Consider the following 56,014-nt stretch of genomic DNA (forward strand, 5'->3'; position numbering starts at 1 on the left):
GGCATGAGCCGCTCCACCGCCGGTGTCATCTTCGCCTTCAACAACCTGACCCAGGTCGCGGGCGCCTTCGCCGTCCCGCTCCTCGCCGGCCGGACCCGCGACCAGCGGGCCCTGGTCGTCCTCGTCACCACCCTGGTGGCGGCCGGATACGCCGGTCTCCTGGCCGCCCCCGTCCAGGGCGCCTGGCTCTGGTCAGGACTGCTCGGCGTCGGGCAGGGCGGCGCGGTGGGCCTCGCCCTCACCCTGATCGTGCTGCGCTCCGGGGACGCCGTCACGGCCGCCCGCCTCTCGGGCATGGCGCAGACCGTCGGCTATCTCCTCGCCGCCGCGGGCCCGCTGGTGGCCGGCGCCCTCCACCAGTCCACCGGCTCCTGGACGCTCCCGCTCTCGCTGGTCCTGGGCGTCTGCGCGACAGCGCTCGCCGTCGGCCTGCCGGCCGGACGCGACCGGCACGTGCGACCGCTCCCGCCACCGGTCCGCCTCCCGGGCGCGACCGGGCCGGGTGGAGAAGGCGGTGGCGGTACGGCTCCGGGGCGGGCCTCCCGGAATCCGGGCGACGCCCCTCGGAGCCGTACCGCCGTCGCCGCCCCGTCCGCGCGGGGGACGTCCTACTCCTCGCCCGCCACGGTCAGGGTGCGCAGCTTGTGGCCGGCGAACCAGGTGGCGGCGACCGTGACCGCGGCCAGCAGGACGACCGCCGTGGTCAGGCCCACCTCCGAGCTGATGAGGCCCTCCCCGGTGACCTTCTCCGCGAGGGCGAGCGCCCACTGCTGGACGCTCAGGGTCCGGGCACCGGCGATCAGGGAGCCGAACAGGGCCTCCCAGACCAGCGCGTAGACGAGGCCGATCACCACGGCGTGCCGGCTGACCGTGCCGAGCAGCAGGAACAGGGCGCTGTAGGCGATGGAGGCGACCAGCGCGGCCACCGTGTAGGCGACGGCGACCTGCTGGCCGTTGCCGTTGAGGATGAAGCCGGCGAGCAGCGTCGGCACCGCCGAGAAGACCATGGTGACCGCGACGGCCACGGTCAGCTTGGTCAGGATGATCGTGGGCCGCTTCACCGGCTTGGACAGCAGGTACACGATCGAGCCGTCGTCGATCTCCGGACCGATCGCGCCCGTTCCGGCGATCACGCCGATCAGCGGCACCATGGTGGCCAGGGCGAACCCGCCGAGGACGTCGGCGGCGACCTGGTCGTCCGCCCCGTTCAGGAGGCGGATCGCCGCGGCGATGACCAGCAGCATGCCGGGCAGGAGGAAGAGGAGCGCGGCCCGGCGGCGGCCCAGGAGGGCCCGGTAGGTGAGCCGAGCGACTGTGGGGTTGTACATCGGTCAGGCTCCTTTCAGGCCGCGACGAGGTACGAGAAGACCGATTCGAGGGACTCGTCCGAGGGCGAGACCGTGAGCAGCCGGATGCCGCGCTCGCGCGCGACCCTCGGCAGCAGTTCCGTGAACCGGCCGAAGTCGACGGCCTGGACGCGCAGTCCGCCCTCCCCGTGATCGACCTCGATGCCGGCCGTGGACGGGTCGGCGATCAGCGCGGCGGCCAGCGCCCGGTCGTCGCTGGACCGCACCAGGTAGCGGTGCGGCCGGTCCGTCATCAGGCGGCGGATCCGGCGGAAGTCGCCGGAGGCGGCGTGCCGGCCGGCCACGATCACCTCGATGTGGGAGGCGAGCTGCTCGACCTCCTCCAGGATGTGCGAGGAGAACAGGACCGTGCGGCCCTCCGCGCCCATCCGCCGCAGCAGGTCCATCAGCTGCATGCGCTGGCGCGGGTCCATGCCGTTGAACGGTTCGTCGAGGAGCAGCACGGACGGCTCGTGGACGAGCGCCGAGGCCATCTTCACGCGCTGCCGCATGCCCTTGCTGTAGGTGGAGATCCGCCGGTCCTGGGCGTACTCCATCTCCACCGTGGCCAGGGCCCGCTGGGCCTCCGCGCCGCCGAGGCCCTGCAGTTCGGCGTTGGCGAGGACGAATTCGCGTCCGGTGAGGAAGTCGTACATCGCCTCCCGCTCGGGGACGACGCCGATCTTCCGGTAGACCGACTCGTTGCGCCAGATCGTCTCCCCGTCGAGGGTCACGCCGCCCGTCGACGGGTCGAGGAAGCCGCCCATCATGTTGATGAGCGTGGACTTGCCGGCGCCGTTGGGGCCGAGGAGACCGGTGACGCCCGGGCCGACGGACATCGTGACGTCGTTGACGGCCACGACGTTGCCGAACCAGCGCGAGACGTGGTCGATGGAGAGAACGCTCATGGGCGCGGCCCGTTCTTCGTCAGGGTGGTGGTGGGCGACGGGAGGACGGTCACAGCCCGGCCTTTCGGTAGCGGCGCATCAGGATGCCGTACGAACCGGCGATCAGCGCGAGGACGACCAGGAGATAGACCACGCCGGCACCGGAGTCCGGGCCTCCGCCGTCCGGGAAGGCGCTGGGCGCGCCGAGGAACGCGGTCTGCACCCCGTCGATGAGGGTGATCGGCGAGAAGAGGCCGAGCCACGGGATGACATCGGTGTTGTCGGTGGCGTAGGCGATGCCCATGAGGGTGGAGACCGCCCCGTACGAGATGACGAGGACGGCGATCACGGCGGCGACGCCGAAGCCGCGGCGCGGCGTGAGGGCCGCCATCACCAGCCCGATGCCGCCGAACAACAGGGACAGCAGGGCGACCGACACGAGCCCCTGGCCGAACATCGCCGTCTGCTCCCAGAAGTCCATCTTCGCCAGGAGGGCGCCGATCCACAGGATCAGCAGCGGCGAGGCCGTCAGGAGGAACAGCGCCGAGGCCATCGCGCCGAACTTGGCGAGGACGTAGTCGGCGCGCTCGATCGGCCGCGAGAAGTACAGCGGCACCGTCCTGAACCGCAGGTCCCGGGAGACGGACTGGGGCGCCTGGGACGCCAGGTAGATGCCGATGACCATCTGGAGGTAGATCGCGTACTCGGTGTACTCGATCGACAGCTTGGCCTGCTTGCCGACCACCGCGACCGCGACGAGGATCAGCGCCGGGACGCACATCACCGCGAAGAGCAGCATCGGCAGCACCTTCGACTTGGCGCTGCGGCCGAGGCCGTAGGCACCGCGCAGCGACTGCGAGAAGAGGGAGCGGCGGGCGTACGCGCGGCCGAGGCGCGGACCGTCGTAGGACCGGTATCCGATGTTGTGGATGCGGGTCGTGTCGGTCGTGGGAGCGGCCTTGGGGGTGTGGGTGCTCATCGGGCCGGCACCTCCTCGTGCTGCGGGGGCCCTTCGGGGCGGAAGACCTCGGCGATGTGGTGGCGGCGCTGCTCCATGCGGACGAGTCCGAGACCGAGACCGGCCACGGTGTCCCGCACGATGTCGTACGTCTCCTCGCCGGCCGCCTCCAGGAGCAGGACGTGCCCGGCCCCGGGCAGGCCCTCCTCGGTCCCCGGGTGGAGGGTGACGCCGGCCCCGCTGAGGGCGGCGCGCAGGGCGGCCGTGCCGTCCGGGTGGGTGTCGGAGTCGGTGACCTCGACCGCCAGCGTGGTGGTGGTGCGGGTGAAGTCGCTGGTGGAGCTGGAGCGGAGCAGCTTGCCGCCGTCGATGACGACGACGTGGTCGCAGGTGCGTTCCAGTTCGCCGAGGAGGTGGGAGGTGACGAGGACGGAGATGCCGAAGTCGGTCCACACGCGGCGGATCAGTCCGAGCATCTCGTCGCGGCCGACCGGGTCGAGACCGTTGGTCGGCTCGTCGAGGAGGACCAGGCGCGGGTCGTGGACCAGGGCCTGCGCGAGCTTCACGCGCTGCTTCATGCCGGTCGAGTAGCCGCCGATGGGGCGGTAGCGCTCCTCGTAGAGGCCGACGTGGCGCAGGGTGTCGGCGGTCCGTTCGCGGGCGGCGGTCGGCGGCAGGCCCGACATGCGCGCCATGTGGACGACGAACTCGGTCGCCGAGACGTCGGGCGGCAGGCAGTCGTGCTCCGGCATGTAGCCGACGCGCTCGCGGATCTGCGCCCCGGAGGTGGCGACGTCGAGGCCGAGGACCTCGGCGCGGCCCTCCGTGGCGGGGGAGAGTCCGAGCAAAATTTTGATCATCGTGGACTTGCCGGCTCCGTTGGCACCCACCAGTCCGGTCACACCGGGCCCGATGTCCAGGGAGAGCCGGTCGAGAGCGGTCACCCGGGGAAACCGCTTGCTGAGGCTTTCGGTCGCGATCACAGTCACACCTCGACCGTAGTGGCGGGGGACACAGCGGTCGTCAGCCCAACGGCTCGGTCGGTGTCCGACCAGAGGAGGACGGGAGGGGTGTCCTTCCCGGAGGCGCGTCCGGTTTCTCCCCCGGTTTTCCCCAGGGTCGCGTCGGGACCCTTGACGCAGCCTCCGGTCATTGTCACATTCATCGGTGTCAAGTTACGGACGCGTAGTGCGATCGGGTGCTCACACGGGACGGCGGGTGGCATGGCCTCAGCAGTGACAGGCGAACTCACCGCGGAGCTGCGGGGGTTCAGGGACGTTCAGCGGCTGGCGTACGCGTGCGCGGAGGCGGTGGCGGCCCGGCTCCGGCCGGGGGTGACGGAGCGCGAGGCGGCGCGGATGCAGCGGGAATGGCTGTACGAGCGCGGGGTGCGGGACTGGTTCCACCGGCCGTTCGCCTGGTTCGGGGACCGGACCGCCTTCGTCGGCTTCCGGGTCCCGCTCCAGTTCTTCCCGACGAACCGGCGCCTGGAGGCGGGGATGCCGTTCATCCTCGACATGGCGCCGGTGTACCGCGGCTACACGGCGGATATCGGCTACAGCGGCTGCCTCGGCCTCCACCCGGTGCACGACCGGCTGCTGGCCGACCTCAGGGACCACCGCGAGCTGATCCTGCGGGAGGTGCGCGAGCGGCGCACGCTGCGCGAGATATACGAGGACGTGGACCGGCTCATGGTCCGCCAGGGGTACGCGAACCGGCACCGGGCCTATCCCTTCGGCGTGATCGCCCACAAGATCGACCGGGTGCGGGAGCGCCGCTGGTCACCGACGCTGTTCGGCTTCGGCACGCAGGCGCTGAAGGGGCTGGCGAGCGACGCCCTGCACGGCCACCGGGACGGCTGGTCGCCGCTCTGGTCGCCGTACCGGTTCTCCGACCACCCGCCGATGCCGGGGCTGTGGGCGGTGGAACCACACCTGGGGTTCCGGGGGACCGGCGCGAAGTTCGAGGAGATCCTGGTCGTCACCGACTCGAAGGACCCCGAGGAGAGCGCCTTCTGGCTGGACGACGACCTGCCGCACGTGCGGCGCTGGAACGAGGAAGAGGGGGCGGCGGCGTGAACGCGGACATCGGCGGGGTGGGCGGTACGGGCGCGGGCGACCGTACGGACACGGGCGCACGGGCGGGGACGGGCGGCGGCGCGGGGCTCGCGGAGGCGCGGGAGCGGTGGGTCCGCACGGGCGGGATCGAGCTGTGCGTGGCCGAACTCGGCGACCCGGCCCGGCCGACGGTGCTGCTCGTGCACGGCTACCCGGACTCCAAGGAGGTGTGGTCCGAGGTTGCGCTCCGCCTGGCCGGCGAGTTCCACGTGGTGCTGTACGACGTGCGGGGGCACGGCCGGTCGACGGCACCGGTCCCGCTGCGCGGCGGGTTCACCCTGGAGAAGCTGACGGACGACTTCCTGGCGGTGGCCGACGCCGTCAGCCCGGACCGGCCGGTGCACCTGGTGGGGCACGACTGGGGCTCGGTGCAGTCCTGGGAGTTCGTGACGGTCGGCCGCACCCAGGGCCGGATCGCCTCGTTCACCTCGATCTCGGGCCCGTCCCTGGACCACTTCGGACACTGGATCAAGCGGCGGGCGACCCGGCCGACACCGCGCCGGGTGGGCCAGCTCCTCGGACAGGGCGCGAAGTCCTGGTACGTGTACCTGCTGCACACCCCGGTCCTGCCGGAGCTCGCCTGGCGCGGCCCGCTCGGCAAGCGCTGGCCGAAGATCCTCGAACGGGTCGAGAAGGTCCCGGCCGGCGACTACCCGACGGCCTCGCTGCCGAGCGACGCGGCGCACGGCGCCTGGCTCTACCGGGACAACGTCCGCGCCCGGCTGTCCAGGCCCCGCCCCGACGCCTACGCGCACGCGCCGGTGCAGCTGATCACACCGGTCGGTGACGCCTTCCTGTCCGAACGGCTCCACGACGACCTCGGCGAGTGGGTCCCCGAGCTGACCCGGCGGACGCTGTCGGCCAAGCACTGGGTGCCGCGCACCCGGCCGGACCAGGTCTCGGCGTGGGTGGCCGAGTTCGTCCGGACGCACGAGGAGCCCGCGGCGCGGGCGCCGAAGCCCGCCGCGGCGGCGGCGCGTGGCGGGGTACGGCCGGAGTACGCGGAGCGGTTCGGCGGCCGGCTGGTGCTGGTGACCGGCGCGGCGAGCGGCATCGGGCGGGCCACCGCCTTCGCCTTCGCCGAGGCGGGCGCGCGGGTCGTGGCCGTGGACCGGGACGGCGAGGGCGCGGTCCGTACGGCGGAGATGGCCCGGCTGATCGGTGCGGCGGAGGCCTGGGGCGAGACGGTGGACGTCGCCGACGAGCAGGCGATGGAGAAGCTGGCCGCGAAGGTCGAGGGGGAGTACGGGACCGTCGACGTCCTGGTCAACAACGCGGGCATCGGGCTCACCGGCTCCTTCTTCGACACCACGACCGACGAGTGGAAGCGGGTCCTGGACGTCAACCTGTGGGGGGTTGTCCACGGCTGCCGGGTCTTCGGCGCGCGGATGGCCGACCGCGGCCAGGGCGGCCACATCGTCAACATCGCGTCGGCGGCGGCCTTCCAGCCCTCCCGCGCGCTGCCCGCCTACAGCACCTCGAAGGCGGCCGTGCTGATGCTCAGCGAGTGCCTGCGGGCCGAGCTGGCGGGGCAGGGCATCGGGGTGTCCGCGATCTGCCCCGGGATCGTCAACACCGGCATCACGTCGACCGCGCGGTTCGCGGGCGTCACGGACGAGGCGGAGGAGAAGCGGCGACGGAAGAAGGCGGCGCGTCTGTACGGTCTGCGGAACTACCCGCCGGAGAAGGTCGCGGACGCGATCCTGGGGGCGGTGCTGCACGACCGGGCCGTCGTACCGGTGACTCCCGAGGCGCGCGGGGCCCGTCTGCTGGGGCGGCTCAGCCCCGGGGTGCTGCGGGCCTTCGCCCGCTGGCAGCCACCGGCGTAGGGGGGCCGATAGGGGGCCGCCGTACGATCCCTCTCGGGGGGTCGCGCGGTGGCGGGGCGAGAAAAGCGGTCGGCGGGAGCGGGTTTGTCGGAGCGGTCAGCACAGCCGGAGTACCGGATCGAGGATCTCGCCCATCACAGCGGGGCCACGGTCCGGACCATCCGCGCCTACCAGGACCGGGGTCTGCTCCCCCGGCCGGAGCGGCGCGGCAGGTCCAACGTGTACGGCGACGCGCACCTGGCCCGGCTGCGGCAGATCGCCGACCTCCTCGAACGCGGCTACACCCTGGCCTCGATCAAGGAGCTCCTGGACGCCTGGGACACGGGCCGGGGACTCGGCGGGGTCCTCGGCCTGGTCGCGGAGGTCCAGGGGCCGTGGACGGACGAGCGGGCGGACCGCATCTCCCGGGAGGAGCTGGACGCCCGCTTCGGCGGCACTCCGGACGAGGACGCCGTACGGGAGGCCGTCGAGCTGGGGGTCCTGGAGCGGCTGCCGGGCGGCGGGACGGAGGAGTATCTCGTGCCGAGTCCGCAGGAACTGGCCGTGGCGGCCGAATTGCACGCGGCGGGTGTTCCCCTGGCGGCGATCACCGGTCATCTGCGGGAGCTGCGCGATCAGGTGGAGCACATCGCGACGCGCTTCCTGGAGTTCACCACGGAGCACGTCTTCGCCCGCTATCTGGAGCACCGGCCGCCGACGGACGCCGACGCGGCGGAGGCGGCGACGATGGTGCGGCGCCTGCGGCCGCTCGCCCAGCAGACGGTCGACGCGGAGCTCGCCCGCGCCATGCAACTGCTGGCGACCCGGCACCTCCACCTGCACCTGTCACCCGAACCGCCCCCGGCGAAGGCCGGTGAGACGCGGCCGGTCCCGCTCCCGTCGGACACGGTCCGCGCCGTGCGGGACCTCGTGGGCGCGGAGGGCGTGGCGGCGTTCGTGGCCGCGGCGACCGACCGCGAGCTGGCGAAAAGGACATTGGACGCGCTGGCGGCACGTCACCGCGAAGGCGACGACAAGGAACGAACCACCTGATAACGCCGGGGAGTTGTCCACATAACCCCCGGCGATCCTGTGGATAACTCGCCTTCGCTGTGGATCAAACATCTGCGCCGTTTTTCGATGGCCCGAAAGTCAGGTCTCCGGCATCCTGACCGCATGAACCGGGAGCCCAGGGACGACCGACGCACGGTGAAGGTCTCGAAGTACCTGTCCAAGCACCTGCGCCACCAGCCCGACCGCATCGGACTGGTCCTCGACCCCCAGGGCTGGACCGAGATCGACACCCTGCTGCGGGCCGCCGCCGCGCACGGCTTCCCGATCGGCCGGGACGAACTCGACCACGTCGTCGCCACCAACGACAAGAAGAGATTCACGATCGACGGCACCCGCATCCGGGCCGCCCAGGGCCACACCGTCTCCGTCGACCTCGGCCTGCCCGCCACCGAACCGCCCGCGTACCTCTACCACGGGACGGTCGCGGACCGGCTCCCCGCGATCCGGACGGAGGGACTGCGGCCCATGGCCCGCCACGACGTGCACCTCTCCCCCGACCGGGAGACCGCCACCCGGGTCGGGGCCCGCCGCGGCCGGCCGGTCGTCCTCGCCGTCGCGGCGGGCGCCATGCACCGCGACGGCCACGTCTTCCGCCTCAGCGCCAACGGCGTCTGGCTGACGGCGGCCGTCCCACCCGCGTACATCCGGTTCCCGGGCTGACGGCACCCCTCCGGCTCACCGCCCGGGGCATGATCGGTCCCATGCCCCACCTCCACCTCCCCAGCACCGAAGCGGCGGTCACCGCCGTCCGCGCCATCGCCCGGGAACACGGGCGGGAGGCGACCGTCACCGACGACATCGGCGCCGACCGGACCTCACGCCGCACCTCGGCAGGCGCCTTCACCGTCCTCGACCCGGACGGCTCCCTCCCGCACGAGGCCTTCGTCGAACTGGGCGGCTCCCCCGCGGTCACCGTCCGGCTCTTCCCCGAGGACGACGCCCTGATCACGGTGGACGGCATCGAGTTCTGGGACATCCCCCGTGACGCCGTCCCCGCCTTCCTCCGCTCGGTGTACGACGGCCTCGCCCATGTGAAGGGACGGTTCTTCCCACCCGGCTGGTGGCTGATCGTCCCGCTCCCCGGAGACGAGACGTACAAGGAACCGGTCCCCGGCACCTCGCTCACCCCCTGGCTGAACGGCCGGGTCCGCTGACCCGGCCGCCGCGGCCCGAGCCGCCGGTGCCGGTTCAGCCGAGCTGGGCGAGGGCCTCGGTGGCGAGGGACTCGAAGACGGCCGGGTCGGTGGCGAAGTCGGAGTCCGCGACCGGCCAGTGGATCACGATCTCGGTGAAGCCGAGCTCGCGGTGGCGGCCGGCGTAGTCGACGAAGGCGTCCACCGACTCCAGCGGAGCGTTCCGTTCCGGGCTGAACCCGTGGAGCAGGATCTTGTCGACCTCGGCCACATCGCGGCCGATCTCCGCACACGCCTTGCCCAGCTTCTCGACCTGTCCGCGCAGCGCCTCCCGCGACTGCTCCGGCGTGCCGGTCTCGTACAGCTTCGGATCGCCGGTCGTCACCCACGCCTGCCCGTACCGCGCGGCCAGCTTCAAACCGCGCGGCCCGGTGGCGGCGACCGCGAACGGCAGCCGGGGCCGCTGGACGCAGCCCGGCAGGTTCCGGGCCTCCTCGGCCGAGTAGAACGTACCGCGCTGCGACACCGCGCCCTCGGTCAGCAGCCGGTCGAGCAGCGGCACGAACTCGCCGAACCGGTCCGCCCGCTCCTTCGGCGTCCACGCCTCCTGGCCGAGCGCGGTGGCGTCGAAGCCGTTGCCGCCCGCCCCGATGCCGAGCGTGACCCGCCCTCCGGAGATGTCGTCGAGGGACATCAGCTCCTTCGCCAGCGTCACCGGGTGCCGGAAGTTCGGCGAGGTGACGAGGGTGCCGATCCGCAGCCGCTCGGTGGCCGTGGCGGCGGCGGTGAGCGTCGGCAGGGCGCCGAACCAGGGGCCGTCGCGGAACGTGCGCCACGACAGATGGTCGTAGGTGTACGCGGCGTGGAAGCCGAGCTCCTCGGCGCGCCGCCACTTCTCACGGCCGCCCTCGTGCCAGCGGTCGACGGGCAGGATCACAGTGCTCAGACGCAGGCTCATGGCCCGAGCCTACGTCCCCGGGGAGGAGGCGGGCCGGACGTTTCCGGAGCGCGGGAGGAGAGGACGGGGCGGGGCCCGGAGAACTGGAGGGGACCGGGCTCGGAGGGCAGGAGGGGACCGGGCTCGGAGGGCAGGAGGGGCGGGCCCCGTCCGCCGGGTCCTGGGCGGACCCGCACGGAAGGCCGAAATCCGCCCACTCAGATGTGCGGGCTCCCGCACGCCCGTGCGCGCGGTACGGAAGAATGGTGCGGTGACCTCTCCCCGCTCCCCGCACGCGACCGCCCCGGCCCCGGCCCCCGCACCCCGGCTGATCGCCACCGACCTCGACGGCACGCTCCTGCGTGACGACAAGTCCGTGTCCGAGCGCACGGTCGCCGCCCTCGCCGCCGCCGAGCGGGCCGGCATCGAGGTCTTCTTCGTCACCGGCCGCCCGGCCCGCTGGATGGACGTGGTCGCCGACCACGTGCACGGTCACGGCATGGCGATCTGCGCCAACGGCGCCGCCGTCGTGGACCTGCACGCGGGCGGCACCTTCCTGGAGGTCCGCCCGCTGGAGCGGTCCGTCGCCCTGGAGGTCGTACGGGCCCTGCGCGCCGCCGCCCCCGGCGCCGCCTTCGCCGTCGAGCTCACCACCGGCATCCACTACGAGCCGGACTACCCGCCCTTCTTCCTCGACCCGGGCGCCACCGTGGCCACGGCCGAGAAGCTCCTCTTCGAGGAGACGCCCGGCGCGTCGGCCCCCGTCCTGAAGCTCCTCGCCCAGCACCGTGAGCTCGACCCGGACGCCTTCCTCGCGCTGTCCCGGCAGGCCGCCGGCCACCTGGCCTCCTTCACCCGGTCCAGCCCCACCGCCCTGGTCGAGATCAGCGCCCTCGGCGTCTCGAAGGCCTCCACCCTCGCCCTGTGCTGCGCCCAGCGCGGCATCGCCGCCGAGGAGGTCGTCGCCTTCGGTGACATGCCGAACGACATCGAGATGCTCAGCTGGGCCGGCCGTTCGTACGCGATGGGCAACGCCCACCCCGACGTCTTCGCCGCCGCCTCGGGGCACACCGCCGGCAACAACGAGGACGGGGTGGCCGTCGTCATCGAACGGCTCGTCGCGGAGGCGACGCGCGCCGCCGGCTCATGACGGGTCCGGGCGGCGGGTCTGGAGCGGCGCCTCCCACACGACCGTCGTACCGCCGCCGTCCTCCCGGAGGCCCGGGCCGCACCAGCTCGCGCCGCCCAGGGACTCGGCACGGCGCGCCAGGTTGCGCAGGCCGCTGCGCCGGCCGCCGTGCGGGATGCCGATGCCGTCGTCCGCGACCGAGAGCCGTACACCGGCCGAACCGTCGGGCAGGGTGACGGTCGCGTCGACGAGCACCTCGATCCGCCCGGCCCCGGCGTGCCGGAAGGCGTTGGAGAGCGCCTCGCGGAGCGCTGCGATCAGGTTCTTGCCCGTGAGCTCGCCGACCGCCGAGTCGACCGGGCCGACGAACCGGTGGGCCGGCGTGAAGCCCAGCGGCACCGCCGCCATGTTGATCTCCCGCAGCACGCGGGTCCGCAGCCCCGAGGGCGCCTCGGCCGGCCCCTGCTGGAGCGCGAAGATCGCCGTGCGGATCTCCTGGATCGTCACGTCCAGTTCGTCCACGGCCTTGCCCACGCCCTCGCGCACGGCCGGGACGACCGACTTCCGCTGGGCGCTCTCCAGCATCATCCCGGTGGCGAACAGCCGCTGGATGACGAGGTCGTGCAGGTCGCGGGCGATGCGGTCGCGGTCCTCGTAGACGGCCAGCCGCTCCCGGTCGCGCTGGGCGTCGGCCATCATCAGGGCGAGCGCCGCCTGCGAGGCGAACTGGGTGGCGAGGGTCCGTTCCGTCTCCGTGAAGGGGCGGGCGCCGCGCGCCCGGGGCGTGGCCAGTGCGCCGAGCACCCGGCCCCCGCTCTGCAGCGGAAGGATCATGCTGGGCCCGTACACGGAGGTCAGTTCGCTCACCATGCGCGGGTCCGTGGAGGCGTCGGCCACGAAGACGGCCTCGCCCTCCAGGAGTTGTTCCACGACGGCGCTCTCGGGCGGGAGGACCACGCCGAGCGCCTTGGTCGGCCGGGGCGCGGAGACCGCCACGATCTCCAGGCCGCCCTCCTCGGCCGGGAGCAGGACGATCCCGGCGTCGGCGTCGGCGAGGCGGCGGGCCTGTTCGGCGACGACGGTGAGGGCGTCGTCCGCGTCACCGCCGGAGAGCAGGGCGGTGGTGACGGCGACCGAGCCGTCGATCCACCGTTCGCGCTGCCGGGCCGCCTCGTAGAGGCGGGCGTTGCCGATGGCGATCCCCGCCTCGGTGGCGAGCACCCGGACCATGTGGGCGTCGTCGTCGTCGAAGGGTCCGCCGCCGCGTTTCTCGGCCAGGTAGAGGTTGCCGAAGATCTCGCCCTGGACCCGGATCGGAACCCCGAGGAAGGTCCGCATCGGGGGGTGCCCGGCCGGAAAGCCGGCGGCGCGCGGGTCGGCGGTCAGGTCGGTGAGCCGGATGGTCCTCGGTTCCCGGATGAGGGCGCCGAGCAGCCCCGCGTGCCCGTCGGGGCGGCGGCCGACGCGGCGGGCCGTCGCCTCGTCGACGCCGTGGGTGACGAAGTCGGACAGGCCGTCGCCCTCCTCGTCGACGACGCCGATCGCCGCGTAACGCGCGTCGGCGAGTTCGGCGGCGGTCTCGCAGATGCGGTCCAGGGTGGAGTGGAGTTCCAGCCCCGTACCGACCGAGCGCATCGCCTCCAGGAGCTGCGGGACACGGGCGGTGAGTTCCGTGGACAGGCCCTGGAGGCTGCGGGTGGCCCGGGTGGCGCTCTCCAGCGGGTCCGGGACGTCCGGCACGTCGGCGGTCATGGACGTGAGCCTAGTAAGTCCTATTTGGCGAGAAAAGTCGGCCGCCGCTCACCCCTCGCCCCGCGTCACCCTCCCGCGCCGGCCGCCGCCGTGAGCAGATCGGTCGCCCGCTCCTGGGCCAGCATGCGCCGCAGGGGCCCGTCCACCGAGGCGAGTGCGGTGTACGGGCCGCGCTGCACGGTCCTGCCGGCGTCGAGGACCAGTACCTCGTCCACCGCGTCGAGACCGTGGAGACGGTGGGTGATGAGCACCGTGGTGCGGCCCTCGGTGGCCCGCAGCAGGTCCTCGGTGAGGGCGTCGGCGGTGGCCAGGTCCAGGTGTTCGGCCGGTTCGTCGAGGACGAGGACCGGGAAGTCGGCGAGGAGGGCGCGGGCGAGCGCGAGGCGCTGGCGCTGGCCGCCGGACAGTTGCGAGCCGTGCTCGCCGACGAGGGTGTCGAGGCCGTTCGGCAGCCCGTCCACCCAGTCGAGCAGTCGGGCCCGGCGCAGTGCCTCGCGGAGTTCGGCGTCCTCGGCGCCGGGGCGGGCGAGCCGCAGGTTCTCGCGGACGGAGCTGTCGAAGAGGTGGGCGTCCTGGGCGCAGAGACCCACGAACCGCCGTACGTCGTCCCCGTCGAGCTCCCGCGCGGGCACCCCGCCCAGCCGGTACGCGCCGTGCTCGGCGTCCAGGAACCGCAGCAGCACCTGGGCGAGCGTGGTCTTGCCGGAGCCGGAGGCGCCGACGACGGCGATCCGCCGGCCGGGCTCCAGGGTGAGCCCGAAGCCGTCGAGCGCCGGTCGGTCCTGCCCGGCGTACCGGGCGGTGATCCCGTCGAGGACCAGCGGGAACGCGCTCGCCGGGGGAGTGGCGGGCGTCCGTGGTTCGTGGACGGGGGCGGGCGCGTCGAGCACCTCGAAGACCCGCTCGGCGCTGTGCCGGACGCGCTGCCGGTACTGGACGGCGAGGGGCAGTCCGGTGACGGCCTCGAAGGCGGCCAGCGGGGTGAGGACGACCACGGCGAGGGCCACCCCGTCGAGCCGCCCGTCGCGTACGGCCTGGACGCCGGCGCACGCGGCGGCCACCACCGTCAGGCCGCACACCAGGGCGGACAGTCCGGCGCCGAGCGCGGTGGCGGCGGCCTGCCGGGACGCGATGCCGGTGAGGGCGCGGTCGGCGGTGGCGGCGCGCTCGGTGCGCTCGCGCAGCGCGCCGGCGACCGTCAGTTCGCCGCAGCCGCGCAGCAGGTCGCCCACCGTGGTGGCGAGGACACCACGGGCCGGGGCGAGGCGGCGCTCGGCCCGCCGGGCGAGGGCGCCGCTCAGGAGCGGCACGGCGACGCCGGCGAGCAGCAGACCCACCGCGAGGACGGCTCCGGCCTCGGGCAGCAGCCAGGTGGTGAACCCGACGGAGGCGATGCCCACGACCAGGGCGGCGCCGGCCGGCAGCAGCCAGCGCAGCCAGTAGTCCTGGAGCGCGTCGACGTCCTGGACGAGCCGGGAGAGGAGGTCGCCGCGCCGGGTGCGCCGCAGTCCGGCCGGGGCGATCCGCTCCAGGCGCCGGTAGACGGAGACGCGCAGCTCGGCCAGCATGCGGAGCACGGCGTCGTGCGAGACGAGGCGTTCGGCGTAACGGAACACGGCCCGGCCGATGCCGAAGGCACGGGTGGCGGTGACCGCGACCATCAGGTGGAGGACGGGAGGCTGCTCGGAGGCGCGGGAGATCAGCCAGCCGGAGACGGCCATGAGGCCGACGGCGGAACCGAGGGCGAGGCTGCCGAGGAGCAGGGCGAGTCCCATCCGGCCCCTGAGCTCACCGGCCATCGCGCGGACCCGCCCCAGGACCGGCAGCCCGGGGCCCCCGGTGGCAGGGGCCGCCGCTTCCCCGGAGCGCCCGGCCGCGGCGCCGGTGCCGGCACCCTCGGCCGCCTCGGGCACGCCCCCGGACCCGCCGTCCCGCCCGGCACCGTCGGGACGCGCGGTCACCCCTCGGTCCTGACCGCCCCCTCCCGCGGCCGAACGGGCACCGTCGGCGCCCCGTGCCGTCCCGTCCGGAGTCTCCAGGGCCGCACCCGCGAGCCGCTCCGCACCGTCCTGGCGCGGGTCCGACCCGTGGTCCACGTCCTGCTCAGGGTCCACGTCCGGCCCGCCGTCCGGGGCCGGCCCGTCGGTGTCCCGCGCCACCTCATCCAGCGCGCCCACGGCCGTGGCCCCCGGTACGACGGGACGGGCCGGACCGGCCGGCGGCGACAGCCGCACGACCCGGTCCGCGACCGCGAGGAGCGCGGGGCGGTGCACGACGAGCAGGACGGTGCGTCCGGCCGCGAGCCGGCGGACGGCCTCGACCACCCCGGCCTCCGTCTCGCCGTCCAGCGACGCCGTCGGCTCGTCGAGCAGCAGCAGCGGCCGGTCCGCCAGGAAGGCCCGCGCGAGCGACAGGCGCTGGCGCTGGCCCGCCGACAGTCCGGCCCCGTCCTCGCCGAGTTCCGTGGCGAGTCCCTGAGGCAGTCCGGCGACGAAGCCGTCGGCCCCGGCGTCCCGCAGCGCCTGCCGTACCGCCTCGTCGGAGGCGTCGGGCCGGGCGAGGCGTACGTTCTCGGCGATCGTTCCGGCGAAGAGGTACGGCCGCTGGGGCACCCAGGCGATCCGCTCCCGCCAGGCCGCCAGGTCGAGCGAGCCCAGCTCCGCGCCGCCGGCGCCTGCCGCTGCCTCGCCCGCCGGGCTTTCCGTTGCCGGCGTGGCGCCCCCGACCCGTACCGAACCCTCTTCCGGCACCGTGAAGCCGAGCACCACGTCGAGGAGTGTCGACTTGCCGACGCCACTCGGTCCGACCAGGGCCACGGTCTCGCCGGGTTCGACGGTCAGTGTCGCCGCGTTCAGGGACGGTGTGGCGCGCCCCGCGTGGCGGACGGTCACCCGGTCGAGCTCCAGGCGCACGGTGTCCGGCACCGGGGCCGTGCCGCCGCCCCGTACCGGCTGTTCGAGGACTTCGAAGATCTCCTCCGCCGCGGCGAGGCCTTCCGCCGCGGCGTGGTACTGCGCTCCGACCTGGCGCAGCGGCAGATACGCCTCGGGCGCCAGGACGAGGATCACGAGTCCGGTGTAGAGGTCCAGTTCGCCGTGGACGAGCCGCATGCCGATGGTCACGGCGACCAGCGCGACCGAGAGGGTCGAGAGGAGTTCGAGCGCGAAGGAGGAGAGGAAGGCGATCCGCAGCGTGCGGAGGGTCGCGCGGCGGTACTCCGAGGTGATCGCCCGGACGGACTCGGCCTGCGCCTTCGCCCGTCCGAAGACCTTCAGGGTGGGCAGGCCCGCGACCACGTCCAGGAAGTGGCCGGAGAGCCGGGACAGCAGACGCCACTGCCGGTCCATGCGCGCCTGGGTGTACCAGCCGATGAGGATCATGAAGACCGGGATGAGCGGCAGGGTGACGACGATGATCGCCGCCGAGACCCAGTCCTCGGTGACGATCCGGGCCAGGACGGCGACCGGAACGACCACCGCGAGCCCGAGCTGGGGCAGGTAGCGGGCGAAGTAGTCGTCGAGCGCGTCGACGCCCCGCGTGGCGAGGGCGATGAGCGACCCGGTCCTCTGACCACTGAGCCAGCCGGGACCGAGGGCCGCCGCGCGGGCGAGGAGCCGGCCGCGGAGTTCGGACTTCACGGCGGCGCTCGCCCGGTGGGCGGCCAGCTCGGTGAGCCAGGACACCGCCCCGCGTCCGACCGCGACGGCCGCGAGCAGCACCAGGGGTGTGGTGAGGGCCGAGAGCGACAGGCCCCGCTGGAAGGAGCCCACGACGACCTCGGCGATGAGCATCGCCTGGGCGACGACCAGCGCCGCCCCGACCAGGCCGAGCAGCACCACCGCGATCAGGAAGACGCGGGTGGCCCGGGCGTGACGGAGCAGGCGCGGGTCGATCGGTTTCACGTGAAACATGCCCTTCTCGTGAGCGACAGCCCTGGTCGGTGCGGGGCCTCCGGGTCCCGGACGCGGGCCCCGGCGGCCCTAGTGCGCGTCGGCGATGTGGTGCGTGCCGATGCGCTTGCGGAACACCCAGTACGTCCAGCCCTGGTAGAGCATCACCAGCGGGGCCGCGATGGCCGCGCACCAGGTCATGATCTTCAGCGTGTACGGGCTCGACGACGCGTTCGTCACCGTGAGGCTCCACGCGGGGTCGAGCGAGGACGGCATGACGTTCGGGAAGAGAGCCAGGAACAGCATCGCCACCGTGGCGGCGATCGTCACCCCGGACAGCCCGAAGGACCAGCCCTCACGGCCCGCCCTGATGGCGCCGATCGCCCCGACGAGCGCCACGACGGCGACGGCGGCCGCGACCAGGCTTCCGGTGGAACCCTTGTCAGCTTGCGTCCGGACCAAGAAGCCGAGGGCGAGGACGGCGGTGACCAGGCCGAGCTTGAAGGCGAGGGCCCGCGCCCGGACCCGGATGTCCCCGACCGTCTTGAGCGCGGCGAAGACCGCGCCGTGGAAGGTGAAGAGGGTGAGCGTGACCAGGCCGCCGAGGAGCGCGTAGGGGTTGAGCAGGTCCCAGAAGCCGCCGACGTACTCCATGTCGCGGTCGATCTTCACACCGCGCACGATGTTGCCGAAGGCGACGCCCCAGAGGAAGGCGGGGATCAGGGAGGTCCAGAAGATGGCCTGCTCCCAGTTGCGCTGCCAGTTCTCCTCGGGCCGCTTGGCCCGATACTCAAAGGCGACCCCGCGGATGATCAGACAGACGAGGATGATCAGCAGCGGGAGGTAGAAGCCGGAGAACAGGGTGGCGTACCACTCGGGGAAGGCGGCGAAGGTGGCGCCGCCCGCGGTGAGCAGCCACACCTCGTTGCCGTCCCAGACGGGTCCGATGGTGTTGATGAGCACCCGCTTCTCGGGCCGGTCGCGGGCGAGCAGTTTGGTGAGGACCCCGATCCCGAAGTCGAATCCTTCGAGGAAGAAGTAGCCGGTCCAGAGGACGGCGATGAGTACGAACCAGACGTCGTGGAGTTCCATGCCTCGATCTCCTGAGCCTCAGTACGAGAAGGCCATGGGCCGGTCGGCGTCGCGGGTGTCCCCGCCGATCGTGGTGGGCGGGTTGAGGTCGTCCTCGGTCAGCTCGGGCGGGCCGGCCTTGACGTACTTGACGAGCAGGCGGACCTCGATGACGGCGAGGATCGCGTAGAGCAGGGTGAAGACGGTCATCGAGGTGAGAACCTCGGCGGTGGAGACGCCGGGGGACACGGCGTCGCGGGTGCGCAGGACGCCGTAGACGACCCACGGCTGGCGGCCCATCTCGGTGAAGATCCAGCCCCAGGAGTTGGCGATCAGCGGGAACGCCATGGTCCACAGGGCCACGAGCCAGTACCACTTGGTCAGGCGGGGGCTGAGGGCCTGCCGCCTGAACAGGACCAGATGCGGCACCTCGTCCTCACCGGTCCGCAGGTCCGGCGGCAGCAGGAACTTCTTGCGGGTCAGCCAGAGACCGGCCATGCCGATCGTCAGGGAGGCCATGCCGAAGCCGATCATCCAGCGGAAGCCCCAGTAGGCGACGGGGATGTTGGGCCGGTAGTCGCCGGGGCCGTACTTCTCCTGCTCGGCCTTGTTGACGTCGTTGATGCCGGGGACGAACGAGGCGAAGTCGTCGTTGGCCAGGAAGGACAGCAGGCCGGGGATCTCGACGGCGACCTTGTTGTGGCCCTTGTCGACGTCGCCGTAGGCGAAGATCGAGAAGGGGGCGGGAGCCTCGCCGTCCCAGAGCGCCTCGGCGGCGGCCATCTTCATGGGCTGCTGCTTGAACATGACCTTGCCGAGCAGGTCGCCGCTGATGGCGGTGCCCATGCCGGCGATGATCAGCGTGATCAGGCCGAGCCGGAGCGAGGTCCGCATTACGGGGATGTGCCGCTTGCGGGCCAGGTGGAAGGCGGAGATGCCGACCATGAACCCGCCGCCGACGAGGAAGGCGGCCGTCATGGTGTGGAAGAACTGGGTGAGGGCGGTGTTCTGCGTGAGCACCAGCCAGAAGTCGGTGAGTTCGGCGCGGCCGCGTTCCTCGTTGATGCGGTAACCGACCGGGTGCTGCATCCAGGAGTTCGCCGCCAGGATGAAGTAGGCGGAGAGGATGGTGCCGATCGACACCATCCAGATGCAGGCGAGGTGGATCTTCTTCGGCAGCTTGTCCCAGCCGAAGATCCACAGGCCGATGAAGGTGGACTCGAAGAAGAACGCGATGAGCGCCTCGAAGGCGAGCGGCGCACCGAAGATGTCACCGACGAACCGCGAGTAGTCGGACCAGTTCATGCCGAACTGGAACTCCTGCACGATGCCGGTGACGACGCCCATGGCGATGTTGATCAGGAAGAGCTTGCCCCAGAACTTCGTCGCACGGAGGTACTTCTCCTTCTCCGTGCGCACCCACGCGGTCTGGAGACCGGCGGTCAGCGCGGCGAGCGAGATCGTCAGGGGGACGAAGAGGAAGTGGTAGACGGTGGTGATGCCGAACTGCCAGCGCGCCAAGGTCTCTGGCGCAAGAGCGAGGTCCACGTCTTCTCCTTACATCGCCGTGGTGCATCGGCAGTTTGTCCCTTTGATCCCCCACAAAGGGGACAAGCGGGACGAGCTTGTGAACGCGTTCACATTCACAAGCATTATGACTCATGCGAAATCCGTACCGGCAATCGGGGGTCCCCCTGTCGAAGGTCAAGCCTTCCCAAGACCTTCAACATATTGTTGAATCCGGGGCATGACCCTTCGGATACGCATCTCCTGGCCGGCCGGGCACACCACGGCCACCCTGGAGGACACCCCCACGAGCGCCGCGCTCGCGAGGGCCCTCCCGATCTCGTCCACCGCCCGCACCTGGGGCGAGGAAGTGTATTTCGACACACCTGTCTCGGTACCCCGCGAAGAGGGGGCACGTCAGGTCGTCGACCCGGGCACGGTGGCCTTCTGGACGGAGGGCGACGCGCTGGCCCTCCCCTACGGCCCGACCCCGATCTCCCGGGGCGACGAGAGCCGCCTCGCCAGTCCGTGCAATCTGCTCGGCACGCTGGACGGGGACCCGCGGATCCTGGCCACCGTCAGGGACGGTGACCCGATCCGCGTCGAACGCGCGCAGGGCTGACCGGCCCGCGCGCTCCCCGGGGGCCGATCAGCCCTCCTTGCGGAAGCCCTCCGCCGCCTTCAGGAACAGGTCGTTCGCCTCGGACTCACCGATCGTGACGCGGACGCCCTCCCCCGCGAACGGCCGCACCACCACGCCGTGCCGCTCGCACTCCGCCGCGAAGTCCATGGTCCGCTCGCCCAGCCGCAGCCAGACGAAGTTCGCCTGGGTGTCCGCGACGGTCCAGCCCTGGGCCACGAGCCCCGCGTGGACGCGCTCACGCTCGGCGACCAGCGACCCGACCCGTCCGAGCAGCTCGTCCTCGGCCCGCAGCGAGGCCACCGCCGCGTCCTGCGCCAGCTGACTCACCCCGAACGGCACCGCCGTCTTGCGCAGCGCCGCCGCCACCGGCTCGTGGGCGACCGCGAAGCCGACCCGCAGGCCCGCCAGGCCGTACGCCTTGGAGAAGGTGCGCAGCACGGCGACGTTCGGCCGGTTCCGGTACAGCTCGATGCCGTCCGGAACCTCGGTGTCACGGACGAACTCGCGGTACGCCTCGTCGATCACCACCAGGACGTCGGAGGGCACCCGGTCCAGGAAGCGCTCCAGCTCGGCCCGGCGCACGGCGGTGCCCGTCGGGTTGTTGGGGTTGCAGACGAAGATCAGCCGCGTCCGGTCGGTGATCGCCTCGGCCATGGCGTCGAGGTCGTGCACCTCGCCCTCGGTCAGCGGCACCTGCACCGAGGTCGCCCCGCTGATCTGCGTGATGATCGGGTACGCCTCGAAGGAGCGCCAGGCGTAGATCACCTCGTCGCCCGGGCCCGCGGTCGACTGGATCAGCGACTGGGCGATGCCGACCGAGCCGGTGCCGGTGGCGATGTGCGAGGCCGGCACGCCGAAGCGGTCGGCGAGCTCCTGCGTCAGCGCCGTGCACGCCATGTCCGGGTAGCGGTTGAAGGTCTCGGCGGCGCCCACCACGCTCTCCATGACCCCCGGCAGCGGCGGGTAGGGGTTCTCGTTGGAGGAGAGCTTGAAGGCCACCGGACCACCGGCGGCGGCCGGCTTGCCCGGCTTGTAGGTGGGGATGCCGTCCAGCTCGGCGCGCAGCTTCGGGCTGCCGGTGCTCGTCCCGCTGGTCTCGCTCACAGTGTGGCCTCCTCGACCGTCCGTACCACCAATACTCCTCACCTTATGAGGATTCGCCGCCGCTGCGAATGGCCTGTGGACAACAGGAGGGACACGCTGGGGAAACGGGCACCCGGGCCGGGCCGCGCGGGACGGTCCGGAGGCCCGCGCCCGGGGGTGGGGCGGGACGGACGGACGGACGGGGTGGCGCGGCGGATGGCCGGCCCCGGCCGCGGCGAAAGGTCCCGCCCGGGAGAGGGAGCGGACGGGCGAAAGGCCCTGGGGGCGCGCGGACGGGTGGCGCGCGCCGGTGGCGAGCGCCGTGGCGCGCGTCCCTCGAAGAGGTGAGTTGCGACCACTCGGCCGCCCCCGCCGCTCGCCAGGTCCACGCCACCCCAACCCCATACAGCACAGGCGTTTATCCCCAACAGCCTTGCTTTTCACGGCATTTCAATGATCGGATCATGCAGAAACGTGACTGCAAGGGGCCGCATATGCAGCCGTCCCGACCACCCCCGGTCGCCCTACTATCGGCTCGCCATGACAGCAGCAGGGAAGCACCAGGTGAGCCGGGCACAGACCCGGGGAAGCCGGCAGGGCCGAGCAGGCATCCGGGACGTGGCCGCCGCCGCCGGGGTCTCCATCACGACTGTCTCCGACGCGCTCAACGGCAAGGGCCGACTCCCGGACGCCACCCGCCGCCACGTCCGCGAGGTCGCAGACCGGCTGGGCTACCGCCCATCCGCGGCGGCCCGCACCCTCCGTACCGGCAAGTCGGGACTCATCGGCCTGACCGTGACCACGTACGGGGATGAACCTTTCACCTTCACCGAATTCGCGTACTTCGCGGAGATGGCCAGAGCCGCGACCTCGGCCGCGCTCGCCAGGGGCTACGCCCTGGTCATCCTCCCCGCCACCTCCCGCCATGACGTCTGGTCGAACGTCGCCCTCGACGGCACCGTCGTCATCGACCCCTCCGACCACGACCCGGTCGTGACCGAACTGGTCCGCCAGGGCCTGCCCGTCGTCTCCGACGGACGCCCCGCCGGCACCCTTCCGGTCACCGCCTGGGTCGACAACGACCACGAAGCCGCCGTCCTCGACCTGCTCGACCATCTCGCCGCCGCCGGCGCCCGCCGCATCGGGCTCCTCACCGGCACCACCACCGACACCTACACCCGCCTGTCCACCACCGCGTACCTCAACTGGTGCGAGCGGGTCGGCCAGGACCCCGTCTACGAGGCCTATCCGGCGCACGATCCGTGCGCGGGCGCCGTCGCGGCCGACCGGCTGCTCGCCCGCCCGGACCGGCCCGACGCCGTCTACGGCCTCTTCGACCCGAACGGCACCGACCTCCTCGCGGCCGCGCGCCGCTACGGGCTGCGCGTCCCCGACGACCTGCTGCTCGTCTGCTGCAGCGAGTCGACGGTCTACGCCACCACCGAACCGCCCATCACGACCCTGTCCCTCAAGCCGCGCCGCATCGGTACCGCCGTGGTCCAGCTCCTCATCGACGCCATCGAGGGGATCGATACCGACGGACCGGTCGAGCAGGTGATACCGACCGAACTCATCGTCCGCACCTCCTCGCAGCGGCGCTCGCCCCGCACGACGGTCAGCCCGCCGCGCTCACCCTCCAAGGACTGACCGCCGACCGGGCCGCGGCCCGCGCCTCGGCCGGGAGCCGACCCGGTTCCCGGCCGGGGACCGGAACGCACCGGTCCGGGCCGGAAGGGACCGAGAGGGACCCGCCGAGGAACCACCGTCCCCGCCCCTGCCCGTGGGCGGTGACGGTCAAACCGGACGCCTCACCGGGTTGAACCCTGGACCGGACCTTCTCAATTCGGGCGAAACAACCGGTGAACCCGGAGTGGACCCGGATTCACCACCCCTGGTGCGTCACACAGGAGGACCCTCATTCCTATGATGGGCGGACGACACCGCGGACCACCCCGACCAGGCCGGTCCGCGATGTGCAGGGCATCGCGACGGTGGTGGAGGGGTCGATGACTCAGGGGGCCGGGCAGGAGCCCGTGGTGCGCACGGCGACATTGCGTGACTTCCGCGTACCGCCGTACGCCCGCGTGCCCGTTCAGGGCCACGCCACCGAACCGCCGACGGGAGACCAGCCCCCGGCCGCGTCGCCCCCGCCGGCGCCCCCGGCGCCCCCCGTACCGCCGACGGCCCCGCCCGCCCCCGCGGCTCCCCCGGCCTCCGCCCCTCCCCTGCCGCCCACGGCTCCGGCGCACACCGCCGCCCCGCAGCAGGTGGACGCGCAGGCCGCCCCGGCACCGAGTGCGCCGCCGCCGCAGCCCCACGCGGCCCCGCCGACGGCGCAGCCGGCCGCGCCCGAGTCCCACGCGCCGGTGCCCGCGCCCCAGCCCGCCGACCCGACCCTGCACCTCGGTCGGCTGCCCGCCTCCACGTACCCGGATCCGGCCGGCGCCTCCTCGATCGTCGCCGTCGCCACCGGCCACCCGGGCAACGCCTTCCCGGAGGGACAGGCCCCCGAGGGCTACACCCCGACCGAACGCGACCTTCCGGTGATCAACCGCGGCGACACCGTCCAGGTGCACGTCACCCCGGCCCCCGCGCCCTCCCCGGGCGCCGCCGCCGGTGACGGCCCCGGACCGCTGTACGTGGTCGGAGACGTCCACGGCTACCTCGACGAACTCGTCGCCGCCCTCTACGCGCAGGGCCTCATCGACGAGAACGGCGGCTGGGCCGCGGGCAACGCCCGCCTCTGGTTCCTCGGCGACTTCACCGACCGCGGCCCCGACGGCATCGGCGTCATCGACCTCGTCATGCGGCTCTCCGCCGAGGCCGCCGCCGCCGGCGGCTACTGCAAGGCCCTCATGGGCAACCACGAGCTGCTGCTCATCGGCGCCAAACGCTTCGGCGACACACCGGTCAACTCCGGAGCCGGAACCGCCACCTTCCAGGCCGCCTGGCTGCTCAACGGCGGCCAGAAGACCGACATGGACCGGCTCCAGGACGTCCACCTCCAGTGGATGTCCCGGCTCGACGCCGTCGTGCGGGAGGACGACCACCTCCTGCTGCACTCCGACACCACCGCGTACCTGGAGTACGGCGAGACCATCGAGGACGTCAACGACACCGTCCACGAGATCCTCAACCGGAACGACGCCGACGAGGTCTGGGACCTCTTCCGCAAGTTCACCAAGCGCTTCGCCTTCCGCGACGACGCCGGGCCCCAGGCCGTGCAGGAACTCCTGGCCACCTACGGCGGCCACCGTGTCGTCCACGGCCACAGCCCCATCCCGTACCTCCTCGGCCAGGTCGGCACGGAGGACGGCGAGGACTCCTCGGGTCCGGTCGTCGACGGTCCGCACGTGTACGCCGACGGCCTCGCGATCGCCATGGACGGTGGCGTGACCATGGCCGGAAAGCTGCTGGTCGTCCAACTCCCCCTGCTCGCCTGACGCGTCACCCTCCGCACCCGGAACAGTCGAATTCCGGAAACTCCCTGTCAGCGCCCGTGGTCCCCGCAATACCATCGGACCATCCGCAAGCAGGCTCTCCTCCGTTTCCGCCCAACCCGCCGCTGCCTGCGGCGCTTCGGGCCTACGGAGCATCGGGGGATGCACATGAACGTGGCTCCGCACCTGCTGACCGAGGACCGTGCCGAGTACGAGCGGGTCCTCGACGACGCACTGCGTACCGCCGGGACGCGGCCGGAACTCGACGGTCTCGGCACCCGGCTGACGAGCGCCCAGCTGCGCTCCATGGCGCTCAACGCGACAGCGCTGATCACCGCCGCGGCGGCGGCCGAGTACGACCACTTCGTCAAGGTCCGGGAACAGAGCCGGGCCCCCGCCGCCCCCGGCCCGCCCACCGCGCACGACGGTCCCGGTCCCGGCGTGGTCGCCATCGTCACCGTCATGGTGCCCGTCCTCGCCGGCTCGGCGGCCGCGATCTTCCTGCTGGTCGGGGCGGTGCTGCACGCCGTGGCCCCCACCGTCGTGTTCGGCGCGACCCTGCTGACCGCCGGCCTCGTCTTCGGCGCCATCGCCGCCGGGGGCCTGCTGTGCGCGGGCGCCGGCCTCCTGGTCACGGCCCTGCGCAACAGCCCCGCCGCGGCGCACCGCGACGGTCCGGCCCCGGCCGACGACCTCTCCCTCGCCCGTGAGGCCTGGCGTCAGGCCCTCCTGGAACGCGGCATCCTCCCCTTCCTCGCCGCCGCCCTCGCCGCCACCACACCCCCCGACCCGGCCCCGTCACCGGATCCGTCCACCCCGTGAGCCGTACGCCGCCCGACCACGGGAAGGCATCCGCGCGGAGAAAAACGGAACCGGCCGGCGACTCCCCCCGAAGCCACCGGCCGGTTCCCGTCGTACGGAGGTCAGTCCGCCAGCGGCAGGTACACCCGGTTGCCGCTCGCCGCGAACTCCGCCGACTTCTCCGCCATGCCCGCCTGGATCTCCTCGGCCTTCAGGTCGCCGCCGTGCTCGCGCCGGATGTCCTGGGAGATCTTCATCGAGCAGAACTTCGGGCCGCACATCGAGCAGAAGTGCGCCGTCTTCGCGGGTTCCGCGGGCAGCGTCTCGTCGTGGAACTCACGGGCCGTGTCCGGGTCGAGCGCCAGGTTGAACTGGTCCTCCCACCGGAACTCGAACCGCGCGTCGGAGAGCGCGTCGTCCCACTCCTGGGCGCCGGGGTGCCCCTTCGCCAGGTCCGCCGCGTGCGCGGCGATCTTGTAGGTGATGACGCCCGTCTTCACGTCGTCCTTGTTGGGCAGGCCCAGGTGCTCCTTGGGCGTGACGTAGCAGAGCATCGCGGTGCCCCACCAGGCGATCATCGCCGCGCCGATGCCGGAGGTGATGTGGTCGTAGGCGGGCGCCACGTCCGTGGTGAGCGGGCCGAGCGTGTAGAACGGCGCCTCCTCGCAGATCTCCTGCTGGAGGTCGATGTTCTCCTTGATCTTGTGCATCGGGACGTGCCCGGGGCCTTCGATCATGGTCTGTACGTTGTGCCGCTTGGCGATCGTGTTCAGCTCGCCGAGCGTGCGCAGCTCCGCGAACTGCGCCTCGTCGTTGGCGTCCGCGATCGAACCGGGGCGCAGCCCGTCGCCCAGGGAGTAGGTGACGTCGTAGGCCGCGAGGATCTCGCAGAGCTCCTCGAAGTTCGTGTAGAGGAAGTTCTCCTTGTGGTGGGCGAGACACCAGGCCGCCATGATCGAGCCGCCACGCGAGACGATGCCGGTCTTGCGGCGCGCGGTCAGCGGCACGTACGGCAGGAGCACGCCGGCGTGGACCGTCATGTAGTCGACGCCCTGCTCGGCCTGCTCGATGACCGTGTCCTTGTAGATCTCCCAGGTCAGCTCCTCGGCCTTGCCGTCGACCTTCTCCAGGGCCTGGTAGAGCGGCACGGTGCCGATGGGCACGGGGGAGTTGCGCAGCACCCACTCGCGGGTGGTGTGGATGTTGCGGCCGGTGGACAGGTCCATGACCGTGTCGGCGCCCCACTTGGTCGCCCAGGTCATCTTCTCCACCTCCTCCTCGATGGAGGAGGTGACGGCGGAGTTGCCGATGTTGGCGTTGACCTTCACCAGGAACCGCTTGCCGATGATCATCGGCTCGATCTCGGGGTGGTTGACGTTGGCCGGCAGCACGGCGCGACCGGCGGCGATCTCCTCCCGTACGACCTCGGGGGAGACGTTCTCGCGGATCGCCACGTACTCCATCTCCGGGGTGATCTCCCCCCGGCGGGCGTACGCGAGCTGGGTCACCGCCCGGCCCTCCCGGCCGCGGCGCGGCAGGCGGGGGCGGCCGGGGAACACGGCGTCGAGGTTCTTCAGCCCGCCGCCGCGCGGCGAGGTGTGCTTGATGCCGTCGTCCTCGGGGCGGACCGGCCGGCCCGCGTACTCCTCGGTGTCGCCCCGCGCGATGATCCAGTTCTCGCGCAGCGGCGGAAGGCCCCGCCGTACGTCGGTGTCGACGGTGGGGTCGGTGTACGGACCGGACGTGTCGTACAGGGTCACGTCCTTGCCGTTGGTGAGGTGCACCTGACGGACCGGCACCCGCAGATCGGGGCGCGAACCTTCGATGTACCCCTTGTGCCAGCCCGGCGTCCGCCGCTCCGAGGCGTTCGCTCCGGAGACGTCCTTGTCGGCCGCGTTCCCGGCGGTGTTCTCGCCGGAGGCAGGCGTGTGCGCATCCTGAATGGTCATGAGACCGAATCTCCCTACGCCGGCATTACCCGGTAACAGGTTCGGCGGTCGGCGCAGCGTGTCGTCAGCGCCCTCTCAGCCCGGTGCTCCGAGCTCCCGCGTGTGCAAAGGTGCCACCACGCTAGCGTCATCCCTGGCGTGCTGAACAGTGGGCCCCCGACGTTCTTGCGATGATCGGTCGGTGACTTCCTCGCAGCAGACCCCCGATCCGCACGACCACGGCCACGGTGCGGGCGGCCATGGCCACGGTCACGCACCCCCGCCCGTCCCCCCGCACGCACCCGGCTCCGGCCACGGGCACAGCCACGCACACGGTCCCGCCGCGCCCGTCTCGCGTCACCTGCGCAGGGTCATCGCGGCGGTCCTGATCCCCTTCGCCACGGCGGTCGTGGTCGGTCTCGCGGTGCTGTGGCCGGGCGGCGCGCCGGCGCACGAGCGGACCGGCGTGGGTTTCGACCGCCAGACCGAGCAGGGCACGGTCGTCTCGGTCGAGCGGGTCGACTGCAAGGACGTGAACGCCGCCCAGGTGCCACCGACCGGTGACACCTCCACCCCGCAGGGCCGGGAGGCGGTCAACGCCCAGCAGGGGCAGTGCGAGAAGGCGACGGTGGAGGTCACCACCGGGAAGGACAAGGGCCGCAGGTTCGTCGAGATCGTGCAGCCGGACGCCCCGCGCCAACTGGACCAGGGGCAGGGCGTGGTGGTGGCGTACGCGCCGGACGCGCCCCGCGACCTGCAGTACTCGGTGACGGACGTGAACCGGAAGATGCCCATGGCGCTGCTCGCCGGCATCTTCGCGCTGGCCGTGGTGGTGGTCGGGCGTCTGCGGGGGCTGATGGCTCTGGTCGCGCTCGCGGTGAGCTTCCTGGTGCTGACCTTCTTCATCCTGCCGGCGATCCTGGAGGGCTCGAATCCGCTGGTCGTGGCGGTGGTCGGGTCGAGCGCGATCATGCTCATCGCGCTCTACATGTGCCACGGCCTGTCGGCCCGCACCTCGGTCGCGGTGCTGGGCACGCTGATCTCCCTGCTGCTGATCGGTCTGCTCGGTTCGCTGTTCATCGGCTGGGCCTCACTGAGCGGCAACACCGACGACAACACCGGCCTGATCCACGGCCTCTACCCGAACATCGACATGTCGGGTCTGCTGCTGGCGGGCGTCATCATCGGTTCGCTCGGCGTGCTCGACGACGTGACGGTCACCCAGACCTCGGCGGTCTGGGAGCTGCACCAGGCCGATCCCGGCATGGGCCCGCGCGCGCTCTACCGGGCGGGCATCCGGATCGGAAGGGACCACATCGCCTCGGTGGTGAACACGCTCGTCCTCGCCTACGCCGGTGCGGCCCTGCCGCTCCTCCTGCTGTTCTCGATCGCGCAGAGCAGTGTGGGCACGGTGGCCAACAGCGAGCTGGTGGCCGAGGAGATCGTACGGACCCTGGTCGGGTCGATCGGTCTGGTCGCCTCCGTGCCGGTCACCACCGGGCTCGCGGCCCTGGTCGTCTCGGCCGACCGCCCGGGGGGAACCGGCGGCAGGAAGCCCTCGGCCGGCGGGGGCGGACGGCGGCGCCGCGCCAAGTAGGACGCGCCACCGGGCGCCGTACGCCTTCGCCGCCGGCGGGGATGCCGTGCGCTCCTACCGGCGGCCAGGGTGCCGTACGCCTTCACCGCCGTCGGCGGGAGAAGGTGCCGCGTGACGGCGCGGACGGCGGCCCCGGGGCGTACGTCCCGGGGCCGCCGTCCGTTCACCGGCGCCGGCGACCGCCCGTCAGGGCGGCCTCCGGCCTCCGGGGGAGTCAGCCGGCGTTCTCCTCGGCCAGGATCCGGCCGAGAGCCGCCTCCAGGTTGTCCTCGAAGTCGCCGAGGGTGCATTCCTGCCCCAGCGGCACCAGCTTGTCCGTCCGGTCCAGGAAGGCGACGAGCGGCGGCGCGCTGGCTCGGAACAGCGCGCGGTCGCTTCCCACCTGGAGGCGGATGGAGACGTCGGAAAGTCCTTCGGGTTCGGTGGGGGCGATGTGCACATCACCGTCTCCGCTGGGCCGGTTGATCCCGTCGAGCAGCAGTTCCCTGCCGAACGCCCAGGTCACCGGGGCGTCCCCGGGGAGATGGAAGGTCATGCGCACCGCGTAGGGATCCCGGGTCTCATATCGCAGTTCGACCGGGATCTTGAAGGAGAGCTCCTCGGAGACGAGGAAGCTCATCAGGACCTCGGCCTGAACCGTCTCTCGCATCATGTACCCCGCAGTCGATGGAGCAGTTGTGTAAACACAGCTGCTGAAAGCTGTGACCGAAACGGCCAGGAATGATCCCTCGTGGCCCTCTTGACGCAATCGTGCTGTACGCGCTAGCGGATCACAAGGAGTGATTTTTCAGATACTGATAGAGAAAGCGAGCGAGCTGAACAGCCTTCCGACCTCACTGCGTAGCCGTTCAATGGCTGGGAGTAGTCGTTCTTCCTGGTGAAGCGGTACGGAAACCCCGAGCGCGGCCGCCGTGGAACCCACCGTGATGGGGATGGCGGCGCATACCGTGCCGAGCGCATATTCCTGCCGTTCCACCACCGGCTCCATCCGCCCCAAACCGGCCAAACGCTCCAAAAGGGCCTGCCGGTTACAGAGCGTATACGGCGTCATCGCCGCCACGGGATGGCGGTCGAGGTGGTCTTGACGAGACTTCAGATCGAGTTGGCTCAGCAGACATTGCCCGATCGCGTGGGCGTGCGCGGTCTCGCGGAAATCGGCCCACTCCTCCACGGCGGGGGAGGACGGAGTGTCGGCGACGGAGACGAGTTCGATCTCGCCGTCGCGGTAGAGCGCGAAGTAGACCGGCACACCGATCTCGTCCCGCCAGCGGGCAAGGGAGTCTTCGATCTTGATGCGACGATTCTGCACAGCTCCGCCGCGAGCCAGCCGCCCGGCGGCCTCGCCCAGGAGGAACAGGCCCTTCTCGCGGAGCAGATAGCCCTCGTGCGTCAGGGTGCGGAGCAGGTGGTACGTGGTGGGCAGCGGGATTCCCGTCTCGCGGGCCAGCTGCTTGGCGGGAGCACCGTCCGCGTGGGAGGCGACGGCCTCCAGGAGTCTCAGAGCCCGCTGCACCGAACCGATCAGGGTTGGCGCAGCCGTCTGCGTAGCCGTGGCCAAAGGTCACCCCCAGGCGTGACAACGGGTGCGGTGCACCCGCTCGCGGGGGCCGCCCCCGCGCGACCGCCGTACCTGGGAACCCCTGCGGGCCCGGTCGCGGGCCCGTGGGGGACAAGCCGGAAACCGCTGGTCAGTACGGGGGCCTACGCCTGTGGTTCCCAACACGGCGGAGGACTGCCACCTTAATGGCAGGTCCAGGGCGCTCACCCTGTTTCGACCGGCGCGTTCCCTCGCGCGGGCTAACGACCTGCGCCTTCTTCATACTGGTCAGTAGCCCGCACTACCAGTCCTCGCGCGACCGGGACGGCGACGTGAACTTCCGTACGACGTAGATCAGTCCGGCGACCAAGGCCACGAAGAGCAGCACCTTGAACAGCAGGCCGATCACGAAGGCCAGCACCGTGGTGAGGAGCCCGCCGAAAACGAGCAGGGCCAGGGCGGGTATCGCCACCCACTTCACCCACCAGGGCATCCCCGCGAGAATCTCCCGTACCGCCATCGTCCCTCTCCCTCGCTCGCGAACGAACCGTCAGGCACATTCCCGCACCGGACGTCTCAAGGCTAGGTGCGCGAGGCGCGGCCCGGGGGCGTCGTTCCCCCCGCTCTCCCCTGATCCGCCCCCTAGGGGGTGGATCGTCCGAAGGGGCCGGATCAGCTCTCCGGCGGGGAGAAGACCACCAGGACGCGCAGGTCCTCGCTGATGTGGTGGAACTTGTGCGGCACGCCGGCCGGCACGTACACCACGCTGCCCCGGGCCACCTGCGTCGTCTCCGTCCCGACGGTGATCGCCGCCCGGCCGCTCACCACGAAGTACACCTCGTCCTGGCCGTGCGGCTGCTGCGGGTCCAGTGCCCCGGCGTCCAGCGCGTAGAGGCCCACCGACATGTTCCGCTCCCGCAGGAACTGGAGATAGGCGCCCTCGTTCGCGGCACGCTCCACCTCCAGCTCGTCCAGCCGGAATGCCTTCATCGCCCGTCCGCCCCTGCCCTCGGCCCGATCTTGTCTGCCACGATCAGACACATGATGAATTTCGTAGTCAAGACGCTCGCGAACGCGGGCGCCCTGGGAGTCGCCATCTGGCTCCTCCAGGACATCACCCTGACCGGTGAGAGCACCGGCAAGAAGGCCCTGACGCTCATCCTCGTGGCGCTGGTTTTCGGCCTGGTGAACTTCTTGGTGAAGCCGGTCGTGAAGCTGCTGACGCTTCCGCTGTTCATCCTCACGCTCGGGCTGATCACCCTGGTGATCAACGCCCTGATGCTGCTGCTGACCTCCTGGCTCGCGGACAAGCTCGACCTCAGCTTCCACGTCGAGGGCTTCTGGACCGCCGTCCTCGGCGGCCTGATCATCTCCGTCGTCTCCTGGGCGCTCAACGTCGTCCTGCCCGACCGCGACTGAGCCCCGGCCATGACCTACCGCGTCTGCTTCGTCTGCACGGGCAACATCTGCCGCTCGCCCATGGCCGAGCACGTCTTCCGCCGCCGGCTGGAGGAGGCCGGTCTCGGCGCGCTGGTGGAGGTGGACAGCGCCGGCACGGGTGGCTGGCACGAGGGCGACCCGGCCGACCCCCGTACCGTCTCCGTCCTCACCGCGCACGGCTACACCTCCGCGCACACGGCCCGCCGCTTCCGGCCCTCCTGGTTCTCCGCCCTCGACCTGGTGATCGCGCTGGACGAAGGGCACCTCCGCGAACTCCGGCGCCTCGCCCGCACGCCCGAGGAGGCGGACAGGATACGGCTGCTGCGCTCGTACGACCCGGCCGCCACCGCCATCGCAGACCTCGACGTCCCCGACCCGTACTACGGCGACCGCGAGGGCTTCGAGCGGTGCCTGGAGATGGTGGAGGCCGCGGGCCGGGGGCTCCTCGCGGCCGTCGACGCCGAACTGAAGGAGCTCACGCCGTGACCGGACAGGGACACGCCCCCGGGCAGGACGCCACCGGGCCGGCCCCGGCGCCGGCACGTCCGTGGGGCGACGGCACCCGGGCCGTGCGCGCCGGACTGCCCGAGCCCGTGAAGTACGAGCCGACCCTGCCGGGCCCCGTCTTCGCCGCCCACTTCCACCTGCCGGGCGAGCCGACCGGCCCGTACACCTACGGCCGTGACGAGAACCCCACCTGGACCCACCTCGAGCGCGCGATCGGTGAACTGGAGGCCCCGGGGGAGCCGGACGTGGAGACACTGGTCTTCGCCTCCGGCATGGCCGCGATCTCGGCCGTCCTGTTCTCCCAGCTCACCGGCGGGGACGCCGTGGTGCTGCCCTCCGACGGTTACCAGGCGCTGCCGCTGGTCCATGAGCAGCTGCGCGCGTTCGGCATCGAGGTCCGGACCGCGCCGACCGGCGGGGACGCCCAGCTCGGGCTGCTCGACGGCGCGCGGCTGCTGTGGATCGAGAGTCCGTCCAACCCGGGCCTCGACGTCTGCGACATCCGCCGCCTGGTGGCCGCTGCCCATGCCGCCGGCGCGCTCGTCGCCGTCGACAACACGCTCGCGACTCCGCTCGGCCAGCGCCCCCTCGAACTCGGCGCGGACTTCTCGGTCGCCAGTGACACCAAGGGCATGACGGGCCACGGCGACATCCTCCTCGGCCATGTGAGCTGCCGCGACCCCCGGCGGGCCGCCGAGGTCCGGCGCTGGCGCAAGATCGTCGGAGCGATCCCTGGGCCCATGGAGGCCTGGCTCGCCCACCGCTCGCTCGCCACGCTCCACCTGCGGATCGACCGGCAGTGCGGCACGGCCCTGGCGCTCGCGCGGGCCCTCTCCACGCGGGCCGACGTGACGGGCCTGCGCTACCCGGGGCTGCCCGGCGACCCGTCGCACGCGGTTGCCGCCCGGCAGATGCGGCGCTTCGGACCGGTCGTCTCCTTCGAGCTCGCGGACCGCGGGCACGCCGAACGCTTCCTGGAGGAGCTGCGCCTCGTGGACGACGCGACCAGCTTCGGCGGGGTCCGCTCGACGGCGGAGCGGCGCGGGCGCTGGGGCGGGGACGCGGTCCCTGAGGGATTCATCCGCTTCTCCGTGGGCGCCGAGGACACCGAGGACCTGATCGACGACGTGCTCCGGGCCCTCGACGCGGCGGGGTCCGCGGGCTGACGGGAGGCCCGTGGAACCGGCGGGCCGGCCGTGCGCGTGCGGAACGGCGGCGTTCCGAGCCTCCCCCCTCGTGGCTCGGAACGCCGCCGGTTCCACGCGCGGAGACCGCCTGAACAAGGCTAGTTGACCGAGCGTCAGTGTCCAATCACGGTAGCGACAGGAACCTATCGACTTATTTATAGTTGGACGGTCCTGAGGCGCCGTCAGCCGGCCGCCTGAGTCGAACGGCCGCACGGCCGGGAGGGGGCGGACATGGATCTGGCCCTGCTGCGCACCTTCCTCACGGTGCACCGGGCCGGTTCCTTCACGCGCGCCGCCGCCCTCCTCGGGCTCTCCCAGCCGGCCGTCACCAGCCAGATCCGCACACTGGAACGCCAGCTGGGCCGACCTCTCTTCCTCCGGCGGGCCCGTGGGGTCACCCCGACCACCCTCGGGGACGAGCTGGCCCACCGTGCCGCCCCGCATCTGGACGCCCTGGTCGAGATCGCAGAGACCGGGCCGGGCGAGGAGGGCGGACTGCGCACCCTGCACGTCGCGGGGCCGCCCGAGTTCACCGCACTGCGGGTGCTGCCCGCGCTGACCCCGCTCGTCTCCCAGGGGCTCGCCGTCCGCGCCTCCTTCCTCGAGGACACCGAGGACATCCTCGACGGCCTCGCCGCCGGTCACCACGACCTGGCCGTCGCCACCGCCCGCCCGCGCGGCGGACTGCTCACCGCCACCGCGCTCTGCGACGAGGAACACGTCCTGGTCGCCGCACCGCGCTGGGCGGCCCGGCTCTCCCCCGACGTGCTGCTCCGCAGGGGGGCCGTGGTCCTGGAGCAGCTCCCGGTGGTGGAGGTCCACGAGTCGCTGCCGTTCGTCTCCCGCTACTGGGCCGCCGTCTTCGAGTCCAAGCCGGCCGCCGCCGCGACCGTGATCGCCCCCGATCTGCGGGCCGTACGGGATTCGGCCGCCGCGGGCGCGGGCCTCGCGGTGCTGCCGCGCTATCTGTGCGAGGAGGCGGTGGAGGCCGGGCGGCTCGTGGCGCTCCTCGAACCGCCGGTGCCGCCCCTGCGCACGTACTTCCTGGTCGCCAGGACCGGCACGCTCGCCCTCGCGCATCTGGCGCGGGCGCACGAGGAACTGCTGGGGGCCGCCGGATCCTGGTGACTCCCACGGAGCCCGGCGCGTTTCAGGACACCGGGAACGGGCCATTTTCTTCCCATGACCGAACGGCCCGTGGTCAAGCGCACCGCACGCGCCATCCTGCTCGACGGGGACGACCTCGTCCTCATCAAGCGCACGAAGCCGGGGATGGATCCGTACTGGGTCACCCCCGGCGGCGGCGTGGAGCCCTCCGACAGCACCGTCGTCGCGGCCCTGCACCGCGAGGTGTACGAGGAACTCGGCGCCAAGATCACCGATGTGGTCCCCTGTTTCGTCGACACCGTCGAGCACATCGAGGACGGCGGCGTCTCCGGAGTGAAGGTCCAGCACTTCTTCGTCTGCCGGCTGGAGTCCATGGATCCGGCCCTCCGGCACGGTCCGGAGGTCGAGGAGCCGGTCGGCGAGTACGAGATCGTCCGCATCCCCTTCAGCCGGGTCGGGATCGCCGCCGTGCACCTCGTCCCGCTCTCCCTGCGTCACTACCTGGACGGCAACATCGAGGGTGTCCGCGCCATGCACGCCCCCGACCTGGGCTGAGCCGCGTCCGCCGGGGCCAGCTCCGCGGGGAAGTCGTGGCGGATCCGCTCCGCGTCCACGCCCGCTCCGCGCAGCACGTCGACGCCCCGCCGCACCATTCCCAGCGGGCCGGAGAGATAGGCGTCACGCTCCTGCCAGGGTCCGGCGCTCCGCACGGCCTCGGGGAGCCGGCCCCGCTCCCCGGTGACGGGGTGCACCGAGAGCCAGGGGAAGGTCTTCTGCAGTCGCGCCAGCGCGTCCAGCTCGTAGAGATCGTGCCCGTGGCGGGCCCCGTAGAAGACGTCGACCGGGCGGCGGTTCCCGTGTTCGGCGAGGTCCTCGACGAGGGCCTTGATCGGGGCGATGCCCGTTCCGCCGCCGAGGCAGAGCAGTCCGCTGTCGGTGGCGTGGTCGACCGTCATCGCACCCGTCGGCGGACCGAGCCGCAGGACGTCACCGGGCCGGGCCCGGTGCACCAGCGCCTGGGAGACCCACCCGGCCGGGACGGCCTTCACGTGCAGGGAGAGCAGACCGTCCGGGCGGGGCGCGGAGGCGAAGGAGTACGGGCGCCAGGTCCGCGGCCACCACGGCGTGTCCAGTGTCGTGTACTGGCCCGCGAGGAAGGGGTACGGCTGGTCGGGATGGAGGGTGATCACGGCGACGTCCGGAGTCCGCAGGTCATGGGAGACCACCTCCGCCTGCCACCAAGCGGGCGCCGTCCTCTCGTCCTCCGCCGCCGCGTCGATCATGATCCCGGAGATCGTCGCGTACGCGCGGCCCCAGGCCGCCTCGGTCTCCGCGTCCCAGCTGGCCGTGGCGTACCGGGCGAGCGCGCCGGTCAGCGCCTCGCCGACGGCCGGGTACTGGTCGGCCCGGGTGCCGTACTTGCGGTGCCCCTTGCCGAGATCCGTGAGGTACGCGGTGAGGGCCGGCACGTCGTCCAGATATCCGGCCGCCTTCAGAAGCGCCGCGAGGAGCCGGTCCCGCTGGGCGTCCATGGCCGGGGGGAACATGTCCCGCAACTCGGGACGGCGCAGGAACAGCAGCGCGTAGAAGTACGAGGTCACCCGGTCGGCGATCGGTTCGATCTCCGTCAGGGTGCGGCGGACGAGCACCGCGTCGCGGGACGGCGGCGCGGGTGTGCCGGGGGCCTCGGGCGGCCCGGGGGTGGCCGCCGGACGGAAGGAGCCCCCGGGGCGGGAGGTGTCCACCGTCCCGGGAGGGACCGCCGCCGGGCCGCCCTCCGCCCGGGGAGCCTTCGCTATTCGGGCCTCCACCGCCGTCGGGGTGGCCGGAGCATTCATCATGTGCCTCGCCTCGCGCAGCCGGATTCCTTGATCGCAGCATGTGGGGCGCGGTCTCTCGTACGGACGGAAAGCACTGTTCTCGGCCCATAGGGCCGGGTTTCCGGTTAAGCTCCGCCGTTTCGGATCAGCGCGTAGGCCTCCCGGAGGTCACCGCCCGTGTAGGTGTGGCGGGACAGTCCGGCCAGATGGCGGTCGGCGTTCACGGCCACGGTGTGCGGGACGGCGGCGAAGAGAGCGGCGTCGGACATGGAATCCCCGTACGCCGCGCAGTCCTCGAGCCCGACTCCGTACCGGGCGCACAGTTCCCGTGCGATCCGGACCTTGGCGGCGGCATTGAGGATGCCGGGGCGGTGGATCGGCGCGGTGAACGGCACGGCGGGCCAGGCCGAGCCGTGGGTCGTGTCGGCGCCCCAGTCGCGCAGGCGCTCGACGAAGAAGTCCGGGGAGAGGGAGATGACGGCGGACCGCTCGCCCCGCTCGCGGATGTCCGACCAGACCTCACGGATGCCGTCCAGCCAGGGCGCGCCGTCGAAGGCCGCAGTGACCTTCTCGGGGGTGAGTTCGGCCCAGAGCGCATGGGCCCGGACGGCGAACTCGTCGGGGGCGAGGCCTCCCAGGAACCCTTTCTCCAAGGCCGCGATCTCCTCGGAGAGATTCAGCTGCCGCGAGATCTCCACGGCCGCCGCGGAGCCTCGGATCAGTGTGCCGTCCAGGTCGAACAAGTGCAGTTTCACGTGAAACATCGTCCGGGCAGGAGACGGAGGAGGCAATGCGCCCGTCCTGTGACCTCCGGGAGGGCCCGACACGAATCCCGTAAAGGGGTGGACGGAAGATCAACGCGTCGGACAGCCTGGGCGCCATGCCGATTCCCGCCGTGCCGCTCGCCCAGCTCCCCGTCCGCCGCCTCGCCCTGGAAGACCTTCCCGCCTGCGCCGACCTGGCCGCGAACCGGGGCTGGCCGCGCGAGGAGCACAAGTGGGGGCTGCTGCTGACCGCCGGCACGGGGTACGGCATCGACGACCCCGCCGGGGCGGGGCTCCTGGCCTGCTCCGTGCTCACCTCGTACGGCCCCGGCCTGGCCGCCATCGGCATGGTGCTCGTCTCCGAGCCGTACGCCCGTCAGGGTGTGGGCCGCCGCATGATGCGACACCTCCTGGCAGAGGCGGGGGAGACTCCGCTCACCCTCCACGCCACCCCGAACGGACAGCCGCTCTACGAGCAGCTCGGGTTCACCGAGACGAGCCGGGCGGACATGGTGCGAGGCCGGTTCACCTTCGCCGCGCCCGCCCCCGAGGTCGCGGTCCGCCCGGCCACCGCCGAGGATCTCCAGGCGATCCTGCGCCTGGACCACGAGATCTTCGGTCTCGACCGGACCCCGGTCATCACCCGGCTCCCCGCCTTCGCCGATCATCTCCGGGTCGCGGAGGAGGACGGCCGGATCACCGGCTTCGCGACGGCCTGGCCCAACATGGACACCCATGTGATCGGCCCCCTGATCGCCCGGGACACCGCCACCGCGCAGGCGCTGATCGCCTCTCTCGCCGCCGCGACCGACCGCCCACTGCGAACCGACATCGACGTGCGGCACACCGCCCTGCTGCGCTGGGTGAAGGAGAACGGTCTCGACTCCGTCGCCTCCAACGCGGTGATGGTCCGCTCCCTGCCGGATCTTCCGGGCGACTGGCGCCGCCGCTTCGCGCCGCTGACGGTCGCGGCCGGATGAGCCGTGGAGGCCTCCGTGACCTCCTGCACCCACTTACTTGCACACGCGCACTATTGCGCCGCATCGTCTACTCTGGGAGCTGAGCCCCTCCACTGCCGAGGAGAGACCGAGGAGAGACCATGACCGCGACGGATCCCGCCCTCACCGCGCTCTCCCAGCGCTGGTGCGCCCTCTCGCTGCTGCACGGCAAGATCGAGTCCCACCTCGAGCGGGCTCTGGAGGCCGGGCACGGGCTGAGCGTGCGGGAGTTCTCGCTCCTCGACGTCCTGAGCCGGCAGCACAACGGTCCCGGCGGGCATCTGCAGATGAAGCAGGTGGCCGACGCCGTCGTCCTCAGCCAGAGCGCCACCACCCGGCTCGTCACCCGGCTCGAGGACCGCGGCCTGCTGACCCGCTACCTCTGCGCCACCGACCGGCGCGGCATCTACACCGATGTCACCGAGGCGGGGCTCAAGCTCCTGGAAGAGGCCCGTCCCACCAACGACCGGGCGCTGCGCGAGGCCCTCGACGAGGCGGCCGGAAACCCCGAGCTGGCCCCCTTGGTCCAGGTCGTGGAGGGCGTGGGCGTTCCCGCCTGACGGATGGCGGTCCGGAGTACGCTGCGGCCATGAGCGATCTTGAGATACGCCCCGCCACCGTGGAGGACCTTCCGGCCATCGTCGCGATGCTCGCCGACGACCCGCTGGGCGCGACCCGCGAGTCCCCCGACGACCTCTCGCCGTACCTCGCGGCCTTCGAGCGCCTGGCGGGCGACCCCCACCAGCACCTCGTCGTGGCCGTACGCGAGGCCAAGGTGGTCGGCACCCTCCAGCTGACGATCATTCCCGGGCTTTCCCGGCGCGGTGCGACCCGCTCGATCATCGAGGGCGTCCGCGTGCACGCCGACGAGCGCGGTAGCGGGCTCGGCACCCGGTTCATCGAGTGGGCCGTGGAGGAATCCCGGCGCCAGGGCTGCGTCCTGGTCCAGCTCACCTCCGACGTCACCCGCACCGACGCCCACCGTTTCTACGAGCGGCTGGGCTTCGAGGCCTCGCACGTGGGGTTCAAGAAGAGCCTCTGAGCCGGAACGGCAGCGGTCGGCAGTGGCAGGAGGAACATTTCGGGCCGCCACTGCCGTCGCTGCCGCCCTGAGTAGCGCGCCGATGTTCGACCGGTGCGCTGTTTCACGTGAAACACGGGCTCAGAGCCCGCGCCAGCCCTCCGGGTCCACTCCGCCCGGGACCGCGTCGCCGGGCTCGTACGGCTCCCTGGTGAAGACGAAGGAGCCCAGGTTCAGATGGCTCACGCGGCCGTCGGGCCGCCGCACCACTTGGAGTGTCTCCCCCGCGTAATAGCCGTTGAGACCGACCCAGCCGCCCTCGGGCAGGGCACGGAAGCGCGCCCTGCGTCCCGGCCCGCGCAGCGGTTCGAGCACCACGCCTCCGTCGGCGACGACCCGCAGGCCGTACGCGTACGTCCCCCAGTACCAGGGCCCGGTGAGCGCCAGCAGCTCCTGGTCCACGGCCGCCGCGGGCAGAGGGCGCCAGGGCTCCGGGAAACGGGGCTCCGCCTCCGCCACGATCCGTACGAGATCGGCCGCCACGGCGGAAGGCAGCGGCCCGGAGGTCGCGTTCGCCAGGGCGATCCCGGCGAGGCCGTCCTCGGCACCGATCCACAGGCAGGCGACGAAGCCCGGCAGTGAGCCCGTGTGGCCGATCAGCGTCCGGCCGTCCCTGCGCAGCAGCTGCAGACCGAGTCCGTACCCGCCGTCGGGGTCGTCCTCCGCCGCCGGAGCCGCCGGGACGCGCATCTCCGCCACGGTCGCAGGAGCGAGGACCCGCTCGTCGCCCGCCATGAGGAAGGCGGCGAACCGGGCGAGATCGGCGGCCGTCGACCAGAGCTGTCCGGCCGGGGCCATCACGCCCAGGTGCTCGGACGGCTCGGGCAGCATCACGTCCGCCCACGGGTGCACCGCCCATCCACCGGCGTGAGGAGCCACTGGATCGACCGTCGTCCGCGTCATGCCGAGCGGCTCCAGGACCTCGCTCCGCAGCGCCTCCTCCCAGGACACGCCCCGGACGGCCTCGACCAGCGAACCGAGCAGGGTGTACCCCGGGTTGGAGTAGTGGTGCCGCCGCCCCGGCGCCTGGAGCAGGGGTCGCTCCCCCAGGACGTCCGTGAGCGCCGGCCGCAGCTCCGCCGGCGAACGCTCCCACCAGGGCCCGGGCGTCTCGGCGGCCAGACCGGCGGTGTGCGAGAGGAGCTGGGCGACGGTCATGTCACCGACGCCTGTGATCTCGAGGTGCTTCTCCAGCGGATCGTCCAGGCCGACGAGGCCCTCGTCCCGCAGCCGCATGACCAGAACCGCGGTGAAGACCTTGGTGATCGAGCCGATCCTGAACTGTGTGTCCGCGTCCGGGGCGTGCCCGTCCACACAGCTGCGGGCACCGCTCCACACGAGGGCCCCGTCCCGTACCACCGCCCCGACGAAGGACGGCGCCCGCCCTTCGGCCTGGGCGACCGCCACACGGTGCAGCAGGGCACGCGCGGTGCCGGGCAGGAGGGGTTCGAAAGAAGTCGTCATGGCTCCATCCAACGCGAAACCGGGCGGAGTGGGGGCCCTGGCGGATGTCCCGTCCTTCCCGCTCCGCACCGGAGCGTTCTCCGGGGTGTCCGGGACCGCCGTGTAGCGGGCCTCGCCCCGTACCGCCGGTTCCGCCCCGTACCGCCGGTTCAGCCCCGTACCGCCGGTTCCGCCCTCGGTGAAGACCGGTCCGCCCGGGCCTGCCGGTCCCTACAGTCCGATCACATGACGACAACGCTCACCACGCGCACGGTTTCCTATCCGGCCGACGGGCTGACGATGGTCGGACACCTCGCGCTCCCGGCCGGCACCGGTCGCAGGCCCGCGATCCTGCTCGGGCCCGAGGGCGCCGGCCTCAACGACGTCCAGCGCCGCCGCGCCGACGCGCTCGCCGAACTCGGCTACGTGGCCCTGGCCTTCGACATCAACGGCGGTCGGTGGTTCACCGACCCCCAGGAGATGCTGGCCCACGCCCTCCCACTGCTGGCCGACCCCGACCGGATGCGGGACATCGGCCACGCGGCGCTCGACGTCCTGCGCGCCGAACCCCGCACCGACCCCGACCGTATCGCCGGCATCGGCTACGGCACCGGCGGCGCCATCCTCCTCGAGCTTGGCCGTGCCGGTGTCGACCTCAAGGCGATCGGCACGATCAACGCCCTCATCACGGGCCGCCCGGGCGAAGCGGCCCACATCCGCTGCCCGGTCTGGGCCGGCGTCGGCTCCGAGGATCCGATCATGCCCCCCGTCCAACGCGACGCCTTCGCCGCCGAGATGCAGGCCGCGGGCGTCGACTGGCGCCTCACGGTCTACGGCGGCGCCGAACACGCCTTCCACCACCCCACCGTGGAGCACGCCGTCCGCCCGGGTGTCGCCTACCACCCCCGGCAGGCGGAGCGCTCCTGGCGCGACATCCTCGCGCTGCTCGCGGAGTGCGTACCCGTCACGGAGTGAGCCGGCCCCGCCACGGCCGTCGCCCCTCCTCTCCCCGGACGTCCGCCGGCCGGCTCACAGCGTGCCGAGGAATTCCCCGACGGCCGCGGCGAACTCCGCCGGGACGGTCTCGTGGACGGTGTGTCCGGCGGGAAGCTCCACGAGGCGGGTGCGGGGGCGCCGGGTCGCCATGTCCTTCGCGTGAGCGGCGGTGAGGACCGTGCTGCGAGAGCCCCGGATCAAAAGGGCCGGGCAGTCGCGGGCGAGCCAGTCGTTCCAGTGGTCCCCGTTGAGACTCCGCTGCGAGTCGTTCATGTCCTTCGGGTCGAAGGCGAGCCCCCACCCGTCGGGATGCTCACGGACGGCGTCCCGCAGGTAGCCCGCCGCCGGGCCCAGCGCCTCCAGCAGCTCCGCCCGCGTCGGTGCGCGGCGCGGCCAGGAGAGGCTGAAGGACAGGTCGTCATCGACCACGGCACCGATGTCCTCGACGATCAGCGCGTCCACGAGCGCGGGGAACCGGGCCGCGAGCTGGTAGGCGTTGACGCCTCCGAGGGAGTGGCCGAGGACGACCGCGCCGCCGGTGCCCAGGTGGTCGAGGACGGCGGCGGCGTCCTCGACGTACCCGGCGCGGGAGAAGTCGGCAGGACGGTCGGAGCGGCCGTGCCCCCGCTGGTCAGGGGCGATGACCCGCCAGGCACCGCCCAGATCGCGGGCCAGGCGCGTGAAGGTGCGTCCTTCCCCGAAGTGCCCGTGCAGCGCCAGCAGCGGACGCCCCGGACCGCCGAAGTCGAGGAAGGAGAGGCGCCGCCCGGCCACCGACAGGGCCGCGCGCTTCGGTTCGGACGGGAGGGACCACATCATGATCATCAGTATGCGTCGCCGGCTGTCCTGCGGGGCCCGGGCGTTCGGGATGGATCGCGTACCGATGCGTTTCCCGCGCCGCGCCGGTCCGTGCCCGTGGGACCGACGCACGGAAGGCTGGCGCCATGCGGAAACTGATCTACGGCATGAACCTGTCCCTGGACGGCTACATCGCCGGGCCCGGCGACGACATCGGCTGGAGTGTGCCGAGCGACGAGCTGTTCCAATTCTGGTCCGACCAGCTGCGGGCGACCGACCTGACGCTGTACGGGCGCAAGCTGTGGCGGACGATGAGCTCCTACTGGCCGACCGGTGACCAGCGGCCCGGCGCCACTCCCGCGGAGATCGAGTTCGCGCGCCGCTGGCGGGAGATGGCGAAGGTGGTGTTCTCCTCGACGATCGAGGAGGTCGACTGGAACACCCGGCTGGTCTCCGGCGACGCGGTCGCCGAGATCACCCGGCTCAAGGCCGGGGACGGCGGCCCGATCGACATCGGCGGCGCGACGCTCGCCGGGGCGGCCATGCGGGCCGGGCTGATCGACGAGTACCTGATCGCCGCCCATCCGGTGCTGGTGGGCGGCGGCACGCCGTTCTTCGGCGCGCTGGACAGCCGGGTGCGCCTGAATCTGGTGGAGACGCGGACGTTTCCCGGCGGTGTGGTCCTGACCCGGTACGAGACGAGGCGCTGAGCGGCTTCCCGCTGTCCCGCATGCGTGCCGGACACGCCACGCCGTCTCCCGGCCAACGCTCGTGGGGAGGAGCAGGGCGTCCGGGGCCCCGCGGCCACCCGTCAGGTCTGCGCCATGTCCACGAAGCGGGAGTAGTGGCCCTGGAAGGCGACGGTGATGGTGGCCGTGGGTCCGTTTCGGTGCTTGCCGACGATGATGTCGGCCTCGCCGGCCCGTGGGGACTCCTTCTCGTACGCGTCCTCGCGGTGCAGCAGGATCACCATGTCGGCGTCCTGCTCGATGGAACCGGACTCACGCAGGTCGGAGACCATCGGCTTCTTGTCGGTGCGCTGCTCGGGGCCACGGTTCAGCTGGGAGAGGGCGATCACCGGGAGTTCGAGCTCCTTGGCGAGGAGCTTGAGGTTACGGGACATGTCGGAGACCTCCTGCTGGCGGCTCTCGGCGCGCTTGGAGCCGCCGGACTGCATCAGCTGGAGGTAGTCGATGATGACGAGCTTGAGGCCGTTGCGCTGCTTCAGGCGCCGGCACTTCGCCCGGATCTCCATCATCGACAGGTTGGGCGAGTCGTCGATGAAGAGCGGGGCCTGCGAGACGTCCGGCATCCGGCGGGCGAGCCGCGTCCAGTCCTCGTCGGTCATCGTGCCGGAGCGCATGTGGTGCAGCGCCACGCGGGCCTCCGCCGAGAGCAGGCGCATCGCGATCTCGTTGCGGCCCATTTCGAGCGAGAAGATGACGCTCGGCAGATTGTGCTTGATCGACGCGGCCCGGGCGAAGTCCAGCGCGAGGGTGGACTTACCCATGGCGGGACGCGCCGCGATGATGATCATCTGGCCGGGGTGGAGACCGTTGGTGAGGGCGTCGAGGTCGCTGAAGCCGGTCGGCACACCGGTCATCTCACCGCTGCGCGAACCGATCGCCTCGATCTCGTCGAGCGCGCCTTCCATGATGTCGCCGAGCGGCAGGTAGTCCTCGGTGGTGCGCTGCTCGGTGACGGCGTAGATCTCGGCCTGGGCCGAGTTCACGATCTCGTCGACGTCGCCGTCGGCCGCGTACCCCATCTGCGTGATCTTGGTGCCGGCCTCCACGAGGCGGCGCAGGACGGCCCGCTCGTGGACGATCTCCGCGTAGTACGCGGCGTTGGCCGCGGTGGGCACGGACTGGACCAGGGTGTGCAGGTAGGAGGCACCGCCGACGCGGTTGATCTCTCCGCGCTTGGTGAGTTCGGCGCCGACCGTGATGGGGTCGGCGGGCTCGCCCTTGGCGTAGAGGTCGAGGATCGCCGCGAAGACCGTCTCGTGGGCGGGCTTGTAGAAGTCGTGGCCCTTGATGATCTCCACGACGTCCGCGATGGCGTCCTTGGACAGGAGCATGCCGCCGAGCACGGACTGCTCGGCGTCGAGGTCCTGCGGCGGAACACGCTCGAAGGTGGCGAGTCCGCCGTCCCACGGGCCGTCGCCGCCACGCTCGTGCTGGTCGTCCCGGCCGCGACCGCGGCCCCGGCCCTCACCTCGGGTACGGGTGGGCAGCCGGTCGCTGGGTCCGCTGTCGGCCCAGGGATCGTCCAAGGGCTCGGGAATGCTCACCAAGCCACCTCCTCCCGTCCGCTCCGCGGACCTCGCCGTGCCACTCTTTCACGCCACGGCTTCGATCAAAGAGTGGCTTTCGCGACCGCTACTGGCGCGTCGGGCGCCGGTCCACGGTAGGGCCGCGGAGGGCGTCAGCCAATCTGGTTATCCACAGGCCCTGTGGGTGAAGGCCCAGATGCTGTGGAGAACCTGCCCGATCCTGTGCACGGAGTGGGGGACAGCTGTGTGGACAAACTCATAGGGCTCCGGCTATGAGCGGCCTGACCTGGGCTTTTTCCATCCACGGGCTGTGGGGGAGAAAAACTTTTCCCCCTGGAGCAGGATCAGAACAAACAGCCCACACCCGAAGTCGCGAGCCCGTCACAGGTAAGGAGTAACAGGCCATTGCATCTCTTACCTGTGGAAGATTAGATTGATGCCATGCCCCAGGCCTCCACGACTCCCCGCTCCGTCCGCCGCCGCCACGACCGCGAGATCGTCTCCCTCGCCCTTCCGGCCTTCGGTGCTCTCGTCGCGGAGCCCCTCTTCCTCATGGTCGACAGTGCCGTCATCGGCCATCTCGGCACCCCGCAACTCGCGGGTCTCGCCATCGCCGCGGCTCTGCTCTCCACCGCCGTGAGCGTGTTCGTCTTCCTCGCCTACGCCACCACGGCCGCCGTCGCGCGCCGGGTCGGCGCGGACGATCTCCCGGCCGCCATCCGGCAGGGCATGGACGGCATCTGGCTGGCCGCCTTCCTCGGACTCGCGGTCGTCGCGGTCACCCTGCCCACGGCTCCCTGGCTGGTCGACCTCTTCGGGGCCTCGGGCACCGCCGCGCCCCACGCCGTCACGTATCTGCGGATCTCCAGCTTCGGGATCCCTGCGATGCTGATCGTCCTGGCCGCCACCGGTGTCCTGCGCGGACTGCAGGACACCCGCACCCCGCTCTACGTGGCCATCGCGGGCTTCGCGACCAACGCGGCGCTCAACGTGGGGCTCGTCTACGGGGCCGGGCTCGGCATCGCCGGCTCCGCCTGGGGCACCGTCATCGCCCAGTGCGGCATGGCGGTCGCTTATCTCGTCGTGGTCGTCCGGGGCGCCCGGCGCCATGGCGCCTCGCTCCGGCCCGACGCGGCTGGCATCCGTGCCTCCGCCCAGGCCGGCGTCCCCCTTCTGGTGCGTACGCTCTCGCTCCGCGCCGTCATGATGATCGCCACGGCCGTCGCGGCACGGCTCGGGGACGCCGAGGTGGCCGCCCACCAGATCATTCTGGCGCTGTGGAGCCTCATGGCCTTCGCCCTCGATGCCATCGCCATCGCGGGGCAGGCCATCATCGGGCGCTACCTCGGCGCGGATGACGCCGAGGGCGCCCGCCAGGTCTGCCGCCGGATGGTGCAGTGGGGCGTCGTCTCCGGTGTGGTGCTCGGAGTCCTGCTGGTGCTGGCCCGCCCCCTCTTCGTACCGCTGTTCACCGGCGATCCGACCGTGCAGGACACCCTGCTCCCGGCTCTCCTCGTCGTCGCGCTCTCCCAGCCTGTCGCCGGCGTGGTCTTCGTCCTCGACGGCGTGCTGATGGGGGCGGGCGACGGGCCGTACCTGGCCTGGGCGATGCTGGTGACCCTGGTGGTCTTCGCCCCCGTCGCCCTCCTGGTGCCGGTCCTCGGCGGCGGGCTGACCGCGGTCTGGTGGGCGATGGCGCTGATGATGACCGTCCGCATGCTCACCCTGAGCTTCCGCATGCGCTCCGGCCGCTGGATCGTCACCGGCGCCACCCGCTAGCCGCCGTTTCACGTGAAACGGCGGAAGGGCCGCACCCCCGGGGGTGCGGCCCTTCCGTACTGCTCGTGTCACTGCTGAGGGCAGCGTTACGCGGCGACGACCTCGACGCCGAGCTTCGCGGCAACCTCGGGGTGCAGACGCACGGACACCTGGTGCGAGCCCAGGGTCTTGATCGGCGAACCGAGCTCGACGCGACGCTTGTCGACGTCGGGGCCACCCGCGGACTTGATCGCCGAGGCGATGTCGGCCGGGGTCACGGAACCGAAGAGACGGCCGGCGTCGCCGGAGCGAACAGCCAGACGCACCTTGGTGCCCTCGAGCTGGGCCTTGATCTCGTTGGCCTGCTCGATGGTCGCGATCTCGTGGATCTTGCGGGCGCGGCGGATCTGCGCCACGTCCTTCTCGCCGCCCTTGGTCCAGCGGATCGCGAAACCGCGCGGGACCAGGTAGTTGCGAGCGTAGCCGTCCTTGACGTCGACGACATCGCCGGCGGCACCGAGGCCAGAGACCTCGTGGGTGAGGATGATCTTCATTTTTCGGTCACCCTTCCCTTATCGCGCGGTGGACGTGTAGGGCAGCAGCGCCATCTCACGGCTGTTCTTGACGGCCGTGGCGACGTCACGCTGGTGCTGCGTGCAGTTGCCGGTCACGCGGCGGGCACGGATCTTGCCGCGGTCGGAAATGAACTTCCGCAGCATGTTCGTGTCCTTGTAGTCCACGTACGCGGTCTTGTCCTTGCAGAACGCGCAGACCTTCTTCTTAGGCTTGCGCACAGGCGGCTTCGCCATGGTGTTTCTCCTGTGTGATCAAGAAGTGGGGGTACGAGCTGCTTCCAGGGCGCGTGCCCTAGAAGGGAGGCTCGTCCGAGTAGCCGCCGCCGGAATTGCCACCCCAGCTGCCTCCGCCGGCCTGCTGGCCGCCGGAGGACGTGCCGCCGGTCGCCCACGGGTCGTCGGCGGGAGCACCGCCGCCGCCCGGCTGGCCACCGCCGGAGTTGCCACCACCGCCGTAGCCGCCCTGACCACCGCGGCCGGCGGTCTTGGTGACCTTGGCCGTGGCGTTCTTGAGGCTGGGGCCGACTTCCTCGACGTCCAGCTCGAAGACCGTGCGCTTGACGCCCTCACGGTCCTCGTAGGACCGCTGCTTCAGCCGGCCCTGCACGACGACGCGCATGCCTCGCTGGAGCGACTCGGCGACGTTCTCCGCCGCCTGACGCCAGACCGAGCAGGTCAGGAAGAGGCTTTCGCCGTCCTTCCACTCGTTCGTCTGGCGGTCGAAGGTGCGGGGAGTGGACGCGACGCGGAACTTCGCGACCGCCGCACCGGACGGGGTGAAGCGCAGCTCGGGGTCGTCGACGAGATTGCCGACGACCGTGATGACGGTCTCGCCTGCCATGGGTGAACCTCTCGGCGGGATTGCTTCTGGCTGCTTGTTGCTACTCGGACCCGATGACCTCTGAGCGGAAAGCTCAGTGGGTCTCGGGACGGAGGACCTTGGTCCGGAGGACCGACTCGTTCAGGTTCATCTGGCGGTCGAGCTCCTTGACGACCGCAGGCTCGGCCTGCAGGTCGATGACCGAGTAGATGCCCTCGGGCTTCTTCTTGATCTCGTAGGCGAGACGACGACGGCCCCAGGTGTCGACCTTCTCGACCTTTCCGTTGCCCTCACGGACGACGGAGAGGAAGTTCTCGATCAGCGGGGAGACAGCGCGCTCCTCGAGATCGGGGTCGAGGATGACCATCACCTCGTAGTGACGCATGTGGAACCCACCTCCTTTGGACTCAGCGGCCACGGTCGTTCCGTGGCAGGAGGGTCGTGATGCGTGAACAACGGTATCCGCCACCACTGACAGACCCCCCGTCGAACGGGGGTCCCGCCGAGTGACCAGGACGAGCCTGGGCAGACACCGGTGCAGACCGTACAGAGTACCCGCCCGCACGCCTGCGGTTGAAATCCTGTGGGGAGCGGACGCAATCTGTACACATCGGACGTAGGCGGCGCTAGGATGCGCCGCCTTCCGGACGGCACGCCAGGAGGTGCCCCATGGCACAGGCAATGCGACGCGACCCCGGACACTCCCTCTTCGCCACCGACGGCAAGCCACACCCCCTCCAGGACACCCTGGTCGGCGTGACGCTGGTCCTCGGCGTCCTCTCCTTCGTCACCGCGCAGTTCCACGACCTCCACCTGCTCAGCTCCTGGACGGGCCTGATCGGCATCCTCACCGGTGCCTACGGACAGTTCGTCTCCGTCACGACACGCGAGCGCTTCGCCCTGATCGTCGGGCTCGGCGCGGCCGCGGTCGGCTTCTTCCTCGGCATGGCCCACGGCGGCCTCTTCGGCGGCGTCATCGGCTGAGGCGGCCCACCCCGCCGGCACCCCTTCGGAGGAGGCCCGCGGCACGTCACCGCCCACACAGCCATTCGGGGCGCTCCCCGCTCGCAGTAGGCTTCGGCGCGAGAGCCGGAGCCCCTGAACCGATGGGGACACACCTGCCGAGGAGCGCCCCGCATGAGCCTGACCCTGAGGACCATCAGCCGAGAGCAGCATCTGGCGTACATCCAGAGCCAGCCCGCGGCGAGCCACTGCCAGGTCCCGGCGTGGGCGGACGTGAAGACCGAGTGGCGCTCGGAGAACCTCGGTTGGTTCGACAAGAACGGTGAGCTCGTCGGCGCCGGGCTGGTGCTCTACCGTCAGCTCCCCAAGCTCAAGCGCTACCTGGCGTACCTGCCCGAGGGCCCCGTCATCAACTGGTACGCGCCCAACCTCGACGAGTGGCTCCAGCCGATGCTGGCCCACCTCAAGCAGCAGGGCGCCTTCTCGGTGAAGATGGGCCCGCCGGTCGTCATCCGCCGCTGGGACGCGGCCGCGATCAAGTCCGGCATCCAGGACCCGGACGTCAAGCGCCTGAAGGACGTCCAGGCCACCCACGTCGAGGCGCGTGCCTTCGAAGTCGCCGACCGGCTGCGGAGGATGGGCTGGCAGCAGGGCGAGGACGGCGGCGCCGGCTTCGGCGACGTCCAGCCCCGCTACGTCTTCCAGGTCCCGCTCGCGAACCGCTCCCTGGACGACGTCCTCAAGGGCTTCAACCAGCTGTGGCGCCGCAACATCAAGAAGGCCGAGAAGGCCGGCGTCGAGGTCGTCCAGGGCGGCTACGAGGACCTGGCCGAGTGGCAGCGCCTGTACGAGATCACGGCCGTCCGTGACCGCTTCCGGCCCCGCCCGCTGTCGTACTTCCAGCGCATGTGGACCGTCCTCAACAACGAGGACCCCAACCGCATGCGGCTCTACTTCGCCCGCCACAACGGCGTGAACCTGTCCGCCGCGACCATGCTCGTCGTCGGTGGCCACGTCTGGTACTCCTACGGCGCCTCGGACAACATCGGCCGCGAGGTCCGGCCCTCGAACGCGATGCAGTGGCGGATGCTGCGCGACGCCTACGCGATGGGCGCCACCGTCTACGACCTGCGGGGCATCTCGGACTCGCTCGACGAGACCGACCACCTCTTCGGGCTCATCCAGTTCAAGGTGGGCACCGGCGGAGAGGCCGTCGAGTACGTCGGCGAATGGGACTTCCCCCTCAACAAGCTGCTGCACAAGGCGCTCGACATCTACATGTCCCGCCGCTGACCCGTCCGGCGCGGCACGGCCCCGTGTCGCGCCGCCGGGCGTTCCGTACTCTCGTACACACCTGTGATCCACCGCTGCCGTCAGAAAGGTTCCGGGCCGGCCATGGCGCTCTCCCTCTACGTCGACACCGCGCGCTGGCGGGCGCACCAGAAGACGGTGATCGACCAGTTCCCCGGTCTGATCCCGGTCTGCAAGGGCAACGGCTACGGCTTCGGGCACGAGCGGCTCGCGGACGAGGCGGCCCGGTTCGGCGCCGACATGCTCGCCGTCGGCACCACCTACGAAGCCGCCAGGATCAAGGACTGGTTCAGCGGTGACCTGCTGGTCCTCACCCCGTTCCGGCGGGGCGAGGAACCGGTTCCGCTGCCCGACCGGGTGATCCGCTCCGTCTCCTCCGTCGACGGGGTGCACGCCCTCGTCGGGGCCCGGGTCGTCATCGAGTGCATGAGCTCGATGAAGCGCCACGGCGTCCGCGAGGAGGAGCTCCCGATGCTCCACTCGGCCATCGAGGACGTCCGCCTGGAGGGCTTCGCCCTGCACCTGCCGCTCGACCGGCCGGACGGCACCGACGCGGTCGAGGAGGTCATCGGCTGGATGGACCGCCTGCGCGCGGCCCGGCTGCCCCTGCACACCCTGTTCGTGAGCCATCTGCGTGCCGAGGAGCAGGCCCGGCTCCAGCAGCAGTTCCCGCAGACCCGCTTCCGCGCCCGGATCGGCACCCGGCTCTGGCTCGGCGACCACGAGGCCACGGAGTACCGGGGTTCGGTCCTGGACGTGACGCGTGTCTCCAAGGGGGACCGCTTCGGCTACCGCCAGCAGAAGGCGGCCTCGGACGGCTGGCTCGTGGTCGTCGCCGGCGGCACCTCGCACGGCGTGGGCCTGGAGGCCCCCAAGGCCATGCACGGCGTAATGCCGCGCGCCAAGGGAGTGGCCCGGGCCGGTCTCGCGACCGTCAACCGGAACCTCTCGCCGTTCGTGTGGGCGGGCAAGCAGCGCTGGTTCGCCGAGCCGCCGCACATGCAGGTGTCGATCCTGTTCGTGCCCGCCGACGCGCAGGAGCCGCGGGTCGGCGACGAGCTCGTGGCGCATCTGCGCCACACCACGACGCAGTTCGACCGCCTCGTGGAGCGCTGAGCCACCGGCGTCCCGCCCCGCGGGTCCACGGGTGAGGGCCCCGGCTCGTCGGAGCCGGGGCCCTCACCCGTCGGTACGTCAGCCCCGCCGGCCGCCGCGGTACGTCATCCGCGCGAGCCGCCGTCCCCGGGGGCCCCGGCGCTCCCGGACGTGCCCCACTCCACCCGCGGCCACTCGGGACCCCGCGGCGGCACCGCCCGCCGCGCCAGGTGCGCGGCCCTGCCGGCCACGAAGACGTCCTCCGCCCCGTCCAGGACGCCTCCCGAGGGATCGTCGGCGCCGTCCTGCCGCACGGGGTCACGCTCGGGCGTCAGGATGTCCCGTACGACCATCACGCACAGGTACAGCGTGCCGAGCAGGTGCAGGACGATCGCGAACTGGTAGCCGTCCACGGGCAGGCCCTGCTTGTTGCCACTCGCCGTGAAGGCCAGATACATCCAGACGCCCAGGAAGTACATGACCTCGCAGGCCTGCCAGATGAGGAAGTCACGCCAGCGCGGCCGGGCGAGCACGGCCAGCGGGACGAGCCACAGGACGTACTGCGGCGAGTAGACCTTGTTGGTCAGGACGAACGCGGCGACGATCAGGAACGCCAGCTGGACGAAGCGGGGCCGCCGGGGCGCCGTGAACGTCAGCATCGCGAGGGCCGCCACCGCCACCACCATCAGCAGCAGCGCGTACAGATTGGCCCGCTCGGGGCTGATCGGGTCGCCGGTGCGCTGGCTGACGAGCAGCCATACGGAGCCGAAGTCGACGTTCCGGTCCCGGCTGAAGAGGTAGAACTGCTTCCAGCCCTCCGGGGCGAGAATCATTACGGGCAGGTTCACGACCAGCCAGGCCCCGGCCGCGCCGAGCACCGCCGCCCCGTACCGCCGCCACTTCCCGGCCCGCCGGCAGAGCAGCAGCAGGGGGATGAGCAGCAGGACCGGGTAGAACTTCGAGGCCGTGGCCAGGCCGAGCAGGATGCCGAAGGCCAGCGGCCGGCCGCGCGACCACATCAGGACGGCGGCCGCGGTGAGCGCGACCGCCAGGAGGTCCCAGTTGATCGTGGCCGTGAGCGCGATCGAGGGGGCCAGCGCGACGAGCAGCCCGTCCCAGGGCCGGTGGCGGTGCGTCCGGGCCACACAGACGGCGAGGACGGCCGCGCAGACCATCAGCAGGCCGGCGTTGACCATCCAGAACGCCTGCTCCTGCTCCCTCATGGGGCCGCCGCCGGGCGTCAGCCAGGCCGCGACCTCCATGAACAGACCGGTGAGGACGGGGTATTCCAGGAACGGTACGCCGCCGCTCAGCCGGTCGAAGTAGGGCACCAGACCCGCCGCGAAGCCGCGCCCCTCGTAGAGGTGCGGGATGTCGGAGTAGCAGGCGTGGGTGTACTGGGAGGTGATGCCCTCGAACCAGGCCCAGTTGTAGCAGGGCAGCTTCTGCACCATGCCGAGCGCGAACATGCCGATCGCCACGAGGGCGATGACCCGCACCGGCGTGAACGGTCCGGTCCCGGTCAGCGCGCGACGGCCGAACGGGCCGCCGATCAGCTGGCTGCCCGCGGCGGCCACCGGGTCCCGGTGGGTGGGGACGACCGCGGGCGAGCGCCCCTGGGACCGGTCCCGTGGCGCGCGCGTCTTCTGGAGGCTCGGCATGGGGGACATCCTGCCGTACGCCCCCGGGAAAGCGGCGAGGGCCGCCGCGGCCGGACCGTACACGGGGGTACGGACCGGCGCGGCGGCCCTCAGGCCTCAGGAGAGGCTAGGGGAACCAGCTGCCGTCCTCGGGTTTGCCGTTGTCGCCCCCGGGACCGCCGGAACCGCCACCGCCGCCGCCCGTCGGCGTGTCGGTCGGACCGGGTTCCGTGGTCGGCGTCGCCGGCGGAGTCGTCGTCGGCTGGCCCGTGGTGCCGCCGGGGTCGTCCGGGTTGTTGCAGTCCCGGTCCCAGATGCTGCACGTCTCCGTCTTGGTCGGCTTCGGCGACTTGGACGGCGTCGTGGGCGGAGTCGTCGTCGGCGGGGCCGTCGTGGTCGGGGGAGTCGTGGTCGGCGTGGCGGACTCGGTGGGCTTCTCCGTGACCGTCGGGGTCGGCGCCGGGCTGGTCGCGCCGCCGCCGAAGACCGACTTGGCGTCCTCCAGCTTCTCCGGCGCGGGGAAGGCCTTGACCGCGTAGCCCTTGACGGCCTCGGTCATGTAGTCCTGCCAGATCCGCGACGGGAACGAGGAACCGTGGATCTTCGGCTGGTCACCCGTGCCGAACATCTCCAGGAACTCACGCTTCTTCTGCGTCTCGTCGTCGGAGAAGCGGTACATGTCGATGGCGGTCGACAGCTGGGGCGTGTAGCCCACGAACCAGGCCGACTTGTTGCCGTCGGTCGTACCCGTCTTGCCGGCCACCTGACGGCCGGGGACCTTGGCCTTGCGGCCGGTGCCGTACGGCGACTCCACCACGTCACGGAGCACGTCGGTGACGTTGCTGCTGACGGCGGAGGTGAAGGCCTGCTGCGGCTCGGGCTTGTGCTTGTGGATGGGCTGGCCGCCCCGCCTCACCTCGGTGACGGAGTACGGCTCGTTCTGCACGCCCTGGTTGGCGAAGGTGGCGTACGCCCCGGCCATGCGGATGGCGCTCGGGCTGGAGATGCCGAGGGAGAACGACGGCACCTCGCCCTGGACGAGCGATTCCGGCCGCAGTCCGGCCTTGATGGCGGCGTCGCGGACCTTGTCGATACCGACGTCCATGCCGAGCTGCACGTACGGCGAGTTGGCCGAGCGGATCATCGCTTCGCGGAGGGTGATGTTGCCGTAGCTCTTGTTGTCATCGTTCGTCTGCAGCCACTCCTCACCCTTCTCGTTGTGCCAGATCTCGCCGTTGTACCGGCGGACCTTGAGCTCGTTCTTGCCGGAGTAGCGGCTCTTGTCGGGGTCGACGATGGTGCGCTCGTCGGCGCCCTGATCGGGCCCGAGCTCCGGGTTGCGCACGCCGTCCTTCATGGCGGCGGCGAGGACGAAGGGCTTGAAGGTCGATCCCACCTGGGCGCCGGTGTTGTCGGCGTTGTTGGTGTAGTGCTTGGTGTAGTCCGTGCCGCCGTAGAGGGCGACGATCGCGCCCGTCGCGGCGTCGACCGAGGCGCCGCCGAACTGGACGTGGGTGTCGGTGTCCGGGCGCTTCTCGGGGTCGATGTACTCGTCGTAGATCTTCTTGATCGACTTCTCGAGCGCCTCGACCTTCGACTTATCGAAGGTGGTACGGATCTCGTAGCCGCCGCGCTCCAGCTCCTGCTCGGTGATGCCGAACTTGTTGCGGACGTTCGCCTTGGCCGTGCTGACGAGGTAGCCGATCTGGCCGCTCATGTTGGCGGCCGGCTTGAGCTTCTCGACGTGGGGGAAGGTCGGGTACTTCGCGCGCTCCTCCGGCTTGAGCTTGCCGTCCTTGACCATCTCGTCGAGGATCCAGTTCCACCGCTCGGTGGCGCGGGCCGTGTTCTTCTCGGCCGTGGCCTCCGGGTCGATCTCCGGGTAGCCGGCCGGGTCGTAGTACGTGGCGCCCTTGAGGACTGCGGCGAGCAGAGCGGACTGGCTGACGTTGAGATCCTGGGCGTCCACGTTGAAGTACGCGCGGGCGGCGGCCTGGATGCCGTAGGCCCCGCGTCCGTAGTACGCGGTGTTCAGGTAGCCGGCCATGATCTCGGGCTTCTTCAGCTCGTTGCCGACCTTCATGGAGATGAAGAGTTCCTTCACCTTCCGGGTAACGGTCTGGGACTGGTCGTCGAGCCGGTTGTTCTTCACGTACTGCTGGGTGATGGTCGAGCCGCCCTGGGTCTCGCCGCCCTTGGCCATGTTCCAGACGGCGCGGCCGATCCCCATGGGGTCGATGCCGGAGTCCGTCCAGAACGTCTTGTTCTCGGCCGAGACCACGGCGTCCTGCATGTGCGTCGGGATCTTCTCGAACCCGACGATCTGCCGGTTCTGACCGCTGCCCGTGGCGACCATGCGCTCGCCGTCGGCCCAGTAGAAGATGTTGTTCTGCGAGGTCGCGGTCTCCGCCTCGTCGGGGATGCCGACCTTGGCGTACGCGATGAATGCCGCGCCCATCAGGCTCGCCACGAAGAACAGGAACGTGCCCGTCACGAACTTCCACGACGGCACCCAGCGACGCCAGCCGTACTTGTCGTGGCGCGGGTAGTCGATCATCCGCTTCTTGCCCGGCGGACGGCCCCCGCGGCCCCGCCCCGGCCCTCCGTTGTGGCCACCGCCACCGCCGCCACCGCGCCGTCCGCCGCCGGCACCTCCGGCTCCACCGTGGCCGTGCTCGGCCGCCCGGCGGCGACCGCCGCGCTGGGCGGCGCGCCGGGCCTCGGCGCGGCCACCGTAGGGGCGCTCCTCCCCGTACGAGGAGGGCGGCCCGTACGAGGCCGAAGGGGCCTCCATGCCGG

At 71.7% G+C, this 56,014-nt stretch carries 51 protein-coding genes and 1 pseudogene (1 of these 52 cut by a window edge); 26 read left to right on the top strand and 26 right to left on the bottom strand.

Going from position 1 to position 56,014, the window contains the following annotated elements:
• A pseudogene (locus ABTY40_RS02790) lies at positions 1-456 on the top strand (MFS transporter); the annotation flags it as partial.
• A gap of 152 nt (positions 457-608) precedes the next feature.
• Here the strand turns inward: ABTY40_RS02790 and ABTY40_RS02795 are convergent.
• The 4 genes from ABTY40_RS02795 to ABTY40_RS02810 are packed head-to-tail and all read right to left on the bottom strand — an operon-like array spanning position 609 to position 4,174.
• Positions 609-1,328, bottom strand: a complete 720-nt coding sequence (locus ABTY40_RS02795) for an ABC transporter permease subunit (protein ID WP_345280504.1) — start codon at positions 1,326-1,328, stop codon at positions 609-611.
• A gap of 14 nt (positions 1,329-1,342) precedes the next feature.
• The gene (locus tag ABTY40_RS02800; RefSeq protein ID WP_345280502.1) at positions 1,343-2,254 is read right to left on the bottom strand and encodes an ABC transporter ATP-binding protein; all 912 of its coding nucleotides are present in this window, start codon (positions 2,252-2,254) and stop codon (positions 1,343-1,345) included.
• 49 nt (positions 2,255-2,303) lie between these two features.
• The gene (locus ABTY40_RS02805; protein WP_352057860.1) at positions 2,304-3,212 is read right to left on the bottom strand and encodes an ABC transporter permease; all 909 of its coding nucleotides are present in this window, start codon (positions 3,210-3,212) and stop codon (positions 2,304-2,306) included.
• Positions 3,209-4,174 (bottom strand): ABC transporter ATP-binding protein, encoded by a 966-nt coding sequence (locus ABTY40_RS02810; RefSeq protein ID WP_352058220.1) that lies wholly within the window; start codon positions 4,172-4,174, stop codon positions 3,209-3,211. Before ABTY40_RS02810 ends, ABTY40_RS02805 begins: the two co-directional genes overlap by 4 nt.
• A gap of 240 nt (positions 4,175-4,414) precedes the next feature.
• On the opposite strand from ABTY40_RS02810, the gene ABTY40_RS02815 reads away from it, so the two are divergent.
• The 5 genes from ABTY40_RS02815 to ABTY40_RS02835 all read left to right on the top strand — a co-directional run bounded on the left by ABTY40_RS02815 (position 4,415) and on the right by ABTY40_RS02835 (position 9,344).
• Positions 4,415-5,269: a M24 family metallopeptidase gene (locus tag ABTY40_RS02815; protein ID WP_352057861.1), complete on the top strand. Its 855-nt coding sequence runs from the start codon at positions 4,415-4,417 to the stop codon at positions 5,267-5,269.
• A 125-nt stretch (positions 5,270-5,394) separates the two neighbouring features.
• Positions 5,395-7,137 (top strand): SDR family oxidoreductase, encoded by a 1,743-nt coding sequence (locus ABTY40_RS02820; protein WP_502990491.1) that lies wholly within the window; start codon positions 5,395-5,397, stop codon positions 7,135-7,137.
• An 84-nt stretch (positions 7,138-7,221) separates the two neighbouring features.
• On the top strand, positions 7,222-8,169 hold the full coding sequence (locus ABTY40_RS02825; RefSeq protein ID WP_352057863.1) for a MerR family transcriptional regulator: 948 nt from the start codon (positions 7,222-7,224) through the stop codon (positions 8,167-8,169).
• Between the two features lie 123 nt (positions 8,170-8,292).
• Positions 8,293-8,850: an RNA 2'-phosphotransferase gene (locus ABTY40_RS02830; RefSeq protein ID WP_352057864.1), complete on the top strand. Its 558-nt coding sequence runs from the start codon at positions 8,293-8,295 to the stop codon at positions 8,848-8,850.
• 41 nt (positions 8,851-8,891) lie between these two features.
• Positions 8,892-9,344: a hypothetical protein gene (locus tag ABTY40_RS02835; RefSeq protein WP_352057865.1), complete on the top strand. Its 453-nt coding sequence runs from the start codon at positions 8,892-8,894 to the stop codon at positions 9,342-9,344.
• Positions 9,345-9,378: 34 nt separating this feature from the next.
• Here the strand turns inward: ABTY40_RS02835 and ABTY40_RS02840 are convergent, their stop codons facing one another.
• A complete protein-coding gene (locus tag ABTY40_RS02840; protein WP_352057866.1) occupies positions 9,379-10,281 on the bottom strand; it encodes an LLM class flavin-dependent oxidoreductase in 903 nt (300 codons plus the stop codon).
• 250 nt (positions 10,282-10,531) lie between these two features.
• Here ABTY40_RS02840 and ABTY40_RS02845 point away from each other — a divergent pair, with 250 nt between their 5' ends.
• The gene (locus ABTY40_RS02845) at positions 10,532-11,410 is read left to right on the top strand and encodes an HAD family hydrolase (RefSeq protein WP_352057867.1); all 879 of its coding nucleotides are present in this window, start codon (positions 10,532-10,534) and stop codon (positions 11,408-11,410) included.
• Here the strand turns inward: ABTY40_RS02845 and ABTY40_RS02850 are convergent.
• The 4 genes from ABTY40_RS02850 to ABTY40_RS02865 form a co-directional block, all read right to left on the bottom strand.
• On the bottom strand, positions 11,405-13,141 hold the full coding sequence (locus tag ABTY40_RS02850) for a sensor histidine kinase (protein WP_352057868.1): 1,737 nt from the start codon (positions 13,139-13,141) through the stop codon (positions 11,405-11,407). The genes ABTY40_RS02845 and ABTY40_RS02850 overlap by 6 nt on opposite strands.
• A 65-nt stretch (positions 13,142-13,206) precedes the next feature.
• Entirely contained in the window at positions 13,207-17,052 is a 3,846-nt protein-coding gene (cydD, locus tag ABTY40_RS02855; protein ID WP_352057869.1) for a thiol reductant ABC exporter subunit CydD, read from the bottom strand.
• A 69-nt stretch (positions 17,053-17,121) separates the two neighbouring features.
• Complete coding sequence (cydB, locus tag ABTY40_RS02860; protein ID WP_352057870.1) at positions 17,122-18,123, bottom strand: cytochrome d ubiquinol oxidase subunit II; 1,002 nt, start codon at positions 18,121-18,123, stop codon at positions 17,122-17,124.
• An 18-nt stretch (positions 18,124-18,141) separates the two neighbouring features.
• Positions 18,142-19,650, bottom strand: a complete 1,509-nt coding sequence (locus ABTY40_RS02865; RefSeq protein WP_352057871.1) for a cytochrome ubiquinol oxidase subunit I — start codon at positions 19,648-19,650, stop codon at positions 18,142-18,144.
• A 199-nt stretch (positions 19,651-19,849) separates the two neighbouring features.
• On the opposite strand from ABTY40_RS02865, the gene ABTY40_RS02870 reads away from it, so the two are divergent.
• On the top strand, positions 19,850-20,230 hold the full coding sequence (locus tag ABTY40_RS02870; protein WP_352057872.1) for a cyclophilin-like fold protein: 381 nt from the start codon (positions 19,850-19,852) through the stop codon (positions 20,228-20,230).
• Positions 20,231-20,257: 27 nt separating this feature from the next.
• Here the strand turns inward: ABTY40_RS02870 and hisC are convergent, their stop codons facing one another.
• Positions 20,258-21,355, bottom strand: a complete 1,098-nt coding sequence (hisC, locus tag ABTY40_RS02875; protein ID WP_352057873.1) for a histidinol-phosphate transaminase — start codon at positions 21,353-21,355, stop codon at positions 20,258-20,260.
• 519 nt (positions 21,356-21,874) lie between these two features.
• Here hisC and ABTY40_RS02880 point away from each other — a divergent pair.
• From ABTY40_RS02880 to ABTY40_RS02890, 3 genes are all read left to right on the top strand, one after another.
• The gene (locus tag ABTY40_RS02880; RefSeq protein ID WP_352057874.1) at positions 21,875-22,981 is read left to right on the top strand and encodes a LacI family DNA-binding transcriptional regulator; all 1,107 of its coding nucleotides are present in this window, start codon (positions 21,875-21,877) and stop codon (positions 22,979-22,981) included.
• 359 nt (positions 22,982-23,340) lie between these two features.
• The gene (locus ABTY40_RS02885; protein ID WP_502990472.1) at positions 23,341-24,777 is read left to right on the top strand and encodes a metallophosphoesterase; all 1,437 of its coding nucleotides are present in this window, start codon (positions 23,341-23,343) and stop codon (positions 24,775-24,777) included.
• A gap of 159 nt (positions 24,778-24,936) precedes the next feature.
• Positions 24,937-25,596: a hypothetical protein gene (locus ABTY40_RS02890; RefSeq protein ID WP_352057875.1), complete on the top strand. Its 660-nt coding sequence runs from the start codon at positions 24,937-24,939 to the stop codon at positions 25,594-25,596.
• A 101-nt stretch (positions 25,597-25,697) separates the two neighbouring features.
• Here ABTY40_RS02890 and thiC read toward each other — a convergent pair whose 3' ends face one another.
• The gene (thiC, locus tag ABTY40_RS02895; RefSeq protein ID WP_345280471.1) at positions 25,698-27,524 is read right to left on the bottom strand and encodes a phosphomethylpyrimidine synthase ThiC; all 1,827 of its coding nucleotides are present in this window, start codon (positions 27,522-27,524) and stop codon (positions 25,698-25,700) included.
• A gap of 181 nt (positions 27,525-27,705) precedes the next feature.
• Here thiC and ABTY40_RS02900 point away from each other — a divergent pair, with 181 nt between their 5' ends.
• The gene (locus ABTY40_RS02900) at positions 27,706-29,100 is read left to right on the top strand and encodes a YibE/F family protein (protein WP_502990473.1); all 1,395 of its coding nucleotides are present in this window, start codon (positions 27,706-27,708) and stop codon (positions 29,098-29,100) included.
• A gap of 214 nt (positions 29,101-29,314) precedes the next feature.
• On the opposite strand, the gene ABTY40_RS02905 is transcribed toward ABTY40_RS02900, so the two are convergent.
• From ABTY40_RS02905 to ABTY40_RS02920, 4 genes are all read right to left on the bottom strand, one after another.
• Complete coding sequence (locus tag ABTY40_RS02905) at positions 29,315-29,749, bottom strand: SsgA family sporulation/cell division regulator (RefSeq protein ID WP_345280591.1); 435 nt, start codon at positions 29,747-29,749, stop codon at positions 29,315-29,317.
• Between the two features lie 138 nt (positions 29,750-29,887).
• On the bottom strand, positions 29,888-30,658 hold the full coding sequence (locus tag ABTY40_RS02910) for an IclR family transcriptional regulator (protein ID WP_352057877.1): 771 nt from the start codon (positions 30,656-30,658) through the stop codon (positions 29,888-29,890).
• Positions 30,659-30,938: 280 nt separating this feature from the next.
• Complete coding sequence (locus tag ABTY40_RS02915; protein ID WP_352057878.1) at positions 30,939-31,157, bottom strand: DUF5326 family protein; 219 nt, start codon at positions 31,155-31,157, stop codon at positions 30,939-30,941.
• 152 nt (positions 31,158-31,309) lie between these two features.
• Positions 31,310-31,627: a cupin domain-containing protein gene (locus ABTY40_RS02920; RefSeq protein ID WP_352057879.1), complete on the bottom strand. Its 318-nt coding sequence runs from the start codon at positions 31,625-31,627 to the stop codon at positions 31,310-31,312.
• A gap of 51 nt (positions 31,628-31,678) precedes the next feature.
• On the opposite strand from ABTY40_RS02920, the gene ABTY40_RS02925 reads away from it, so the two are divergent.
• The 5 genes from ABTY40_RS02925 to ABTY40_RS02945 all read left to right on the top strand — a co-directional run bounded on the left by ABTY40_RS02925 (position 31,679) and on the right by ABTY40_RS02945 (position 35,433).
• Complete coding sequence (locus tag ABTY40_RS02925) at positions 31,679-32,056, top strand: phage holin family protein (RefSeq protein ID WP_309055141.1); 378 nt, start codon at positions 31,679-31,681, stop codon at positions 32,054-32,056.
• 9 nt (positions 32,057-32,065) lie between these two features.
• Complete coding sequence (locus ABTY40_RS02930) at positions 32,066-32,563, top strand: low molecular weight protein-tyrosine-phosphatase (RefSeq protein WP_352057880.1); 498 nt, start codon at positions 32,066-32,068, stop codon at positions 32,561-32,563.
• Positions 32,560-33,750 carry a cystathionine gamma-lyase gene (locus tag ABTY40_RS02935; RefSeq protein ID WP_352057881.1) on the top strand — a complete coding sequence of 397 codons (1,191 nt, stop codon included), beginning with the start codon at positions 32,560-32,562 and terminating at the stop codon, positions 33,748-33,750. Before ABTY40_RS02930 ends, ABTY40_RS02935 begins: the two co-directional genes overlap by 4 nt.
• A gap of 252 nt (positions 33,751-34,002) precedes the next feature.
• Positions 34,003-34,899 carry a LysR family transcriptional regulator gene (locus tag ABTY40_RS02940; RefSeq protein ID WP_352057882.1) on the top strand — a complete coding sequence of 299 codons (897 nt, stop codon included), beginning with the start codon at positions 34,003-34,005 and terminating at the stop codon, positions 34,897-34,899.
• A gap of 54 nt (positions 34,900-34,953) precedes the next feature.
• Positions 34,954-35,433 carry an NUDIX domain-containing protein gene (locus ABTY40_RS02945; RefSeq protein ID WP_352057883.1) on the top strand — a complete coding sequence of 160 codons (480 nt, stop codon included), beginning with the start codon at positions 34,954-34,956 and terminating at the stop codon, positions 35,431-35,433.
• Here ABTY40_RS02945 and ABTY40_RS02950 read toward each other — a convergent pair.
• Positions 35,376-36,719, bottom strand: coding sequence for a globin domain-containing protein (locus ABTY40_RS02950; RefSeq protein WP_352057884.1), 1,344 nt, complete (start codon positions 36,717-36,719; stop codon positions 35,376-35,378). The genes ABTY40_RS02945 and ABTY40_RS02950 overlap by 58 nt on opposite strands.
• A gap of 104 nt (positions 36,720-36,823) precedes the next feature.
• Complete coding sequence (locus tag ABTY40_RS02955; RefSeq protein WP_352057885.1) at positions 36,824-37,462, bottom strand: HAD family hydrolase; 639 nt, start codon at positions 37,460-37,462, stop codon at positions 36,824-36,826.
• A gap of 116 nt (positions 37,463-37,578) precedes the next feature.
• On the opposite strand from ABTY40_RS02955, the gene ABTY40_RS02960 reads away from it, so the two are divergent.
• The 3 genes from ABTY40_RS02960 to ABTY40_RS02970 all read left to right on the top strand — a co-directional run bounded on the left by ABTY40_RS02960 (position 37,579) and on the right by ABTY40_RS02970 (position 39,502).
• Positions 37,579-38,442 carry a GNAT family N-acetyltransferase gene (locus ABTY40_RS02960; RefSeq protein WP_352057886.1) on the top strand — a complete coding sequence of 288 codons (864 nt, stop codon included), beginning with the start codon at positions 37,579-37,581 and terminating at the stop codon, positions 38,440-38,442.
• Between the two features lie 119 nt (positions 38,443-38,561).
• A complete protein-coding gene (locus ABTY40_RS02965) occupies positions 38,562-39,020 on the top strand; it encodes a MarR family winged helix-turn-helix transcriptional regulator (protein ID WP_345280449.1) in 459 nt (152 codons plus the stop codon).
• 29 nt (positions 39,021-39,049) lie between these two features.
• On the top strand, positions 39,050-39,502 hold the full coding sequence (locus ABTY40_RS02970) for a GNAT family N-acetyltransferase (protein ID WP_352057887.1): 453 nt from the start codon (positions 39,050-39,052) through the stop codon (positions 39,500-39,502).
• Between the two features lie 120 nt (positions 39,503-39,622).
• On the opposite strand, the gene ABTY40_RS02975 is transcribed toward ABTY40_RS02970, so the two are convergent.
• A complete protein-coding gene (locus tag ABTY40_RS02975; protein WP_352057888.1) occupies positions 39,623-41,005 on the bottom strand; it encodes a serine hydrolase domain-containing protein in 1,383 nt (460 codons plus the stop codon).
• Between the two features lie 225 nt (positions 41,006-41,230).
• Here ABTY40_RS02975 and ABTY40_RS02980 point away from each other — a divergent pair, with 225 nt between their 5' ends.
• Positions 41,231-41,959: a dienelactone hydrolase family protein gene (locus ABTY40_RS02980; protein ID WP_352057889.1), complete on the top strand. Its 729-nt coding sequence runs from the start codon at positions 41,231-41,233 to the stop codon at positions 41,957-41,959.
• A 54-nt stretch (positions 41,960-42,013) separates the two neighbouring features.
• On the opposite strand, the gene ABTY40_RS02985 is transcribed toward ABTY40_RS02980, so the two are convergent.
• Complete coding sequence (locus ABTY40_RS02985) at positions 42,014-42,799, bottom strand: alpha/beta fold hydrolase (RefSeq protein ID WP_352057890.1); 786 nt, start codon at positions 42,797-42,799, stop codon at positions 42,014-42,016.
• Between the two features lie 125 nt (positions 42,800-42,924).
• Here ABTY40_RS02985 and ABTY40_RS02990 point away from each other — a divergent pair, with 125 nt between their 5' ends.
• Positions 42,925-43,488: a dihydrofolate reductase family protein gene (locus ABTY40_RS02990; RefSeq protein WP_352057891.1), complete on the top strand. Its 564-nt coding sequence runs from the start codon at positions 42,925-42,927 to the stop codon at positions 43,486-43,488.
• Between the two features lie 101 nt (positions 43,489-43,589).
• On the opposite strand, the gene dnaB is transcribed toward ABTY40_RS02990, so the two are convergent.
• Positions 43,590-45,071, bottom strand: coding sequence for a replicative DNA helicase (gene dnaB / locus ABTY40_RS02995; RefSeq protein ID WP_345280421.1), 1,482 nt, complete (start codon positions 45,069-45,071; stop codon positions 43,590-43,592).
• A 423-nt stretch (positions 45,072-45,494) separates the two neighbouring features.
• Between dnaB and ABTY40_RS03000 the strand changes: the two genes are divergently transcribed.
• Positions 45,495-46,832: an MATE family efflux transporter gene (locus ABTY40_RS03000; protein ID WP_352057892.1), complete on the top strand. Its 1,338-nt coding sequence runs from the start codon at positions 45,495-45,497 to the stop codon at positions 46,830-46,832.
• Between the two features lie 86 nt (positions 46,833-46,918).
• On the opposite strand, the gene rplI is transcribed toward ABTY40_RS03000, so the two are convergent.
• The 4 genes from rplI to rpsF all read right to left on the bottom strand — a co-directional run bounded on the left by rplI (position 46,919) and on the right by rpsF (position 48,591).
• Positions 46,919-47,365 carry a 50S ribosomal protein L9 gene (rplI, locus tag ABTY40_RS03005; protein ID WP_017240417.1) on the bottom strand — a complete coding sequence of 149 codons (447 nt, stop codon included), beginning with the start codon at positions 47,363-47,365 and terminating at the stop codon, positions 46,919-46,921.
• 18 nt (positions 47,366-47,383) lie between these two features.
• A complete protein-coding gene (rpsR, locus tag ABTY40_RS03010; RefSeq protein WP_005315025.1) occupies positions 47,384-47,620 on the bottom strand; it encodes a 30S ribosomal protein S18 in 237 nt (78 codons plus the stop codon).
• A gap of 58 nt (positions 47,621-47,678) precedes the next feature.
• Positions 47,679-48,227, bottom strand: coding sequence for a single-stranded DNA-binding protein (locus ABTY40_RS03015; RefSeq protein ID WP_352057893.1), 549 nt, complete (start codon positions 48,225-48,227; stop codon positions 47,679-47,681).
• A gap of 73 nt (positions 48,228-48,300) precedes the next feature.
• Positions 48,301-48,591: a 30S ribosomal protein S6 gene (gene rpsF, locus ABTY40_RS03020; RefSeq protein WP_004950685.1), complete on the bottom strand. Its 291-nt coding sequence runs from the start codon at positions 48,589-48,591 to the stop codon at positions 48,301-48,303.
• A 284-nt stretch (positions 48,592-48,875) separates the two neighbouring features.
• Here rpsF and ABTY40_RS03025 point away from each other — a divergent pair, with 284 nt between their 5' ends.
• From ABTY40_RS03025 to ABTY40_RS03035, 3 genes are all read left to right on the top strand, one after another.
• Positions 48,876-49,190 carry a hypothetical protein gene (locus ABTY40_RS03025; RefSeq protein ID WP_352057894.1) on the top strand — a complete coding sequence of 105 codons (315 nt, stop codon included), beginning with the start codon at positions 48,876-48,878 and terminating at the stop codon, positions 49,188-49,190.
• Between the two features lie 153 nt (positions 49,191-49,343).
• Positions 49,344-50,462, top strand: coding sequence for a lipid II:glycine glycyltransferase FemX (locus tag ABTY40_RS03030; RefSeq protein ID WP_345280411.1), 1,119 nt, complete (start codon positions 49,344-49,346; stop codon positions 50,460-50,462).
• A gap of 102 nt (positions 50,463-50,564) precedes the next feature.
• Positions 50,565-51,596, top strand: coding sequence for an alanine racemase (locus ABTY40_RS03035; protein ID WP_345280410.1), 1,032 nt, complete (start codon positions 50,565-50,567; stop codon positions 51,594-51,596).
• A gap of 104 nt (positions 51,597-51,700) precedes the next feature.
• Here the strand turns inward: ABTY40_RS03035 and ABTY40_RS03040 are convergent, their stop codons facing one another.
• On the bottom strand, positions 51,701-53,236 hold the full coding sequence (locus ABTY40_RS03040) for a glycosyltransferase family 87 protein (RefSeq protein WP_502990475.1): 1,536 nt from the start codon (positions 53,234-53,236) through the stop codon (positions 51,701-51,703).
• A gap of 106 nt (positions 53,237-53,342) precedes the next feature.
• Positions 53,343-56,014 carry the 3' portion of a transglycosylase domain-containing protein gene (locus ABTY40_RS03045; protein ID WP_352057896.1) on the bottom strand. 115 nt of this gene lie beyond the right edge of the window, so only the last 2,672 of its 2,787 coding nucleotides appear in the window; its start codon lies beyond the right edge, outside the window — the gene reads right to left on this strand; the stop codon is at positions 53,343-53,345.

It is taken from the genome of Streptomyces sp. NPDC126503 (assembly GCF_040302405.1).
In the GTDB taxonomy this organism is placed as follows: Bacteria; Actinomycetota; Actinomycetes; order Streptomycetales; family Streptomycetaceae; genus Streptomyces; species Streptomyces gulbargensis.

Coding starts and splice junctions, on each gene's coding strand:
- ABTY40_RS02795 (WP_345280504.1), bottom strand. CDS start 1,328: ATGTACAACCCCACAGTCGCTCGGCTCACCTACCGGGCCCTCCTGGGC.
- ABTY40_RS02800 (WP_345280502.1), bottom strand. CDS start 2,254: ATGAGCGTTCTCTCCATCGACCACGTCTCGCGCTGGTTCGGCAACGTC.
- ABTY40_RS02805 (WP_352057860.1), bottom strand. CDS start 3,212: ATGAGCACCCACACCCCCAAGGCCGCTCCCACGACCGACACGACCCGC.
- ABTY40_RS02815 (WP_352057861.1), top strand. CDS start 4,415: ATGGCCTCAGCAGTGACAGGCGAACTCACCGCGGAGCTGCGGGGGTTC.
- ABTY40_RS02830 (WP_352057864.1), top strand. CDS start 8,293: ATGAACCGGGAGCCCAGGGACGACCGACGCACGGTGAAGGTCTCGAAG.
- ABTY40_RS02835 (WP_352057865.1), top strand. CDS start 8,892: ATGCCCCACCTCCACCTCCCCAGCACCGAAGCGGCGGTCACCGCCGTC.
- ABTY40_RS02840 (WP_352057866.1), bottom strand. CDS start 10,281: ATGAGCCTGCGTCTGAGCACTGTGATCCTGCCCGTCGACCGCTGGCAC.
- ABTY40_RS02850 (WP_352057868.1), bottom strand. CDS start 13,141: ATGACCGCCGACGTGCCGGACGTCCCGGACCCGCTGGAGAGCGCCACC.
- cydD (WP_352057869.1), bottom strand. CDS start 17,052: ATGTTTCACGTGAAACCGATCGACCCGCGCCTGCTCCGTCACGCCCGG.
- cydB (WP_352057870.1), bottom strand. CDS start 18,123: ATGGAACTCCACGACGTCTGGTTCGTACTCATCGCCGTCCTCTGGACC.
- ABTY40_RS02870 (WP_352057872.1), top strand. CDS start 19,850: ATGACCCTTCGGATACGCATCTCCTGGCCGGCCGGGCACACCACGGCC.
- ABTY40_RS02880 (WP_352057874.1), top strand. CDS start 21,875: ATGACAGCAGCAGGGAAGCACCAGGTGAGCCGGGCACAGACCCGGGGA.
- ABTY40_RS02885 (WP_502990472.1), top strand. CDS start 23,341: ATGACTCAGGGGGCCGGGCAGGAGCCCGTGGTGCGCACGGCGACATTG.
- ABTY40_RS02890 (WP_352057875.1), top strand. CDS start 24,937: ATGCACATGAACGTGGCTCCGCACCTGCTGACCGAGGACCGTGCCGAG.
- thiC (WP_345280471.1), bottom strand. CDS start 27,524: ATGACCATTCAGGATGCGCACACGCCTGCCTCCGGCGAGAACACCGCC.
- ABTY40_RS02905 (WP_345280591.1), bottom strand. CDS start 29,749: ATGCGAGAGACGGTTCAGGCCGAGGTCCTGATGAGCTTCCTCGTCTCC.
- ABTY40_RS02915 (WP_352057878.1), bottom strand. CDS start 31,157: ATGGCGGTACGGGAGATTCTCGCGGGGATGCCCTGGTGGGTGAAGTGG.
- ABTY40_RS02920 (WP_352057879.1), bottom strand. CDS start 31,627: ATGAAGGCATTCCGGCTGGACGAGCTGGAGGTGGAGCGTGCCGCGAAC.
- ABTY40_RS02925 (WP_309055141.1), top strand. CDS start 31,679: ATGATGAATTTCGTAGTCAAGACGCTCGCGAACGCGGGCGCCCTGGGA.
- ABTY40_RS02930 (WP_352057880.1), top strand. CDS start 32,066: ATGACCTACCGCGTCTGCTTCGTCTGCACGGGCAACATCTGCCGCTCG.
- ABTY40_RS02940 (WP_352057882.1), top strand. CDS start 34,003: ATGGATCTGGCCCTGCTGCGCACCTTCCTCACGGTGCACCGGGCCGGT.
- ABTY40_RS02945 (WP_352057883.1), top strand. CDS start 34,954: ATGACCGAACGGCCCGTGGTCAAGCGCACCGCACGCGCCATCCTGCTC.
- ABTY40_RS02950 (WP_352057884.1), bottom strand. CDS start 36,719: ATGATGAATGCTCCGGCCACCCCGACGGCGGTGGAGGCCCGAATAGCG.
- ABTY40_RS02955 (WP_352057885.1), bottom strand. CDS start 37,462: ATGTTTCACGTGAAACTGCACTTGTTCGACCTGGACGGCACACTGATC.
- ABTY40_RS02960 (WP_352057886.1), top strand. CDS start 37,579: ATGCCGATTCCCGCCGTGCCGCTCGCCCAGCTCCCCGTCCGCCGCCTC.
- ABTY40_RS02965 (WP_345280449.1), top strand. CDS start 38,562: ATGACCGCGACGGATCCCGCCCTCACCGCGCTCTCCCAGCGCTGGTGC.
- ABTY40_RS02970 (WP_352057887.1), top strand. CDS start 39,050: ATGAGCGATCTTGAGATACGCCCCGCCACCGTGGAGGACCTTCCGGCC.
- ABTY40_RS02975 (WP_352057888.1), bottom strand. CDS start 41,005: ATGACGACTTCTTTCGAACCCCTCCTGCCCGGCACCGCGCGTGCCCTG.
- ABTY40_RS02980 (WP_352057889.1), top strand. CDS start 41,231: ATGACGACAACGCTCACCACGCGCACGGTTTCCTATCCGGCCGACGGG.
- ABTY40_RS02985 (WP_352057890.1), bottom strand. CDS start 42,799: ATGATGTGGTCCCTCCCGTCCGAACCGAAGCGCGCGGCCCTGTCGGTG.
- ABTY40_RS02990 (WP_352057891.1), top strand. CDS start 42,925: ATGCGGAAACTGATCTACGGCATGAACCTGTCCCTGGACGGCTACATC.
- ABTY40_RS03000 (WP_352057892.1), top strand. CDS start 45,495: ATGCCCCAGGCCTCCACGACTCCCCGCTCCGTCCGCCGCCGCCACGAC.
- rplI (WP_017240417.1), bottom strand. CDS start 47,365: ATGAAGATCATCCTCACCCACGAGGTCTCTGGCCTCGGTGCCGCCGGC.
- rpsR (WP_005315025.1), bottom strand. CDS start 47,620: ATGGCGAAGCCGCCTGTGCGCAAGCCTAAGAAGAAGGTCTGCGCGTTC.
- ABTY40_RS03015 (WP_352057893.1), bottom strand. CDS start 48,227: ATGGCAGGCGAGACCGTCATCACGGTCGTCGGCAATCTCGTCGACGAC.
- rpsF (WP_004950685.1), bottom strand. CDS start 48,591: ATGCGTCACTACGAGGTGATGGTCATCCTCGACCCCGATCTCGAGGAG.
- ABTY40_RS03025 (WP_352057894.1), top strand. CDS start 48,876: ATGGCACAGGCAATGCGACGCGACCCCGGACACTCCCTCTTCGCCACC.
- ABTY40_RS03030 (WP_345280411.1), top strand. CDS start 49,344: ATGAGCCTGACCCTGAGGACCATCAGCCGAGAGCAGCATCTGGCGTAC.
- ABTY40_RS03035 (WP_345280410.1), top strand. CDS start 50,565: ATGGCGCTCTCCCTCTACGTCGACACCGCGCGCTGGCGGGCGCACCAG.
- ABTY40_RS03040 (WP_502990475.1), bottom strand. CDS start 53,236: ATGCCGAGCCTCCAGAAGACGCGCGCGCCACGGGACCGGTCCCAGGGG.